General features: G+C 66.4%; 53 protein-coding genes (2 of these 53 cut by a window edge). 25 read left to right on the forward strand and 28 right to left on the reverse strand.

Annotated elements, in window-relative coordinates:
- The 6 genes in view from AC3WS4_RS20320 to AC3WS4_RS20345 are tightly spaced (at most 45 nt apart) and all read right to left on the reverse strand, a layout consistent with a single transcriptional unit that may run on beyond the window.
- Positions 1-45: the beginning of a hypothetical protein gene (locus AC3WS4_RS20320; protein ID WP_492737817.1), read on the reverse strand. It extends 636 nt beyond the left edge of the window; only the first 45 of its 681 coding nucleotides appear in the window; the start codon lies at positions 43-45; its stop codon lies off the left edge, out of view.
- Complete coding sequence (folD, locus tag AC3WS4_RS20325; RefSeq protein WP_492737819.1) at positions 45-938, reverse strand: bifunctional methylenetetrahydrofolate dehydrogenase/methenyltetrahydrofolate cyclohydrolase FolD; 894 nt, start codon at positions 936-938, stop codon at positions 45-47. Before folD ends, AC3WS4_RS20320 begins: the two co-directional genes overlap by 1 nt.
- Before the next feature lie 3 nt (positions 939-941).
- A complete protein-coding gene (locus tag AC3WS4_RS20330) occupies positions 942-1,241 on the reverse strand; it encodes a YggT family protein (RefSeq protein WP_492738081.1) in 300 nt (99 codons plus the stop codon).
- Positions 1,242-1,286: 45 nt separating this feature from the next.
- Positions 1,287-2,183: an acetylglutamate kinase gene (argB, locus tag AC3WS4_RS20335; protein WP_056342298.1), complete on the reverse strand. Its 897-nt coding sequence runs from the start codon at positions 2,181-2,183 to the stop codon at positions 1,287-1,289.
- Complete coding sequence (locus AC3WS4_RS20340) at positions 2,180-2,857, reverse strand: queuosine precursor transporter (RefSeq protein ID WP_187139177.1); 678 nt, start codon at positions 2,855-2,857, stop codon at positions 2,180-2,182. The genes argB and AC3WS4_RS20340 overlap by 4 nt, the downstream gene beginning before the upstream one ends.
- Before the next feature lie 43 nt (positions 2,858-2,900).
- A complete protein-coding gene (locus AC3WS4_RS20345) occupies positions 2,901-4,859 on the reverse strand; it encodes an alpha/beta hydrolase family protein (RefSeq protein WP_492737821.1) in 1,959 nt (652 codons plus the stop codon).
- A 151-nt stretch (positions 4,860-5,010) separates the two neighbouring features.
- On the opposite strand from AC3WS4_RS20345, the gene AC3WS4_RS20350 reads away from it, so the two are divergent.
- The 3 genes from AC3WS4_RS20350 (at position 5,011) to AC3WS4_RS20360 (ending at position 7,435) form a co-directional block, all read left to right on the forward strand.
- Positions 5,011-6,360, forward strand: coding sequence for a NupC/NupG family nucleoside CNT transporter (locus tag AC3WS4_RS20350; protein ID WP_492737823.1), 1,350 nt, complete (start codon positions 5,011-5,013; stop codon positions 6,358-6,360).
- A 125-nt stretch (positions 6,361-6,485) separates the two neighbouring features.
- A complete protein-coding gene (locus tag AC3WS4_RS20355; protein WP_492737825.1) occupies positions 6,486-7,109 on the forward strand; it encodes a beta/gamma crystallin-related protein in 624 nt (207 codons plus the stop codon).
- 11 nt (positions 7,110-7,120) lie between these two features.
- Positions 7,121-7,435, forward strand: coding sequence for an MliC family protein (locus AC3WS4_RS20360; RefSeq protein WP_187139181.1), 315 nt, complete (start codon positions 7,121-7,123; stop codon positions 7,433-7,435).
- Here AC3WS4_RS20360 and AC3WS4_RS20365 read toward each other — a convergent pair.
- The 8 genes from AC3WS4_RS20365 to gluQRS form a co-directional block, all read right to left on the reverse strand.
- Positions 7,430-8,572 carry an epoxide hydrolase family protein gene (locus AC3WS4_RS20365; protein WP_492737827.1) on the reverse strand — a complete coding sequence of 381 codons (1,143 nt, stop codon included), beginning with the start codon at positions 8,570-8,572 and terminating at the stop codon, positions 7,430-7,432. The two genes, AC3WS4_RS20360 and AC3WS4_RS20365, sit on opposite strands and share 6 nt — an antisense overlap.
- Positions 8,573-8,607: 35 nt before the next feature.
- Positions 8,608-9,096: a hypothetical protein gene (locus AC3WS4_RS20370; protein WP_187139183.1), complete on the reverse strand. Its 489-nt coding sequence runs from the start codon at positions 9,094-9,096 to the stop codon at positions 8,608-8,610.
- A 122-nt stretch (positions 9,097-9,218) separates the two neighbouring features.
- Complete coding sequence (locus AC3WS4_RS20375) at positions 9,219-10,085, reverse strand: 3-hydroxyacyl-CoA dehydrogenase NAD-binding domain-containing protein (protein ID WP_492737830.1); 867 nt, start codon at positions 10,083-10,085, stop codon at positions 9,219-9,221.
- Positions 10,086-10,154: 69 nt separating this feature from the next.
- Positions 10,155-11,141, reverse strand: coding sequence for an L-histidine N(alpha)-methyltransferase (egtD, locus tag AC3WS4_RS20380; protein ID WP_492737832.1), 987 nt, complete (start codon positions 11,139-11,141; stop codon positions 10,155-10,157).
- Between the two features lies 1 nt (position 11,142).
- A complete protein-coding gene (gene egtB / locus AC3WS4_RS20385; RefSeq protein ID WP_492737834.1) occupies positions 11,143-12,453 on the reverse strand; it encodes an ergothioneine biosynthesis protein EgtB in 1,311 nt (436 codons plus the stop codon).
- 234 nt (positions 12,454-12,687) lie between these two features.
- Entirely contained in the window at positions 12,688-13,269 is a 582-nt protein-coding gene (locus tag AC3WS4_RS20390; protein WP_492737836.1) for a cob(I)yrinic acid a,c-diamide adenosyltransferase, read from the reverse strand.
- Between the two features lie 19 nt (positions 13,270-13,288).
- Positions 13,289-13,513 (reverse strand): HIG1 domain-containing protein, encoded by a 225-nt coding sequence (locus AC3WS4_RS20395; RefSeq protein WP_492737838.1) that lies wholly within the window; start codon positions 13,511-13,513, stop codon positions 13,289-13,291.
- A 9-nt stretch (positions 13,514-13,522) separates the two neighbouring features.
- Positions 13,523-14,371 carry a tRNA glutamyl-Q(34) synthetase GluQRS gene (gene gluQRS, locus AC3WS4_RS20400; RefSeq protein ID WP_492737840.1) on the reverse strand — a complete coding sequence of 283 codons (849 nt, stop codon included), beginning with the start codon at positions 14,369-14,371 and terminating at the stop codon, positions 13,523-13,525.
- 171 nt (positions 14,372-14,542) lie between these two features.
- Here gluQRS and AC3WS4_RS20405 point away from each other — a divergent pair, with 171 nt between their 5' ends.
- The 4 genes from AC3WS4_RS20405 (at position 14,543) to ppc (ending at position 18,929) form a co-directional block, all read left to right on the forward strand.
- Positions 14,543-15,109, forward strand: coding sequence for an HNH endonuclease (locus AC3WS4_RS20405; RefSeq protein WP_492738083.1), 567 nt, complete (start codon positions 14,543-14,545; stop codon positions 15,107-15,109).
- A gap of 81 nt (positions 15,110-15,190) precedes the next feature.
- On the forward strand, positions 15,191-15,613 hold the full coding sequence (locus tag AC3WS4_RS20410; RefSeq protein WP_492737842.1) for a YbaY family lipoprotein: 423 nt from the start codon (positions 15,191-15,193) through the stop codon (positions 15,611-15,613).
- Positions 15,614-15,723: 110 nt separating this feature from the next.
- Positions 15,724-16,170, forward strand: coding sequence for a hypothetical protein (locus AC3WS4_RS20415; RefSeq protein WP_492737844.1), 447 nt, complete (start codon positions 15,724-15,726; stop codon positions 16,168-16,170).
- Positions 16,171-16,250: 80 nt separating this feature from the next.
- Positions 16,251-18,929 (forward strand): phosphoenolpyruvate carboxylase, encoded by a 2,679-nt coding sequence (ppc, locus tag AC3WS4_RS20420; protein ID WP_492737846.1) that lies wholly within the window; start codon positions 16,251-16,253, stop codon positions 18,927-18,929.
- A gap of 115 nt (positions 18,930-19,044) precedes the next feature.
- On the opposite strand, the gene AC3WS4_RS20425 is transcribed toward ppc, so the two are convergent.
- The 4 genes from AC3WS4_RS20425 to AC3WS4_RS20440 form a co-directional block, all read right to left on the reverse strand.
- Positions 19,045-19,560: a hypothetical protein gene (locus tag AC3WS4_RS20425; RefSeq protein ID WP_492737848.1), complete on the reverse strand. Its 516-nt coding sequence runs from the start codon at positions 19,558-19,560 to the stop codon at positions 19,045-19,047.
- A 232-nt stretch (positions 19,561-19,792) separates the two neighbouring features.
- Complete coding sequence (locus AC3WS4_RS20430; RefSeq protein WP_056342243.1) at positions 19,793-20,596, reverse strand: SDR family oxidoreductase; 804 nt, start codon at positions 20,594-20,596, stop codon at positions 19,793-19,795.
- Between the two features lie 133 nt (positions 20,597-20,729).
- On the reverse strand, positions 20,730-21,848 hold the full coding sequence (locus tag AC3WS4_RS20435; RefSeq protein ID WP_492737850.1) for an acyl-CoA dehydrogenase family protein: 1,119 nt from the start codon (positions 21,846-21,848) through the stop codon (positions 20,730-20,732).
- Between the two features lie 120 nt (positions 21,849-21,968).
- Positions 21,969-23,150, reverse strand: a complete 1,182-nt coding sequence (locus tag AC3WS4_RS20440; RefSeq protein WP_492737852.1) for an acyl-CoA dehydrogenase family protein — start codon at positions 23,148-23,150, stop codon at positions 21,969-21,971.
- Between the two features lie 171 nt (positions 23,151-23,321).
- Between AC3WS4_RS20440 and AC3WS4_RS20445 the strand changes: the two genes are divergently transcribed.
- The 11 genes from AC3WS4_RS20445 to AC3WS4_RS20495 all read left to right on the forward strand — a co-directional run bounded on the left by AC3WS4_RS20445 (position 23,322) and on the right by AC3WS4_RS20495 (position 35,492).
- Complete coding sequence (locus AC3WS4_RS20445; RefSeq protein ID WP_492737854.1) at positions 23,322-24,179, forward strand: SDR family NAD(P)-dependent oxidoreductase; 858 nt, start codon at positions 23,322-23,324, stop codon at positions 24,177-24,179.
- Positions 24,176-25,633: an MFS transporter gene (locus AC3WS4_RS20450; protein ID WP_056342232.1), complete on the forward strand. Its 1,458-nt coding sequence runs from the start codon at positions 24,176-24,178 to the stop codon at positions 25,631-25,633. The genes AC3WS4_RS20445 and AC3WS4_RS20450 overlap by 4 nt, the downstream gene beginning before the upstream one ends.
- Before the next feature lie 111 nt (positions 25,634-25,744).
- On the forward strand, positions 25,745-27,034 hold the full coding sequence (locus AC3WS4_RS20455) for an acyl-CoA dehydrogenase family protein (protein WP_492737856.1): 1,290 nt from the start codon (positions 25,745-25,747) through the stop codon (positions 27,032-27,034).
- Between the two features lie 118 nt (positions 27,035-27,152).
- The gene (locus AC3WS4_RS20460) at positions 27,153-28,244 is read left to right on the forward strand and encodes a Zn-dependent alcohol dehydrogenase (RefSeq protein ID WP_056342226.1); all 1,092 of its coding nucleotides are present in this window, start codon (positions 27,153-27,155) and stop codon (positions 28,242-28,244) included.
- Positions 28,241-29,308 (forward strand): phosphotransferase family protein, encoded by a 1,068-nt coding sequence (locus AC3WS4_RS20465; RefSeq protein ID WP_492737858.1) that lies wholly within the window; start codon positions 28,241-28,243, stop codon positions 29,306-29,308. The genes AC3WS4_RS20460 and AC3WS4_RS20465 overlap by 4 nt, the downstream gene beginning before the upstream one ends.
- Complete coding sequence (locus AC3WS4_RS20470) at positions 29,305-30,078, forward strand: SDR family NAD(P)-dependent oxidoreductase (protein ID WP_492737860.1); 774 nt, start codon at positions 29,305-29,307, stop codon at positions 30,076-30,078. The genes AC3WS4_RS20465 and AC3WS4_RS20470 overlap by 4 nt, the downstream gene beginning before the upstream one ends.
- A 1-nt stretch (position 30,079) precedes the next feature.
- Entirely contained in the window at positions 30,080-30,883 is an 804-nt protein-coding gene (locus AC3WS4_RS20475) for an SDR family NAD(P)-dependent oxidoreductase (RefSeq protein ID WP_056342217.1), read from the forward strand.
- A gap of 13 nt (positions 30,884-30,896) precedes the next feature.
- Positions 30,897-31,844: an aldo/keto reductase family protein gene (locus AC3WS4_RS20480; RefSeq protein WP_492737862.1), complete on the forward strand. Its 948-nt coding sequence runs from the start codon at positions 30,897-30,899 to the stop codon at positions 31,842-31,844.
- The gene (locus tag AC3WS4_RS20485) at positions 31,841-33,055 is read left to right on the forward strand and encodes a serine hydrolase domain-containing protein (RefSeq protein WP_492737864.1); all 1,215 of its coding nucleotides are present in this window, start codon (positions 31,841-31,843) and stop codon (positions 33,053-33,055) included. The genes AC3WS4_RS20480 and AC3WS4_RS20485 overlap by 4 nt, the downstream gene beginning before the upstream one ends.
- Before the next feature lie 21 nt (positions 33,056-33,076).
- Positions 33,077-35,110, forward strand: a complete 2,034-nt coding sequence (locus AC3WS4_RS20490) for a 3-hydroxyacyl-CoA dehydrogenase NAD-binding domain-containing protein (RefSeq protein ID WP_492737866.1) — start codon at positions 33,077-33,079, stop codon at positions 35,108-35,110.
- A 145-nt stretch (positions 35,111-35,255) separates the two neighbouring features.
- A complete protein-coding gene (locus tag AC3WS4_RS20495; protein ID WP_492737868.1) occupies positions 35,256-35,492 on the forward strand; it encodes a hypothetical protein in 237 nt (78 codons plus the stop codon).
- Between the two features lie 164 nt (positions 35,493-35,656).
- Here the strand turns inward: AC3WS4_RS20495 and mmsB are convergent, their stop codons facing one another.
- The 9 genes from mmsB to AC3WS4_RS20540 form a co-directional block, all read right to left on the reverse strand.
- Positions 35,657-36,526, reverse strand: coding sequence for a 3-hydroxyisobutyrate dehydrogenase (gene mmsB / locus AC3WS4_RS20500; RefSeq protein WP_492737870.1), 870 nt, complete (start codon positions 36,524-36,526; stop codon positions 35,657-35,659).
- Positions 36,527-36,644: 118 nt separating this feature from the next.
- Positions 36,645-37,427 (reverse strand): enoyl-CoA hydratase-related protein, encoded by a 783-nt coding sequence (locus AC3WS4_RS20505; protein ID WP_492737872.1) that lies wholly within the window; start codon positions 37,425-37,427, stop codon positions 36,645-36,647.
- Positions 37,424-38,470, reverse strand: coding sequence for an enoyl-CoA hydratase/isomerase family protein (locus AC3WS4_RS20510; RefSeq protein WP_492737874.1), 1,047 nt, complete (start codon positions 38,468-38,470; stop codon positions 37,424-37,426). The genes AC3WS4_RS20505 and AC3WS4_RS20510 overlap by 4 nt, the downstream gene beginning before the upstream one ends.
- A gap of 181 nt (positions 38,471-38,651) precedes the next feature.
- Positions 38,652-39,797 (reverse strand): acyl-CoA dehydrogenase family protein, encoded by a 1,146-nt coding sequence (locus tag AC3WS4_RS20515; protein WP_492737876.1) that lies wholly within the window; start codon positions 39,795-39,797, stop codon positions 38,652-38,654.
- Entirely contained in the window at positions 39,794-40,231 is a 438-nt protein-coding gene (locus AC3WS4_RS20520) for a RidA family protein (RefSeq protein ID WP_492742952.1), read from the reverse strand. The genes AC3WS4_RS20515 and AC3WS4_RS20520 overlap by 4 nt, the downstream gene beginning before the upstream one ends.
- Positions 40,191-40,490 (reverse strand): I78 family peptidase inhibitor, encoded by a 300-nt coding sequence (locus AC3WS4_RS20525; RefSeq protein ID WP_492737880.1) that lies wholly within the window; start codon positions 40,488-40,490, stop codon positions 40,191-40,193. The genes AC3WS4_RS20520 and AC3WS4_RS20525 overlap by 41 nt, the downstream gene beginning before the upstream one ends.
- Before the next feature lie 23 nt (positions 40,491-40,513).
- Positions 40,514-41,056, reverse strand: coding sequence for a hypothetical protein (locus tag AC3WS4_RS20530; RefSeq protein ID WP_492737882.1), 543 nt, complete (start codon positions 41,054-41,056; stop codon positions 40,514-40,516).
- A 47-nt stretch (positions 41,057-41,103) separates the two neighbouring features.
- The gene (locus AC3WS4_RS20535; RefSeq protein WP_492737884.1) at positions 41,104-42,042 is read right to left on the reverse strand and encodes a polysaccharide deacetylase family protein; all 939 of its coding nucleotides are present in this window, start codon (positions 42,040-42,042) and stop codon (positions 41,104-41,106) included.
- Positions 42,043-42,049: 7 nt separating this feature from the next.
- On the reverse strand, positions 42,050-43,543 hold the full coding sequence (locus AC3WS4_RS20540) for a CoA-acylating methylmalonate-semialdehyde dehydrogenase (RefSeq protein ID WP_492737886.1): 1,494 nt from the start codon (positions 43,541-43,543) through the stop codon (positions 42,050-42,052).
- 95 nt (positions 43,544-43,638) lie between these two features.
- Between AC3WS4_RS20540 and AC3WS4_RS20545 the strand changes: the two genes are divergently transcribed.
- The 4 genes from AC3WS4_RS20545 to AC3WS4_RS20560 all read left to right on the forward strand — a co-directional run bounded on the left by AC3WS4_RS20545 (position 43,639) and on the right by AC3WS4_RS20560 (position 50,185).
- On the forward strand, positions 43,639-44,526 hold the full coding sequence (locus tag AC3WS4_RS20545) for a LysR family transcriptional regulator (protein WP_492737888.1): 888 nt from the start codon (positions 43,639-43,641) through the stop codon (positions 44,524-44,526).
- Positions 44,527-44,692: 166 nt separating this feature from the next.
- Positions 44,693-45,481 (forward strand): ImuA family protein, encoded by a 789-nt coding sequence (locus AC3WS4_RS20550; RefSeq protein WP_492737890.1) that lies wholly within the window; start codon positions 44,693-44,695, stop codon positions 45,479-45,481.
- Positions 45,384-46,922, forward strand: a complete 1,539-nt coding sequence (locus AC3WS4_RS20555) for a Y-family DNA polymerase (RefSeq protein ID WP_492737892.1) — start codon at positions 45,384-45,386, stop codon at positions 46,920-46,922. Before AC3WS4_RS20550 ends, AC3WS4_RS20555 begins: the two co-directional genes overlap by 98 nt.
- Entirely contained in the window at positions 46,919-50,185 is a 3,267-nt protein-coding gene (locus AC3WS4_RS20560) for an error-prone DNA polymerase (RefSeq protein WP_492737894.1), read from the forward strand. The genes AC3WS4_RS20555 and AC3WS4_RS20560 overlap by 4 nt, the downstream gene beginning before the upstream one ends.
- A gap of 17 nt (positions 50,186-50,202) precedes the next feature.
- Here the strand turns inward: AC3WS4_RS20560 and AC3WS4_RS20565 are convergent, their stop codons facing one another.
- Positions 50,203-50,796: a TetR/AcrR family transcriptional regulator gene (locus tag AC3WS4_RS20565; protein WP_187139213.1), complete on the reverse strand. Its 594-nt coding sequence runs from the start codon at positions 50,794-50,796 to the stop codon at positions 50,203-50,205.
- A 151-nt stretch (positions 50,797-50,947) separates the two neighbouring features.
- Here AC3WS4_RS20565 and AC3WS4_RS20570 point away from each other — a divergent pair, with 151 nt between their 5' ends.
- The 3 genes in view from AC3WS4_RS20570 to AC3WS4_RS20580 are tightly spaced (each overlapping or abutting the next) and all read left to right on the forward strand, a layout consistent with a single transcriptional unit that may run on beyond the window.
- The gene (locus tag AC3WS4_RS20570) at positions 50,948-52,117 is read left to right on the forward strand and encodes an efflux RND transporter periplasmic adaptor subunit (protein WP_492737897.1); all 1,170 of its coding nucleotides are present in this window, start codon (positions 50,948-50,950) and stop codon (positions 52,115-52,117) included.
- A complete protein-coding gene (locus AC3WS4_RS20575) occupies positions 52,114-55,314 on the forward strand; it encodes an efflux RND transporter permease subunit (protein WP_187139215.1) in 3,201 nt (1,066 codons plus the stop codon). Before AC3WS4_RS20570 ends, AC3WS4_RS20575 begins: the two co-directional genes overlap by 4 nt.
- A protein-coding gene (locus tag AC3WS4_RS20580) for an efflux transporter outer membrane subunit (protein ID WP_492737899.1) crosses the window boundary here: on the forward strand, positions 55,314-56,519 show its 5' portion. Its footprint extends 204 nt past the window's final position; only the first 1,206 of its 1,410 coding nucleotides appear in the window; its start codon is at positions 55,314-55,316; its stop codon lies off the right edge, out of view. Before AC3WS4_RS20575 ends, AC3WS4_RS20580 begins: the two co-directional genes overlap by 1 nt.

Here is a 56,519-nt window from a genome sequence, read left to right on the forward strand (position 1 = left end):
CGCCACCAGAAGCAATGCAAGGGCGGCGGCGGTCATGCGGCGCATCAGAAACCCTCCGGATCGGCAAGGCCGGCGCGGCGGTGCGCGGCGACGAGCGTGTTGCGGAGCAGGCAGGCGATGGTCATGGGTCCGACACCGCCCGGAACTGGGGTGATCGCATCGGCGACCGCCGAAACCTGCGCATAGTCGACGTCGCCGACCAGCCGCCCCTTGGTTTCGCCGTCGACGGGCGCGAGCCGGTTGATGCCCACATCGATGACCACCGCACCGGGCTTGATCCAGTCGCCCTTCACCATTTCGGCACGACCGACCGCGGCGACGACGATATCGGCGCGGCGCACCGCATCGGCCAGATCGCGGGTCCGGCTGTGCGCGATGGTGACGGTGCAGTTCGCGCCGAGCAGCAACTGCGCCATCGGCTTGCCGACGAGGATCGAGCGGCCGACGACGATCGCGTCCTTGCCCGACAGATCGCCGAGCCGATCCTGCAGCAGGAGCAGGCAGCCATAGGGGGTGCAGGGCACCATGCCGGGGATGCCGAGCGCGAGGCGCCCGGCGCTGACCGGGGTCAGCCCGTCGACATCCTTGCCGGGATCGATCGTCGCGACCGCCGCCTGTTCGTCGAGATGGCCGGGAAGCGGCAACTGGAGCAGGATGCCGTCGACGGCTTCGTCGGCGTTAAGCGCCGCGAGCAGCGCCTCGACCTCGGCCTGCGTCGCGGTCGCGGGCAGGCGATGTTCGAAGCTCGCCATGCCGGCGGCGACCGTCGCCTTGCCCTTCGACCCGACATAGACCGCGCTCGCCGGATCGTCGCCGACGAGCACGACCGCGAGGCCGGGGGCGCGGCCCGTCGCGGCCTCGAACGCCGGCACCGCATCGGCGATTCGCGCGCGCAGCCCGGCGGCGAAAGCCTTGCCGTCGATCACCCCCGCCGCCATCGATCAGGCCAGCCCGGAATTGATGCCGATTTGCACCAGATAGGACATCACCGGCCCGCGGATGATGATCAGCAGGATCAGCACAACCATCGGGGTCAGGTCGATACCGCCGAAGTCGGGCATGATGCGGCGGATCGGGCGATAGAGCGGCTCGGTGATCCGTTCGAGGACATACCAGAGCTGGCGCACGAATTCATTGTGGGTGTTGATGACGTTGAAGGCGAGCAGCCACGACATCACCGCCTGGACGATGATGATCCACCACAGGATGTTGAGGAGGATCGACAGGATCTCGAGGAACATGAAATACAAGGGATAGTCTCCGGGGGAGCCGCGCGGGCCCCCGTCTTAGCGATGAATCAGCGTGCCTGCACCCCGGGCGGTGAAAATTTCGAGCAGCATCGCGTGCGGCACCCGCCCGTCGAGGATGACCGCCGCCTCGACCCCGGCATCGACAGCCGCGACGCAGGTTTCGACCTTCGGGATCATGCCGCCGGTGATCGTCTCGTCGGCCTTCAGCGCCTCGATCGCGACGCGGTCGAGGTCGGTGAGCAGATTCTTGTCCTTGTCGAGCACCCCGGCAACGTCGGTGAGCAGGAAGAAGCGCTTGGCGCCCAATGCCCCGGCGATCGCGCCCGCCATGGTGTCGGCGTTGATGTTGTAGGTCGCGCCATCGGCGCCGAGCGCCACCGGGGCGACGATGGGGATGAAATTGTCCTTGGTCAGGTTCTGCAGGATCGTCGGATCGACTGCGACGGGCTCGCCGACGAAACCCAGGTCGACATGGCGCTCGATTCCCGAATTGGGGTCGGGTTCGGTGCGCTTGACCTTTTCGGCGAGCACGAGATTGGCGTCCTTGCCCGAAATGCCGACCGCCCGGCCGCCGAGGGCGGCGATCCAGCTGACGATTTCCTTGTTGATCTTGCCCGCGAGGACCATTTCGGCGACCTCGGCGGTCGCGGCGTCGGTGACGCGCAGGCCACCGACGAAGGTCGATTCGATCCCGAGCTGCTTGAGCATCGCGCCGATCTGCGGCCCGCCGCCATGGACGACCACCGGGTTGATCCCGACCGCCTTGAGCAGCACGACATCCTCGGCGAAGTCGCGCTGCGCCTCGGCATCGCCCATCGCATGGCCGCCATATTTGATCACGAAGGTCTGGCCAGCATAGCGCTGCAGATAGGGCAAAGCCTCGACGAGCGTTTCGGCTTTCGCGAGCATCGCGGGGTCGGGGGCGTGGCTCATGCGGTGGGCTTGCTATCGAGATTGCGACCCAGCGCAACGAGGCCGGTGATCACGAAGGGGATGACGAGGATCGACAGCGTGACCTTGGCCAGCATCTGCCCGCCCATCAGGTTCGCGATGGGAAAAACCCCCGAAAAGGCGATAGTGACGAACAGCAACGTGTCGACGATCTGGCTGAGCGCGCTGGCGATCGCGCCGCGGATCGCGAGCCACGTCGACCCCGTTCCAGCGCCTTCACGGCCGCGCAGACGGCTGAAGATCGTGACGTTCAGGAACTGCGACGTGCCATAGGCGACGATGCCCGCCGCCATAAGCCGCGGACTCTGCCCAAGCACCGTTTCGAAAGCGGCCAGCCGCGCCGGGTCCATTTCAGGCGACGCCGGCAGCGACAGCACCAGCGCGGTGAGCAGGATCGACAGCACGAGCGGCACGAAGCCCCACAGCACCAACCGGTTCGCCGCAGTCTGCCCATGAAGTTCAGATACGCTGCTCGACAGGGCGACGAGCAGCAGGAAGGGGAAAATTCCCGCCTCGACCGCCAGCCAGTCGCCGAGCGCGACCTGCTTGTTGCCCAGCACCCCGGCGAGCACGACCATGCCGCCATAGATGATGGTGAAGAGGAAGAGCGAGGGCGAGAGCGTGCGCGGCAACGCCGTCGAAGAGGTGTCGGTCATCGGCGCGCGATAGTCGGTTTTGGCGGCGCTGGAAAGATGCCGGTCAATCGGGCGGATTATGCTTGGCCAGAAACGCCTCAATTGACGTCAGCAAGGTGGTCCGGTCGGCCTCGCGGGTGAAATAATGGTCGGCGAGCGGGATCGAGACGAATTCGACCGATTTGCCCGCCTTGCTCATCGCGCTGTACATCTTCGCCGACTGGACGTGGTCGACGGTGACATCCTTCTTGCCATGGACCAGCAGCAGCGGCGTCTTGATCCGGTCGATCGCGTTGATCGGCGACACGGCGGCGAAATCGGGGGTCATCTTCTGCCACTGGTCGCGATAGAGGCGCGAACGGACCTTGCCGCCGAAATCATTGACCTCGCGCCGCAGGTTGGACACGCCGTTGATCGATACCGCGCAGCGATATTGGTCGGGATCCTTGGCGATGCCCCACATCGCCGCGTACCCCCCGTAGGAGGCGCCGACGATGCACACGCGCTTCGGGTCGGCGATCCCCTCGGCGACCGCCCAGCGCACGCCATCGGTGACATCGTCCTGCATCGCGAAGCCGAGCTGGCCCTGCCCGGCCTTCAGGAAGGTCTCGCCATAGCCGGTCGAACCGCGGAAATTGGGCTGGAGCACCGCATAGCCACGCTCGGCGAGGAATTGCGCCCAATAGTCGTAGCTCAGCGTATCGTGCGACCAGGGGCCGCCGTGCGGCATGACGATGAAGGGCAGGTTTTCCTTGGCGCGGCCGCGTGGCATCGTCAGCACGCCCTCGATCTCCAGCCCGTCGCGCGCCTTGTACTGGACGAGCTTCGAACGCGACAACCGCCTGCCGCCGATCGCCTCGTTCACCGACGCCAGTTTCGACAGGTCGCCCGCGGCGGAATCGAAATAATAGAAGAGCCCCGGATTGTCGGGAGTACTGATCCGCACCAGCAGCTTCGTCAGGTCGCGGCTATAGCTTTCGATGCGGACCTTCGACTGCGGCGATGCCGCGTCCAGCTCCTTCTGGTGCGTCGCCATCACGGGGTCGATCCACTGGATCGGTTTCGCATCGTCGGAGGTGTAGAAGCCGATCAGCCGCGACCCGTCGGGCGACCGGATCGCGCCCTCGATATCGGCGCCGTCGACCTGATGCGCAATCCGTAGCTGCTTGCCCGTCGCCAGATCGGTTTCGGCGATCACCGTGCGCCCGTCGGGGGCATCGGCATAGACCAGCCCATTGTCGGTGCCCGGAACGAAGACGAAGGGAACCGACAGCCGCTCCTCGTCACGCAGCGAGGCGCTGTCGATCGTGCGGAACAGCGACTTGCCGTCGCCGCGATAGAGCAGGGTCGATTTGGTCGTCTGGTCGCGATAGCCGATGCCGTAGCGGACCCGGCCGAGATGGTCGGCACCCCACTCGAGGACGCTGCCCCGCGCAGTGACCTCGGTCTTCCTGCGGCCGGTAGCGACATCGACGCGGTAGACGGCAGGCCAGAAATCCTCGCCTTCATAGATGGAATTCTGTCCGGCCACGAGAATTTCGGTGCTGCCGTCGCTTGGAATCCACACGACGCTCGATGCATCCTGTCCCTTGAGATCCCAGAGCAGGCGGGTCGGCTTGCCAGTGGTGCGGTTGATGCTGATCAGGCGCGAGATGTACCAATTGTCCGTCTCGACCGGCAGCAATGCACGCAGGCCGACGATGATATTGTCGTCGCCGACCCATTGCAGCCAGTCGATCTCGGTCAGGTCGGGCACGCCGACAAACATCGCCTGGCTGACGTCGCCACCGATCGGAATGATGCCAATGCGCTGTTCGCCCTTGATCGCGAACAATCCCGCGAGGTGCCGACCATCGGGCGAAAGTTCGGCGCTTTCGATGAAAGGCAGGCGCGCGAAGGTCGCGGTCGGCAACGGCTCGATCGGTTTTGCGGCAGGCGCGGGAACCGCGGCACCGCCCCCGCCCTGAGCCAGAACCGACGGCGAAACGGCGAGCAGAACCATCGCCATCATCGAACGAAACATGCGCCCCCCCAAGACAATAGCCCCATGTCTATAAAGGAAATTCACTCGCGCCAAGCGTCATCGCTGCGGCAGGCCGTGATCGCCGCCCCTTGCCCCCGCCGCCCAGCCCGCTAGACAGGCGCAATAAACTTGCGGGGGACGCATCAACATTATGGAACGCCTGATCGGTCTGCTCGGCATCGTCGCACTGCTTGCGATCGCCGTGCTGTTTTCGTCGAACCGCCGCTGGATTCGCCCGCGCGTCGTCGTCCCCGCCTTCCTGCTGCAGGCCGGTTTCGCGCTGCTCGTGCTCGGCACGCCATGGGGCCGCGCGATCATCGGCGCGATGTCGACCGGGGTGTCGAACCTGCTGAGCTATGCCGACGAGGGCACCAAATTCCTGTTCGGCGAGGTGCTGACCCAGCCGCCCTATGGCAAGGCGGTGTTCGCGATCGGCGCGCTGCCGGTGATCGTCTTCTTCGCGTCGCTGATCTCGGTCCTCTATTATCTGGGCGTGATGCAACAGATCATCAAATGGGTCGGCGGCGGCATCCAGAAGATCACCGGCGTGACCAAGGTCGAAAGCCTGGGCGCGGCGGCAAACATCTTCGTCGGGCAGAGCGAAAGCCCGCTCGTCATCCGTCCCTATCTCGCCGGGCTGACCCCGTCGCAGCTGTTCACGATCATGACCGTCGGCATGGCGGGTGTCGCGGGCACGATCCTCGGCGCCTATGCCGGCATGATCGGCGAGCATCTGCTTCCCTATCTGCTCGCCGCGAGCTTCATGTCGGCGCCGGGCGGCATATTGATGGCCAAGATCATCATGCCCGACGACCCCAAGGATATCGGCATCGAACCGATCGTCATGCCCGAGGCGAGCCATGACGAGGAAAAGCCCGCGAACATCATCATGGCGGCAGCCCAAGGCGCCCAGACCGGCGTCAAGCTGGCGGTCGCGGTCGGCGCGATGGTGCTGGCGTTCGTCGCGCTCGTCGCGCTCGCCAACGGGCTGCTCGCCGGGATCGGCGGCTGGTTCCATGTCGACGGCCTGTCGTTCCAGTCGATCATCGGCCAGATCTTCCGCCCGGTGATGTGGCTGATGGGCGTGCCCTGGTCCGAATCGGACGCCGTCGGCGCGCTGTTCGGCAGCAAGATCGTGCTCAACGAATTCGTCGCCTTCATCGACCTCGGCAATATGCAAAAGGCCGGCGGGTTGTCGCCGGCGTCGATCGCCATCGGCACATTCGCGCTGTGCGGTTTCGCCAATTTCAGCTCGATCGCGATCCAGATGGCGGTCACCGGCAGCCTGGCCCCCAACCAGCGCCCGATGATCGCCAAGCTGGGGCTGAAGGCGCTGCTCGCGGGCAGCCTGTCGAACCTGATGTCGGCAGCGCTCGCCGGGCTGATCCTGAGCGTCACGCCGCCGCTGACGACGCCGGAACCCACGCCGTCCGCGCCGGTGACGGCCCCCGCGGCGACGCCGGCACCGGAGGTCGCGCCGGCCCCCGCCGCCAAACCCTGATTTCGCAAGCAACGATGCGGGCTTAGCACCGCTCTGGCAGCGATGATGTTTGCGCGGCCTTCGCCCATGCTGTAATCTCGACCCTGAACGAATCTCCGGGTCGCAGTCACAGCAGGGGAGAACGTATGAAAGCCGTGCATCGTCTGTCCATCATCGGCGCCGTCGCGGCGGCGCTGACCGGGGGGCTGCTCGCCACCTCGACCGCGCAAACCCCCGAAGAACGGCTCTATCGCCCGCCCGAGGCGACCATCTATCGCGATGCCGCCTATCGCGGCCCGGCGGTGTTCATCGGCGAGGCGAAGACCGATCTCGGCCTCGCCTGGCCGGTCAATTCGATCCGCGTCGCCAGCGGCCGCTGGGAGCTGTGCGAAAAGACACGCTATCGGGGCAATTGCCGCACCGTCGACCGCGATACGCCGATGCTGGGCAGCGTGCTGCGCGGGATGACCGTCCAGTCGATCCGCCCGGTCGGCGGAGGCGGAGGCGGCGGAGGCGGCTGGAACCCGAATCCGCCCGCGAACGACCAGAGCGCCCGCGGCAGTTTCGCCGAATTCCATACCCAGCCATCGACGAACGGCTATCGCGTCCTCGCCTGCGCCAACGGGTCGGCGACCGCCGCCTGCGCCGCGCGCGCCGCCGACACCTGGTGCCGCTCGATCGGGTGGAACGGGTCGGCACGCGAGCATATGGAAACGATCAATCGCCGCGAATATCTGGCCGACGTGCTCTGCGTCCGCTCGGGCTATTGAAGGGGAAAGCCATGAAACGGACAATCATCCTGCTGGCCGCAGCCGGGACTGCGCTCGGCGGTTGCGCCTCGGTCCCGCGCCAGACCGGCACCAGCTATGCCTGCAGCGGCGGCACCCGGCTCAACGTCAACTATACCGGCAATGGCGCGATCGTGCGCGTCAACGGGATGCGGACGCTGGTGCTGAAACAGACGCCGTCGACCGGCGGGTCGGTCTATGAAAACAAGACCGGGGCGCGGCTCGCCCGCAACGGCAACGAGGTGACCTGGAACACCGCGGTGCGCAGCGCGGCCGAACGCTGCCAGGTCGTGATGACGCCGCTATAAGCTCATCGTGCCGAAGGCCGCCCGGACCTCTTCGACAAAGAGGTCCGGCTGTTCCCAAGCAGCGAAATGGCCGCCGCGGTCGAGTTCGTTCCAATAGACGATATTCTTGTAGCGCCCCTCGGCCCAGCGCCGCGACAGCCGCATGATTTCGAGCGGGAACAGGCTGCAGCCGGTCGGGACATGGATTTCGCCGAAGCCGAATTGCGCGAAGCTGTGCCAATAAAGCCGCGCCGACGACGCCGCGCTGTTGGTCAGCCAATAGAGGCTGACGGTGTCGAGCATCGCGTCCTTGCTGAGCGCCTTTTCGGGATGACCGCCGATCGACTGGCCGCCGGGCTGGTGGCCGCAGTCGGTCCAGCCGTGGCATTTTTCGACGATCCAGCACATCTGCCCGACCGGCGAATCGGCGAGGCCGTAACCGACGGTCTGCGGCCGGGTCGCATGCTGGGTCGAATAGCCATTGTCCTTGGTCCGGTACCATTGGAAGCGCGCCAGATAGGCTTTCTCGTCGTCGGTGAGGTCGGCCATCGTATCGGGATCGGGCTGGCCGACGATCATGTTGACGTGGATGCCGGCGCAATGATCGGCGTGATTGCCGCCGATCGCGCAGGTCACCGCGCTGCCCCAGTCGCCGCCCTGCGCGAAATAGCGGGTATAACCGAGCGCGACCATCAGCGCGTCCCACGCCGCCGCGATATGTTCGACGCCCCATTTCGCCTCGGCCGGCTTGCCCGAAAAGCCGTAGCCGGGGAGCGAGGGGATGACGAGATGATAGTCGGCCGACAGCGGTTCGATGACGTCGAGGAACTCGATCACCGACCCCGGCCAGCCATGGGTGAGGACGAGCGGCCGCGCGTCGGGATTGTCCGAGCGGATGTGGAGAAAGTGGATATCGAGGCCGTCGATCTCGACGAGATAATTGGGCCAGGCATTGAGCCGCGCCTCGATCCGCCGCCAGTCGTAGTGGTCGCGCCAATAGGCCGCGAGCTGCTGCGCATAGGCGAGCGGCACACCCTGGTCCCAGTCGCCGACCGTTTCCTGTTCGGGCCAGCGCGTGTTCGCGAGCCGCGCCTTGAGGTCGTCGAGCGCCGATTGCGGCACGTCGATCGTGAACGGACGGATGGTGCCGACCTGCATGATTTTCTCTCCCCCTCTTGCCCCCGGTTTCGGGCTTATGGCCGTGCGGGCGCCTTGCAGCCGCGCTCGAGTCCGACGCCTTTCAGAAAGCCGCGACGCACCGTTCCGGCATAGACCGCCGCCGCATAGCGCCGCCGTTCGGCGTTGGCGCCGGTGACCTCGCCGATGAGACCGCGAAACGGAATGATCGATCCCGCCACATTACCCGCGACGCGGCCGGCGGTCTGCTCGCGCTTCTTGGCCCGGCTCTCGTCGACCTGTTCGTTGACATCGGGGCCGAGTACCGCATCGAGTTCGGTGATTTCCTGAACGATCGCCGCGCATTTGCCCATGCCCGCGAGCGAATAGGGCGCGCCCTGGATCGCCAGCAATTTTTCCGGGACTTCCTTGCCGTCGAACGGCTCGGTCACCGAATTGGCGGTATCCTTGATCGTCGAATCCTCGGGCGCGCCTTTCTGGGCGTGCGCCGACGGCGCGAAGACGAGACCGGAAAGGGCGAGGAGGACTAAGGATTTCCGTTGCATATCAGGCTCCTGCTATGACGCACCATTAGTCCGCTAACGCCTCAAACGACATTCGGCTCCCGACCCGTTATTGCGCGACGCACCAAGCCGCGTCCAGCCGCAACAAGGACAGCCCCGGAGGCTCAGCGCGTCGGAACCGGCGCCTCGCCGGTCCAGTCGTAGAAACCGCGCCCGGCCTTTTTGCCGACCCAGCCCGCCTCGACATATTGGACGAGCAAGGGCGCGGGGCGGAATTTGGGATCGCCGGTGCCCGACTGCAGCACGCGGATAATTTCGAGGCAGGTGTCGAGGCCGATGAAGTCGGCAAGCGTGATCGGCCCCATCGGATGGTTGAGTCCGAGGCGGCAGCCGGCGTCGATGTCCTGCATCGTCGCGACACCCTCTCCCAAAGCGAAGATCGCTTCATTGATCAGCGGCATCAGCACGCGGTTGACGATGAAGCCCGGCGCGTCGTTGGCGTGGACGATTTCCTTGCCAAGCCCGCGGCCATAGGCCTCGACCGTGGCGAGCGTCGCATCGCTGGTCGCAAGGCCGCGGATCAGTTCGATCAGCCCCATAACCGGCACCGGGTTGAAGAAATGCACCCCGATGAAGCGCGCCGGGTCGGGCGATGCCTGGGCGAGGCGGGTGATCGGGATCGAGCTGGTGTTGCTGGCGAGGATCGCGGTCGCCGAGAGATGCGGACCGACGCTGGCGAAGATCGCGCGCTTGATCTCCTCGCGCTCGGTCGCCGCCTCGATCACGAGATCGGCGGGGGCGAAGGCGCCATGGTCGGCGACCGGGGTGATGCGCGCCAGCAACGCGTCGGCGTCGCCCTGGCTCATCTTTTCCTTGGTCACGAGGCGACCGAGGCCCTTGGCGATGCCCGCCTTGCCCGCTTCGGCGCGCGCGAGGTCGATGTCGGAGAGCAGCACGTCATGGCCGGCGCCCGCCGAAACCTGCGCGATGCCCGCGCCCATCTGGCCCGCGCCGATAACACCTACGATCATGATCCGCCCTTTCGCTGAAAATATGCGCGTGCCCTACGGCTTCGGGCCGGCGCGTCAAGGGATGGAGCGTCAGGGGGCCGAGCGGAAGGCGGTCGCTTCGGCAAGGATCAGGGCAAAGGCGGGATCGGCATCGTCCCAGGTCGCGACCGGGGTCCAGCCGCTGGCGCGGAGCAGCAGGTTCGCGTCGCGGTCCCCGTATTTATGGCTGTTCTCGCTGTGGATCGTCTCGCCCTTCGCCATATGATAACGGCGGCCGTCGACGGTGAAGTCCATGTCGCAGGCGGCCACGAGGTGCATTTCGATCCGCGCATGGACGTCGTCCCAGACGGCGCGGTGAAGGAAATTGTCGACCGGGATGGTGCCGCCGAGTTCACGGTTGATGCGGGTGAGCAGGTTGAGGTTGAACGCCGCGGTCACCCCCGCCGGATCGTCATAAGCGCGTTCGAGGACCGCGATATCCTTGATCCGGTCGATACCGATCAGCAGCAGCGAGCCGTCGCCGAGCGCCTCGCGCCAATTGCGGAGCAGGTCGATCGCGGTGCGCGCGACCATGTTGCCGATCGTCGAGCCGGGAAAGAACCCCAGCTTTGGCAGCGGGCAGATTTCGCGCGGCAAGGCGACGCGCTGGGTGAAATCGGCCTCGACCGGATAGATGGCGAGCCCCGGGAAGCGCGCGGCGAGCGCGTCCGAACTTTCGCGCAGGAAATCGCCCGAAATATCGACCGGGACATAGGCCGCGGGCCGGATCGCCTCGAGCAGCAGCGGCGTCTTGGTCGAGCTGCCCGATCCCAGTTCGACCACCGCGCGGTCGGGGCCGATCGCCGCCGCCATTTCGCCAGCATGGCGTTTGAGCAGATCGGTCTCGCTGCGGGTCGGATAATATTCGGGGAGCGTCGTGATATCCTCGAACAACGCCGACCCCGTCGCGTCGTAGAACCAGCGCGCCGGCACCGCCTTTTGCGCCTGCGACAATCCCGCATGGACGTCGGCGCGAAAGGCGATATCGATCCCGGCGGCATCGGCATCGACCTGGCGAAGATTGCGAACGACACCCATGTCAGAGATCCTTGGCTAGCCGCACGCCGGTGAACTGCCAGCGCTGGTGGGGGTAGAAGAAATTGCGGTAGGAGGCGCGCAGATGGCCGCGCGGGGTCGCAACGCTGCCGCCGCGCAGCACGAACTGGCCGCTCATGAACTTGCCATTATATTCGCCGACCGCGCCGGGTGCGGCGCGAAAGCCGGGATAGGGGCGATAGGCGCTGCCGGTCCATTCCCACACGCTGCCGAACATCTGTTGCAGGCCGATGTCGGCGGCGGGTTCGGCGGATGGCTGGACGGGTCCGGCGCCGTCGAGCTGGTCGCCCGACGCGGGGTCGAGCGCCGCGGCCGCGGCCTCCCACTCGATTTCGGTCGGTAGTCGCGCGCCGGCCCAGCTGGCGAAGGCGTCGGCCTCGAAAAAGCTGATATGGGTGACGGGCGCATGCGCGTCGATATCGCGCCAGCCCGAAAGCGTGAATTGCCGCCCGTCGCGCCAGTAAGCGGGCGCCTCGACATCCTCGCGCTGCACCCACGCCCAGCCGTCGCTGAGCCAGAGCGACGGGGTGTGGTAGCCGCCGTCGGCGATGAATTGCTGCCATTCGCCGTTGGTGACGGGGCGGCTGGCCAAGGCGTGCGGGGTGAGAAGCGCCGAAAACCGCGGAACTTCACAGTCGAATGCGAAATCGTCGCCGCCGTGGCCGACCGAAACCAAGCCCTCGGCACCCTTCACCCAGCGGATCGCGCCGGCATCGCCCGACGGTGAAAAAGGGGCGGAAAACTGCGCAACTTCATTCGCGATTGCACTTTTTTCCCATGCGGCGGGGCCGAGCGGGTTTTGCGCGAAAAGATGCTTCAGGTCGGTGAGCAGCAGTTCCTGATGCTGTTGTTCATGATGGAGGCCGAGTTCGACCAGCGCCAGCGCGGCGCGCGGCAGGTCGGGCAGCGCGCTTTGCACCGCGGTGTCGACATGGGCGCGCCAGATGCGGATTTCGTCGAGCGACGGACGCGTCAGCAGCCCGCGCTGCGGCCGCGCGTGGCGCGGCCCCTCGGCGTCATAATAGCTGTTGAAAAGAAAGGGGTAGCGGGCGTCGAACAAGACATAGCCCGGCACATGGTCGCGCAGGACGAAGGTTTCGAAGAACCAGCTCGTATGCGCGAGGTGCCATTTGGCGGGCGACGCGTCGGGCATCGACTGCGCGCTGGCATCGGCGTCGGACAGCGTCGCGACGAGATCGAGCGACAGGCGGCGCGTCGCGGCGAAGCGCTGCGTCAGCTCTGCTGCCAGATCGGCAAGTTGGACTATCAGCGGAGCATCGGTGCGGCTGGCCATGTTGAGACAATCCCCCGGACGGTGATTCGGTTTCGCGGCGGAGGAGGAATATGGTTACAGGGCGAGAGAATGTCTAGAACATTTGGGGAACGATAAGCAATCCTCCCCGTCGCGCAGCGATGGGGAGGGGGACCGCCCGAAGGGTGGTGGAGGGGCCGCAACGCCGCGTCATAGCCCCTCCGTCAGCGCTTCGCGCTGCCACCTCCCCATGGCTTCGCCACAGGGAGGATTGTCTCAGCGCGTCGCGCCGGGCTTCCAGAGGATGTCACCGCCCGCCGCGGCGTTGAGGTGGCGGGTCAGCACGAACAGATGGTCCGAGAGACGGTTGAGATAGGTGAGCGCGAGCGGGTTGAGGTCGCGGGTCGCCCCCGCGGCGACCGCCGCGCGTTCGGCACGGCGGGCGATGGCGCGCGCGAGGTGGAGCCGCGCCGCCGCCTCGGTGCCGCCAGGCAGGATGAAGCTTTTGAGCGCGCCGAGATGCTCGTTCATCGCGTCGATCTCGTCCTCGAGCCGCGCGGTTTGCGTGGGCACGATGCGCAGCGCCATCGCGTGCGGACCGAAACCGAACTGGATATCGGCGGGGGTGGCGAGATCGGCGCCGAGGTCGAACAGCTCGTTCTGGATGCGCGACAGCATCGCCGCTTCGTCGCTGGCGGGGTCGAGCGCGGCGGCGGCGATACCGACCGCACTGTTCGCTTCGTCGACGTCGCCGATCGCCGCCATCAGCGCGTCGGACTTGGCGATGCGCGAACCGTCGACGAGCCCGGTGGTGCCGTCGTCGCCGGTGCGGGTGTAGATCTTGTTGAGCTTGACCATCGGACGCGGGCGCGGACGCCTATTGCCCCGCGGCGAGCAGGCCGATCAGCACGATCAGGATGATCGTGATCGCCTGCCACTTGACGCGCGACATCATCATCTTGTTCTGCATGACCTGATTCTCGTGCGCCGTGCCGTCCATCGCGGCGCGGTGGCCTTGCGAGAAATAGAAGAGTCCGCGCGCGAGCGAGAAGAGGACGAAGCCGGCGGCAATCACGACGCCGAGGATGAGCAGGATGGACATGCCGTCTATCTAGGGCATTTGCAGCGAATAGCCAGTGGGAAGCCGTCCACCGAGCAGATCGGCGGCGAGCGCGTGTCCGTCGGCACCGCTGGCGCGTAGCGCCGCGAGCGACGCCGCGGCGTCGCGCTTCGCCAGCCGTTTGCCGTCGGGGCCGCAGACGAGCGCGTGATGCCGATACAGCGGGGTCGGCAGGCCGAGCAGCGCCTGAAGCAGACGGTGGACGTCGGTCGCGGCGATCAGGTCGGCGCCACGGATGATGTGCGTCACCCCCATCCCCGCGTCGTCGACGGTGCTCGCGAGATGATAGCTGGCGGGGGCATCCTTGCGCGCGAGCACGACATCGCCATGGGCGCGGGGGTCGGCCAGCCGGGAGCCTTTCCCCTGCTCTTCCCAATGAAGTTCGCCCGCGACATCGGCGGCTTTCGCCATGTCGAGCCGCCAGCAATGCGGTTCGCTGGCGCGGCTTGCCCGTTCGGCTTCGGTCAGGTGCCGGCAGGTGCCGGGGTAGATCGCTCCGGATGGCCCGTGCGGCGCGGCGAGGCTCGCGGCGATATCGGCGCGGGTGCAGAAACAGGGGTAGAGGAGATCGCGGGCGGAGAGATCGTCGAGCGCCGCCCGATAGGTCGCGATCCGCTGCGACTGGCGCAGCGGATCGCCGTCCCAGGCGATGCCGAGCCAGGCGAGGTCGGCGAGCGACGCCGCGACATAGGCCTCGCGCGAGCGGCTGCCGTCGATGTCGTCGATGCGGATATGGAAGGCGCCGCCGGCGCGGCGCGCGGCGTCGAACGCGAGGACGGCGCTATAGGCATGGCCAAGGTGAAGCTCGCCGGTCGGGCTGGGCGCGAAACGGGTCAGCATGGTTTAAACCGGATTCTCCACATCATGTGGGACTCTCGGGGAAATCTTCCCATATGTTGCGGACGATGCCCCCTTGACGTCAGATTCTGATGCGGCATGTAATGACCCTGTCACTTGAGGAAGGCAGTGGCGCGCCAACCCGAGAAGCAAAGGGGGCTGCGTTACCAAGCCATGTTCCATCCCGATCTTGCCCGGCATCCCGATAGTTGCCCCGCGCTTGTTTTGAACGCCGACTATACGCCGCTCAGCTATTACCCGCTCAGCCTGTGGCCTTGGCAGACCGCGGTCAAGGCGGTGTTCCTCGACCGCGTCACCATCGTCGAAAATTACGAGCGCGAAATCCATTCGCCGACGCGGACGATGCCGATCCCGAGCGTCATCGCGCTGCGGCAATATGTGAAGCCGTCGCAGCACCCGGCCTTCACGCGCTTCAACCTGTTCCTGCGCGACCGCTTCTCGTGCCAATATTGCGGGTCGGGCAAGGATCTGACCTTCGATCATGTCGTCCCGCGCCGCCTCGGCGGGCGCACGACGTGGGAGAATGTCACCACCGCCTGCGCGCCGTGCAATCTGAAGAAGGGCGGGCGCACCCCGCAACAGGCGCATATGCCGATCCACCGCCAGCCCTGGCGCCCGACGTCGTGGCAGTTGCAGGACAATGGCCGCTGCTTCCCGCCGAACTATCTGCATACGAGCTGGATCGACTGGCTGTACTGGGACGTCGAACTCGAAGGATGACGGGAACATAACGAAGCGGACAGCGTAGGTTCAGCGGGGCGGCGCTAGCGGGCCGCATCGATCGAAAACAGGAGAAACCTCATGGCGCGCTTCACCCGCAACCTCGCGCTCGCCCTCGCCGCCCTGCCGCTCGCCGCCTGCGCGACGATCATGCCGTCCGAACAGCCGGTGTCGGTCACCGGCAGCATCACCTATCGCGAACGCATGGCGCTGCCGCCGACGGCGCAGGTCGAGGTCACGCTCGCCGACGTCAGCCTGATGGACGCACCGTCGAAGACGATCGCGCAGCAGTCGTTCACCGCCGACGGCCGGCAGGTGCCCTTCGCTTTCTCGCTGACGGTCGACGAGCGCCGCCTCGACCCGCGCGGCCGCTATTCGGTCTCGGCGCGGATCACCGACGCCTCGGGCAGGCTGATGTTCATCACCGACACGCACAATGGCGTAACCTTCGACGGCCGGCCGCGGATCGACCTGGGGACGCTGGTGCTGGTGAAGACGCGCTGACGCCCGGCGCCGCAATCAAGGGACTGGATGCAGGCCTCCGGTTACGGTAGCCGTGCCGAGAGGGTCGAGCCGCGCGGGGGCGCGCGGCGGCCTGCAGCGGGGGAATATTCATGGCGTATGAAGGCGGCTCGGGTAACACGTTCAAGAATCTCTGGTCGCCCGACCTGACGACGCGCGCGGGGGCGCTCAATGCCGCGCAGACGGCATCGCTGGCACTGTATATCGTCGCTGGCGCAAGCGCATTCCTGCTGTACGCGTCGGTGGGTTTCGACAATCTGATCGCGTTGCTCGGACAGGCGCATCCCGTGCTGTTGCTGACTTTGGCGCAATTGGCGCTGATGCTGATCGCCGCGACGATGCTGCGTTATGGACGCGGGGCGATCCTCGCAATCATCTCCGCCGCGCTCTACGCGCTTGGCATGGTGCTCAACGGCAACATCATCAACTGGGTCGTCGGCATCATCATGTTCGCCGCGATGGTCGGCGGGGTGCGCGGGGCATGGGCGCTGAGCCGGGGGCGCGGCTTCAGCGACGATATCATCGACACCTTCGCCTGAAGAGGCTGTGCGCATGGCATAGCTATGCGCGTCCATCCCCGGCTTGACCCTGCGCCTTCGCAGGTGCAGCATCCGCGCTCATGGGGCCTCCGATCCAGATCTCGCAAAATCCCGACATCCGCTATCTGGGGCGGATATTGGGCGACGTCATCCGCGCCTATGGCGGCGAGAAATTGTATCGACAGACCGAATATATCCGCTCGGTCAGCGTCGACCGGCACCGCGGGATCGACGGGGCCGAGGCGATCGACACCGGGCTCGATGCGCTCAGCCTCGACGACACGATCGCCTTTGTCCGCGGGTTCATGCTCTTCTCGATGCTCGCCAACCTTGCCGAGGACCGGCAAGGGATCGCGGCCGAGCCCGAGGCGACGGTCGCGGCGGCGCTGGCGCGACTGAAGGACGGCGGGATCGATAGCGACGCGGTCGCGCAGTTGATGAGCGCCGCGCTGGTCGCACCGGTGCTGACCGCGCACCCGACCGAGGTGCGGCGCAAGTCGATGCTCGACCACAAGAACCGCATCGCTGAGCTGATGCTGCTGCGCGATGCGGGCGCCGAGGAGACGCCCGAGGGCGATATCGTCGAGGACGCGATCCGCCGCCAGATCGTGCTGTTGTGGCAGACACGGCCGCTGCGCACCGAGAAATTGTTCGTCGCCGACGAGATCGACAATGCGCTGACTTACCTACGCGACGTGTTTCTGCCGGTGCTGCCCAAGCTGTATGCGCGCTGGGAGAAGGAGCTGGGGCAGCGTCCCGCGAGTTTCCTGCGCGTCGGCAGCTGGATCGGCGGCGACCGCGACGGCAATCCCTTCGTCACCGCCGGGACGCTGCGCGAAGCGACCGCGCGCAACGCCGCCGCGGTGCTCGGACATTATAGCGACGCGGTCCACGCGCTCGGCGCCGAACTGTCGGTGTCGGCGGGACTCGCCCCCGTGCCCGAAGCGGTCGAGGCGCTGGCCGAGGCGAGCGGCGACACCGCGCCGAGCCGCCGCGACGAACCCTATCGCCGCGCGCTGTCGGGAATTTATGCCCGGCTCTGCGCGACCTTCACCGCGATCACCGGCAAGCCCGCGCCGCGCCCGTCGGCGCTGACCGGCGAACCCTATGCCACCCCCGGCGACTTCCGCCGCGATCTTGTCATGCTGGCCGACGGCCTCGAAGCAAGCGGCGAAGGCCAACTCGGCGGGATCGGGGCGCTAGGACGGCTGATCCGCGCAGTCGAAGTCTTTGGCTTCCACCTCGCGACGCTCGACATGCGGCAGAACAGCGCGGTCCACGAACGCGTGCTCGGCGAAGTGCTGCGCGTCGCCGGGGTGTGCGAAGATTATGCCGCGCTCGATGAAGAGGCGCGCGTGGCGCTGCTCACCGCCGAGCTGGCGAGCGACCGCCCGCTCGCGGCATCGTGGCATAGTTGGAGCGAGGAAACCGAAGGCGAACTGGCGATCGTCCGCGCCGCCGCCGATGTCCGCGCGCGGCTCGGCCCCGATGCGATCTGCCAGTGGATCATCAGCATGGCGCAGACCTTGTCCGACCTGCTCGAAGTCCATGTGCTGGCGCGCGAGGCGGGGCTGTGGCGGAGCGGCGAAGCGGCGGGCAAGAGCAACCTGATGGTCGTGCCGCTGTTCGAGACGATCGCCGACCTCGACAAGGCGCCGGCGATCATGGCGCGATACTTCGCGATGCCCGAAATCGGCCCGCAAGTGGCTCTGCGCGGGCATCAGGAAGTGATGATCGGCTATTCGGATTCGAACAAGGACGGCGGCTATCTGACCTCGACCTGGGGGCTGCACCAGGCGTCGCAGGCTTTGACCCCGGTCTTCGCCACCGCCGGACCCTCGATGCAATTGTTCCACGGCCGCGGCGGCGCGGTCGGGCGCGGCGGCGGCAGTGCCTTTGCCGCGATCCGCGCCCAGCCCGCGGGCACGGTGCAGGGGCGCATCCGCATCACCGAACAGGGCGAGGTGATAGGCGCGAAATATGGCACGGCGGACAGCGCGGCGACCAACCTCGAATCGATGGTGTCGGCGAGCCTGCTCGCCAGCCTCGAGCCCGAAATATTGGGCGCCGCCGACTGCGTGCGCTTTACCGCCGCGATGGACGCGGTGTCGGACCGCGCCTTCGCCGCCTATCGCGGGCTGGTCTACGACACCCCGACCTTCAAGGATTTTTTTCGCGCGATGACCCCGATCGCCGAGATCGCGACGCTGAAGATCGGGTCGCGGCCGTCGAGCCGCACCAAGTCGACCGCGATCGAGGATTTGCGCGCGATCCCCTGGGTGTTCAGCTGGGCGCAGGCGCGCGTCATGCTGCCCGGCTGGTACGGGACGGGCGAGGCGTTTTTGGGGTTCGCCGACAAGGTGCTGCTCAAGGATATGGCGGCGAGCTGGCCCTTCTTTGGCGCGCTGCTCGGCAATATGGAGATGGTGCTCGCGAAATCCGACATGGGGATCGCGGCGCATTATGCGGGGCTGGCGAACCATGTCGACGGGCATGACGCGATCTTCGGGCGGATCAAGGACGGCTGGAACCGCTCGCACGACGGCCTGCTCGAAATTACCGGCCAGACGCGGTTGCTCGAGAATAATCCGGCGCTCGAGGCGTCGATCCGGTTGCGGCTGCCGTATATCGAGCCGCTCAACCTGCTCCAGATCGAGCTGATGAAGCGCCACCGCGCGGGCGAGACCGATGCCCGGATCGCCGAGGGCATTCAGCTGACGATCAACGCGATCGCGACGGCACTGCGGAATAGCGGGTAGAGCCGAGCCCTACCCTATCCCGTTTGTGTCGAGCGAAGTCGAGACACGCAAACGCCGCGCCAGCGTGTCTCGACTTCGCTCGACACAAACGGAGGTTGGGCGGGTCTTGGCCACCCTATTTCGAAACGATCCGCACCTCGCCCTTGGCGTTCGCGCCGTCAGGGGCGAAGGCGACGGTGAAGGCGTCGCCGTCCTTGTCAGTGCCCGCGAGCGTGTCGCCGGTGCGGCTGACCTTGATCGATTTTTTCGCGAATTCACCCGCCATCCAGTCGGCCGCCTTCGCCGGGGTCGCGGGCGAGGTGAAGCCGAACTTCACCACCGCGTCATTGGCGCCATTCTTGTCATTGGCGTTGATGTCCATCGTGGTGATCTGGCTGCCCGGGAACAGCTTCACCCCGTCGATGTCGAAATCGCTGTTGATGTCGAGGTCGGCGATATCGGGGATGTCGAGGTCGATATTGACCCCGGTGCCGTCGATCTTGAGCTTGCCGCCGTCCTTGCCCGAAGTGATGTGGACCGCGCCGCCGTCGCCGTCGGCGTTGATCGTCAGTTCGGGCGAATCCTTCGGCTTTTCGTTCTGCCCGCAGGCGGCGAGGAGCATCATCGGGGGAAGCAGGAACGCGAAACGCATGGGCCATCTCCTTGGTGAGTTATATTAATAATACACCGAGGCGTGGACTGAGTCAATTTCCACGACGCGTCGCATCGGCCGTGGATGATATGATTCGCGCAGAGGCGCAGAGAACGCCGAGAGAAAGGAAGGGGCGGCAAAGCCGCCAATCTTTTCCTCGTCCTTCGACCGCGCCCCAGCGCAAAACAAAATCTCTGCGCTCTCTGCGCCTCTGCGCGATTTTTTTCTTTCGCTACGCGTCGATGCTCGTCCGCACATCGCCGTGGACCAGCCCGCCGTCGACGGTGATCGTGTCACCGACGACATAGTCGCCCGCTTTCGAGGCGAGGAAGATCGCGGCGCCGGCCATATCCTCGGGCACGCCGATGCGCTTGACCGGGATGCTTTGCGCCACCGCGTCGCCATGGTCGCGCGCGGCCTTGTTCATGTCCGACTGGAAGGCGCCGGGGGCGATCGCGGTGACGAGGATATGATCCGAAACCAGCCGCGCCGCGAGGCGTTTGGTGAGGTAGAGGATCGCCGCCTTCGACGCGTGATAGCTGTAGGTTTCCCAGGGGTTGAGCCGCTGGCCGTCGATCGAGCCGATGTTGATGACCTTCGACGGCCGCGCCGCGGTGCCGCCGGCCTTGAGCAGCCCGTGCAGCGCCTGCGTCAGGAAGAAGGGCGATTTGACGTTGATGTCCATCACCTTGTCCCAGCCGGCCTCGGGGAAACCCTCGAAGGGTTCGCCCCATGCGGCGCCGGCGTTGTTGACGAGGATGTCGAGCCGTTCCTCGCGCGCTTCGAGTTCCTTCGCGAGCGCGCGGCAGCCCTCGACGGTCGAGAGGTCCACGGGAAGCCCGATGACCTTGCCCGGATAGCGCGTTTCGAAATCGGCGACGGCTTCCTCAATCTGCGCACTCTTACGCGCCGAGATATAGACGCGCGCGGCACCAGCGGCGAGATAGCCCTCGACGATCATCTTGCCGATGCCGCGCGAGCCGCCGGTGACGAGCGCGATGCGGCCGTCGAGGCCGAACATGTCATTGAGATTCATTGTCTCATCCTTTTGCTCCCTCCCCTTCAGGGGAGGGTTGGGGTGGGGCCTGTGGGCTCGATGCCCTCCCCGCTGCGACTAGCGAACAAGTTCGCAAGTCTCGCTGCCCCTCCCGCAAGCGGGAGGGGTGAGATTAATAGCCGTTCATGCGGGCGACCTGATCGATGTGGTAATGCACATCGCCCATATACTCCGCCAAGGCGCGGTCGCGTTTCATATAGAGGCCGATGTCATATTCGTCTGTCATGCCGATGCCGCCGTGCATCTGGACGCCTTCACGCACCGCGAGGTTGGCGGCGCGGCCGGCCTTGGCCTTGGCGACCGAGACCATCAGCCTGGCGCCCTCGCTGCCCTGATCGAGCAGTTCCTGCGCCTTCATCACCGTGGCGCGCGCGACTTCCATCTCGCCATAGAGGTGCGCGGCGCGGTGCTGGAGTCCCTGGAACTCGCCGATCAGCTTGCCGAACTGCTTGCGTTCCTTGAGGTAGGTGACGGTCATATCCATCGCCCCCTGCCCGACGCCGACCATTTCGGCGGCGGCACCGGTGCGGGTCGCGGCAAGCAGCGCGTCGAGGATGTCGCCGCCGGCATCGACCTCACCGATCACCGCGTCGGCATCGAGTTCGACACCGTCGAGCGTGACATGGCTGGCGAGGCTCGAGTCGACGAGGCGGCGCGGATCGACGGTGACGCCCTTGGCATCCTTGGGCACCGCGAACAGCGTGATGCCGCCGTCGGTCTTCGCCGCGACGATGCTCATGTCGGCGACATGGCCGTGGAGGACGAAGCTTTTCTTGCCGTCGATGCGGAAGCCGTTGCCCGAGCGCGTCGCGCTGGTCGCGATACGGTCGGGGCGGTGCTTGGCGCCTTCGTCGATCGCGAGCGCGATGATCGCTTCGCCGCTGGCGATCGCGGGGAGCCAGCGCTCGGCCTGCGTGCCGCCGGCCTTCGCCAGCGCGGCGACCGCGCCGACGCCGGTCGACAGGAAGGGCGACGGGGTCAGGTTGCGGCCGATTTCCTCGAGCACGATGCCCGCCTCCATATGCCCCATGCCGAGCCCGCCATGCGCTTCGGGGACGAGCATGCCAGGCAGGCCCATTTCGGTGAACTGCGCCCAGAGGTCGCGCGAGAAGCCGGTGGCGTCAGCGCTGTCGCGCAGTTTGCGCAGGTGCGAAACCGGCGCCTGTTCGGCCACGAAGGGCGCGACGCTGTCCTTGAGCATCGCCTGATCGTCATTGTGGTAGAGTGGCATTGGTTTTCTCCAGTTCCCCTCCCGCTTGCGGGAGGGGTTAGGGGAGGGCTTGTTAGGACACCGCCCCTGAAATCGACAGGCCCTCCCCCGACCCCTCCCGCAAGCGGGAGGGGAGAAGGATTACGCCCCCGGCAAATCCAGGATACGCTTGGCGATGACGTTGAGCATGACTTCGCTCGTCCCGCCTTCGATCGAATTGGCCTTGGTGCGCAGCCAGCCGCGCGCGCGCGCGCCGCCCTTGGTCTCTTCGCTGTCCCATTCGAGCGCTTCGCTGCCGCCGCCCGACATGACGAGTTCGTGGCGGCGCTTGTTCAGCTCGGTGCCGACATATTTCATCATGTTCGACGACGCCGGATGCGCGCGGCCGGTCTTCCACATGTCCATGAAGCGTTCGCCCATCGCGCGGTAGGCAAAGACATCGACGTCGAACGCCGCCATTTCGGCGCGCAGGATCGGGTCGTCGAGTTCGCCCGCTTCATTCTTGCCGAACGCCTTGGCAAAGGCGCCGCCGATGCTGACCATGTCGCCGCCGGCGCCGCCGCCCGAGATCATCTCGCGTTCGTGGCCGAGCAGATATTTGGCGACGTCCCAGCCGCGATTGATTTCGCCGATGAACTGCGTCTTGGGCACGGCGACATCGTCGAAGAAGGTTTCGCAGAAAGGCGAGTTGCCGCTGATCAACAGGATCGGCTTGGTCGTGACGCCCTTGCTCGCCATGTCGAAGAGCATGAAGGTGATGCCCTGGTACTTGTTCGCCTTGTCGGTGCGGACGAGGCAAAAAATCCAGTCGGCCTTGTCGGCATAGCTCGTCCAGATCTTCGACCCATTGACGACCCAATGATCGCCCTTGTCTTCGCCAAAGGTCTGGAGCGAAACGAGGTCGCTTCCCGAGCCGGGTTCGGAATAGCCCTGGCACCAGCGGATTTCACCGCGCGCGATCGGGTTCAGATAGTGAACCTTCTGCTCCTCGGTGCCGAATTGCAGCAGCGCGGGGCCGAGCATCCAGATGCCGAAGCTGTCGAGCGGCGAGCGCGCATTGATGCGCTTCATTTCCTGTTTGAAGACCTTGGTCTGCTCGGGCGTCAGCCCGGCGCCGCCATAGGCTTTCGGCCAGTCGGGCACCGTATAACCCTTGCTCACACAGGCTTCGAGCCACTGCTTCTGGGCATCATTTTTGAACACCCAGTTGCGGCCGCCCCAGCAGACATCGCCTTCCTCGCGGATCGGCTCGCGCATTTCGGGGGGGCAGTTGGCTTCCAACCAGCCGCGCACGTCAGCGCGGAAGGCGTCAAGATCGCTCATCGCTAAGGCTCCTCTTCCGGGGCGCAAACTAAGAGGACTCGGCTACTTTACGCAAGCGTCAACTTGACCGCCGCGACCTGCCGTTACGGCGCCGTAGCGTCCGGCAGGCCGCCGTTGACGCGCCCTTTCACGCGCCTAAGCTTAGGTCGCAAAACAAAACGGGAGCAGGATATGCGATTCGCAGGCAAGGTCGCCGTCGTCACCGGCGCAGCATCGGGCATCGGCAAGGCTGCGGTGCTGAAACTCGCCGGCGAGGGCGCGCATGTCTTCGCCGCCGACATCGACGAAAAGGGCGGACAAGCGCTGGCCGAACAGTCGAACGGCAAGATCGATTTCGTCCGCTGCGACGTCACGCGGCCCTCGGACATCGAAGCGCTGATGGATGCCGCCGCCGCGAAGGCGGGCGGCATCGACATCGTGTTCAACAACGCCGCCGCGGGCGGCGATCGCGCGCCGATCGACGAAATCACCCCCGAGGGCTGGGACCGCACGATGGACCTGGTGCTGAAATCGGTGGCGATGGGGATTCGCTACGCCAGCCCGCATATGAAGGGCCGCAAGGGCGCGGCGATCGTCAACACCGCCAGCGTCGCGGCGCTCGGCGCGGGCTATTCGCCGACCGCCTATGCCGTGGCGAAGGCGGGCGTGCTCCACCTCACCAAGGTCGCGGCGACCGACCTCGCGCGCTATGGCATCCGCGTCAACGCGATCTGTCCGGGCTTCATCAACACCAATATCTTCACCGCCTCGCTCGACGTGCCCGACGCGATGAAAGGCGAGGCGAACGCGATCATCGCCGGGATGAGCGCGCAGGCGCAGCCCGTCGCGCGCGGCGGCCAGCCCGAGGATATCGCAAACGCCGTCGCCTATCTGGCGAGCGAGGAATCGAGCTTCATGACCGGCACCCATATGCTCGTCGACGGCGGGCTGACCATCGGTCAGCGCCACGCCTGGGACCCCGAAGCGCCCGGGATGTTCGACGCCCTGACAGCGATGGAGGAGGCGGCGAAGGCGGGAGCACCCGCGTGAGCGCAACGGCGAGCGCGCTGCCGCCCTCCGGAAAGCTGCCTCTGCCCATCAAGCTCGGCAACGGCTTCGGGTCGATTGCCTATGGCGTGAAGGACAATGGCTTCGCCACGCTCCTCATGCTGCTCTACAATCAGGTCCTCGGACTCGATGCGCGGATCGTCGGGCTGATCCTGCTGCTCGCGCTGTTCATGGACGCGATCATCGATCCGATGGTCGGCTACTGGAGCGACAAGACGCACAGCCGCTGGGGCAAGAGGCACCCGTGGATGTATGCGGCGATCCTGCCGATGGCGTTCGCCTGGATCATGCTGTGGCACCCGCCGTCGCTCGATCAGCAGTGGCTCTATGGCTATCTGCTGCTTTTCGCCTTCCTGATGCGCGCCGCGGTGTCCTGTTATGAAATCCCCGCGCTCTCGGTCGTCCCGGCGCTGACCAGCGATTATGACGAAAGGACCTCGCTGACGCGCTGGCGCTTCGTCTTCGGCTGGGCCGGCGGGCTCGTCATGTTGACGCTGGCCTTTGGCTTTTTCCTCGTACCCAGCGAAAAATACCCCGTCGGCCAGCTCAATCTCGATGGCTATCAGCTCTATGGCTGGACCGGCGCGGTGCTGATGATCCTTGCGACCAGCGTGTCGGCCTTGACCACCCACCGCCGCCTCGCCCACCCCGACGCGGCGCCGCCGACGCACCTGCCGCTGGGACAGACGCTGCGCAAGATCAAGACCATCCTGTCGAACAAGGCTTTCCTCGTGTTGCTCGGCAGCTCGGTCTTCGCCTTCGTCAACCAGGGCCTGACCTTTTCGATCACCGCCTATCTGCTCACTTACTATTGGCTGATGCCGCAGGCGGGCTTCATCGCCTATTCGGCGACCCTGTTCGTCGGCGTGGTCGGCGCCTTCCTCGTCGTCGGGCTGCTCCAGAAACGGATGGAGAAGCGAACCGGCGCGGTGGCGGCGGGCGTGCTCGCGCTGTGTTTCGGGGTTTCCCCCTATCTGCTGCGCTTCATCGGCCTGTTCCCCGACAATGGCGCATCGGCGCTGATCCCGACGCTGTTCGCGCTGATCACCATTTCGAACGCCTTTTCGGTCGCGTCGATGATGCTCGCCCAGTCGATGGCATCGGACATCGTCGAGGCGTCGCAGGAAAAAACGGGTGAGCGGTCCGAAGGCATTTTCTTCTCGGCCTATTTCTTCGTCCAGAAATGCGCGACCGGCATCGGCCTGTTCCTGACCGGGCAGATCATCGGAGCGGCGAATTTTCCGGCCAAGGCGACGCCGGGTCAGGTCGACCAGTCGATCCTCGACAATCTGGCGGTCTATTTCCTGGCCGTTCTTGTCCTCTTCGCCATCGCCAGCATCTGGTTCATCTCGCGATTCCCGATTTCGCGTGCCGACCACGAAGCGCGTGTCGCGGCGATGGCGGAAGCGGCGGAAGCGGCAAGACCACATCCGTAACGGAAAAGTTCGCGAGGCGGCGAAAGGGTGTAATTTTGAGGCCGCAGGGCTTGGCAAGCGGGGCCGAATCGGTCCATGGGCTTACGTAAACGTAAAGGGAAGGATGCGAGCATGGATTTCGATCTCACCGACCGGCAGGTCTATTGGCGCGACCGCGTACGCGACTTCATCGAGCGCAAGGTGCGTCCCGCCGTCCCCACCTATGACAAGCAGGACAAGGAAGGCGACCGCTGGAAAGTCATCCAGGTCGTCGAGGATCTGAAGGCCGAGGCGAAAGAGGCCGGGATCTGGAACCTGTTCATGCCGCCGCGCAGCGCCGCGCACCACCATGTCGACGAAACGATCGAGTTCGAAGGTCCCGGCCTCACCAACCTCGAATATGCGCTGTGCGCCGAGGAAATGGGCCGCGTCGGTTTCGCCAGCGAAGTGTTCAACTGCTCGGCGCCCGACACCGGCAACATGGAGGTGTTCCACCGCTATGGCACCGCGGCGCAGAAGGAAAAATATCTGCTGCCGCTGATGAACGGCCAGATCCGTTCGGCCTTCCTGATGACCGAACCGAAAGTGGCGTCGTCCGACGCGACCAACATCGAGACGCGCATCGAGCGCGACGGCGACGATTATGTCATCAACGGCACCAAATGGTGGTCGTCGGGCGCGGGCGATCCGCGTTGCAACATCGCGATCGTGATGGGCAAGACCGACTTCGCCGCCAAGCGCCACGCGCAGCAGTCGATGGTGCTGATGCCGCTCGACGCGCCGGGAGTGAACATTTTGCGTCATCTGCCGGTGTTCGGTTACGACGATGCGCCGCACGGCCATATGGAAATCGAGCTGAAGGACGTCCGGGTCAACGCCGAAGAGGCGATGCTGCTCGGCGAGGGCCGCGGCTTCGAGATCGCGCAAGGCCGCCTCGGGCCGGGCCGTATCCACCATTGCATGCGCACGATCGGCGTCGCCGAGGAGGCGATTGCCAAGATGGCGAAGCGCCTCCAGTCGCGCGTCGCCTTCGGCAAGAAGGTCGCCGAATATAGCATCTGGGAACATCGCCTGGCGCGCGCGCGCATCGACATCGAAATGACGCGGCTGCTCTGCCTCAAGGCCGCCGACATGATGGACAAGGTCGGCAACAAGTCGGCCGCGGCCGAGATCGCGATGATCAAGGTGCAGGCGCCGAACATGGCGCTGAAGATCATCGACGATGCGATCCAGGCGCATGGCGGCGCGGGCGTGTCGGAAGATTTCGGGCTCGCCAAGGCCTATGCGCATCAGCGCACGCTGCGGCTCGCCGACGGTCCCGACGAAGTGCATGAGCGCGCGGTGGCGCGGATCGAATTCGCCAAGCATAGCGAAGCGAGCGAGCCGGGTTTCTCGTCGGGCGACATCGGCGTGTCGCGCTAAACTTTCCTCCCGCTTGCGCGAGGGATTGGGGGAGGGCCTGTTCCTCCCCCGCATCGCGACCGACAAGCCCTCCCCTATCCCCTCCCGCAAGCGGGAGGGGGATGATATGGAGCTTTAGATGACCAAAGCCGCCATCCTGATCGAACCCGGCAAGCCGCTGCAGATCGAGACCGTCCAGATCGCCGATTGCGGCCCGCACGAGGTCCGCATCCGCACCGCCGCCTGCGGCCTCTGCCATTCGGACCTGCACTTCATCGACGGCGCCTATCCGCACCCGCTGCCCGCGATCCCCGGCCATGAAGCCGCCGGCATCGTCGAAGCGGTCGGCAGCGAAGTGCGCACGGTCAAGGTCGGCGACGCGGTCGTGACTTGCCTGTCGGCCTTTTGCGGCCATTGCGAATTCTGCGTTTCGGGCCGCATGTCCTTGTGCATGGGCGGCGACACCCGCCGCGCCCCCGGTCAGCCGCCGCGCATCACGCGCCCCGACGGCAGCATCGTCAACCAGATGCTCAACCTCAGCGCCTTTGCCGAGACGATGCTGGTCCACGAACATGCCTGTGTGCGCATCGACCCCGACATGCCGCTCGACCGCGCCGCGGTGATCGGCTGCGCGGTGACCACCGGCGCGGGAACGATCTTCAACGCGTGCAAGGTCACCCCGGGCGAGACCGTCGCGGTCGTCGGCTGCGGCGGCGTCGGCCTCGCGACGATCAACGCCGCGAAGATCGCCGGCGCGGGGCGGATCATCGCCGCCGATCCGGTGCCCGAAAAGCGCGCGCTGGCGATCAAGCTCGGCGCCACCGACGTCGTCGACGCCCTCGCCGACGATGCCGCGAAGCAAATTCTGGAGCTGACCAAGGGCGGCGTCGACCATGCAATCGAAGCGGTCGGGCGCCCGGCCTCGGCCAGCCTCGCGGTCGCGTCGCTACGCCGCGGCGGCACCGCGACGATCCTCGGCATGATGCCGCTCAGCGAGAAGGTCGGCCTGTCGGCGATGGACCTGCTCAGCGGCAAGAAACTGCAGGGCGCGATCATGGGCGGCAACCGCTTCCCGGTCGATATTCCGCGCCTCGTCGATTTCTACCTGCGCGGACTGCTCGACCTCGACAGCATCGTCGCCGAGACGATCCCGCTCGCGCAGATCAACGAAGGGTTCGACAAGATGAAGAAAGGCGACGCCGCCCGTTCGGTGATCGTATTCGACCAATGACATTGGACGCACAAAAGGCCTTCAGCGGCACCGTCGCGCCCGAGGGCGCCGATATCCTCGACGAGGCGAAGCTGACCGCATGGATGGAGGCGAATGTAGAGGGCTTCGAGGGCCCGCTGACGCAGGGCAAATTTGCCGGCGGCCAGTCGAACCCGACCTACAAGATTTCGGCACCGTCGGGCAATTATGTCCTCCGCCGCAAGCCCTATGGCCAGCTGCTGCCCTCGGCGCACGCGGTCGACCGCGAATATAAGGTGCAAGCGGGGCTCCATAAGGCCGGTTTCACCGTCGCGCGCCAATATGGCCTGTGCACCGATGACAGCGTCGTCGGCAGCTGGTTCTATGTCATGGGCATGGTCGATGGCCAGACGATCTGGGACGGCGCGATGCCGGGGTCGACGCCGGAGAATCGCCGCGCCACTTACGAGGCGATGATCGATACGCTCGCCGCGCTGCACAATGTCGATGTCGAGGCGGCGGGGCTGTCGGACTATGGCAAGCCGGGCAATTATTTCGGCCGCCAGGTCGACCGCTGGACCAAGCAGTACCGCCTCTCCGAAACCGAGACGATGGACGAGATGGAGCGGCTGATTGCGTGGCTGCCCGCGACGCTGCCCGAACAGACGCGCACCAGCGTCGTTCATGGCGACTATCGCATCGACAATATGATCTTTGCGAAGGATCGCCCCGAAGTGCTCGCGGTGCTCGACTGGGAGCTGTCGACGCTGGGCGACCCGCTCGCCGATTTCACCTATGTCGCGATGGCGTGGGTCACCGAAAATGGCGGGCGGTCGGGGGTCGAGGATCTCGACCGCGTGGGCCTCGGCATTCCCGAACTGGGCGAAATGGTCACCCGTTATTGCGCCGCGACGGGCCGCGACGGGGTGCCCGACATGAACTGGTATTTCGCCTATAATTTCTTCCGTCTCGCGGGCATCATCCAGGGCATCAAGAAGCGCGTGATCGACGGCACCGCCTCGTCGCAGCATGCCAGGGACATGTCCGAGCGTGTCCGCCCGCTCGCCGAAAGGGCGTGGGATTTCGCAAAGAAGGCGGGCGCATGAACCTGTTCGACATGACCGGCGAGGTCGCGCTGATCACCGGATCGTCGCGCGGCATCGGCAAGGCCATCGCCGAGGCGATGGCCTTCCACGGCGCCAAGGTCGTGATTTCGAGCCGCAAGCAGGACGCATGCGACGCGGTCGCGGCCGAACTCAACGCGCAATATGGCGAAGGCACCGCGATCGCGATCGCCGCCAATATCTCGTCGAAGGACGGGCTGCAGAATCTGGTCGACGAGACGGTAGCGGCCTTCGGCCCGGTCACCGCGCTCGTCTGCAACGCCGCGTCGAACCCCTATTACGGGCCGTCGGCGGGAATCAGCGACGACCAGTTCCGCAAGATCATGGAAAACAACATCCTGTCGAACCATTGGCTGGCGCATATGTGTGCGCCCGCGATGCTGGCGGCGGGCAAGGGGTCGATCATAATCATCAGCTCGATCGGCGGCCTCAAAGGTTCATCGATCCTCGGCGCCTATGCGATTTCGAAAGCCGCCGACATGCAGATGGCGCGCAATCTGGCCGATGAGTTCGGACCGCAGGGCGTGCGCGTCAATTGCATCGCGCCGGGGCTGATCAAGACCGATTTCGCGCGCGCTTTGTGGGAAAATCCCGAGAATCTGGAAGTTTCGACACGGCGATCATCGCTCCGCCGGATCGGTGAGCCCGAGGAAATCGCCGGGGCGGCGGTGTTCCTCGCCAGCCGTGCCGGCGGCTTCACCACCGGCCAGACGATCGTCATCGACGGCGGCAACACTTCGAGCGGAGGATAAGATGGGCGCATTGGACGGCAAGATCGCGATCATCACCGGCGCCGGTTCGGGTATCGGACGCGCGAGCGCGCTGCGCTTCGCCGCCGAGGGCGCGAAGCTGGTGCTCGGCGACAAGACCGCAGCGGTGCATGATACGGCGCAGTTGGTGAAGGACGCGGGCGGCGAGGTCGTCGCGCTCGAAATCGACGCGGGCGTCGAGGCCGATGTCGAAAAGCTGGTCGCGACCGCGAAGGACAGCTTCGGCGGACTCGACGTGGCCTTCGCCAACGCCGGTATCATCGGCGACATGGGCGGTATTTTCGATTTCGATCCGGCCGCCTGGGCCGAGACGCTGCGCGTCAACCTGATCGGCCCGGCGTTGATGGTGAAGCATGCCGGCAAGGCGATGGTCGACCAGGGCCGCGGCGGCGCGATCGTGCTGACCGCGAGCGTCGCGGGGATCAATTCGGGCGCCGGCCCCGGCGCATATTCGGCGTCGAAGGCGGGGGTGATCAACCTCGCCAAGACCGCCGCGCAACAGCTGACCACCAGCGGCGTGCGCGTCAACGCGATCTGCCCCGGCCTCACCGAGACCGGCATGACCAAGCCGACCTTCGACTATGCCAAGGCCAAGGAGGTCACCCACAAGCTCGGCCAGCTCAATCCGCTGAAGCGCGCCGCACAGCCCGAGGAACTCGCCAATGTCGCGCTCTTCCTCGCCAGCGACCAGGCGAGCTATGTCAACGGACAGGCGATCGCGGTCGACGGCGGGCTGACCAGCTCGCACCCGGTGACGCGCCAGCTTCTGGGCCAGACCTCGCACTAAGGAATTTGGGCGCATGAAATATCGCGAACTCGGCGACAGCGGCATCCGCGTTTCGACGATCTGCCTCGGCAGCTGGCTCACTTACGGGGTCGGGGTCGACGACAGCGCCGGGCGCGCCTGCGTCGAGGCGGCCTTGGATGTGGGCATCAACTTCATCGACACCGCCAATGTCTATGGCCGGGGCGCCGCCGAGGAATTTCTGGGCGAGGCGCTGAAGGGGCACGCGCGCGATTCCTATGTCCTCGCGACCAAGGTGTTTTTCCCGATGTCGGACGGCGACAAGGGGCTGAGCCGGGCGCAGATCGAAAAGCAGATCGACGCCAGCCTGGCGCGGCTGCAGACCGACTATGTCGACCTCTATCAATGCCACCGCTACGACCCCGACACCCCGCTCGAGGAAACGATGGAAGCGTTGAGCGCGGTCGTGACGAGCGGCAAGGCGCGCGCGATCGGCTTTTCCGAATGGTCGCCCGAGAATATCGAGGCGGCGCTGGCGCTCGCGCCTCGCCATGTCAAATTCGTGTCGAGCCAGCCGCAATACAGCCTGCTCTATCGCCGTGCCGAGGCGAAGGTGATCCCGATCAGCATCGCGAATGGCATCGGGCAGATCGTCTGGTCGCCGCTCGCGATGGGCGTGCTCAGCGGCAAATATGCCCCCGGCGCCGAAATCCCCGCCGGCAGCCGCGCATCGGGCGAGGATGCCCATTTCATGGGCCGCTACCTGACCGACCCGGTGCTCGAAGCCGTGCAACGGTTGAAACCGCTCGCCGACAAGGCGGGTTGCACCATGGCGCAGCTCGCCATCGCCTGGGTGCTCGCCCAGCCGGGCATCACCAGCGCGATTGTCGGCGCAAGCCGACCCGAACAGTTGCGCGAGACCGCCGCCGCGGCCGATCTGACGATCGATCCGGCGCTGCTCGCCGAGGCCGCCGCCATCCTCGAAGGAGTTCGCATTTCGTGAGTGGGTCCAAGAATCCGGGTTTCGACGCCGCGCGGCTCGACCGCATCCCCGCCTTCCTCAAGGCCAAATATGTCGACACCGGCCGCCTGCCGCATGCGGCGACCTTGGTATCGCGGCGCGGCGAGATCGTGCATCAGTCGCTCGTCGGCGAGGGCAGGCCCGGCGAGGCGCTCAAGGACGATGCGATCTTCCGCATCGCGAGCATGACCAAGCCGATCACCAGCATCGCCTTCATGATGCTGGTCGAGGAGGGCAAGGTCGCGCTTTCCGATCCGCTCACCAAATTTTGCCCCGAGTTCAAGGACACCGGCGTCTTTGTCGCGGGCGGCGGCAATGTGCCCTTCCTGACCCGCGCACCGTCGCAGCCGATCCGCATGGTCGACCTGCTGCGCCACACCGCCGGGCTGACTTACGGGTTTCAGGAGCGCACGCCCGTAGACGCCGCGTACCGCAAGGCGCGAATCGACGATTTCGACGCCGATTATACGATGGACAGCTTCATCGCGGGGCTCGCGAAAATCCCGCTGCAGTTCGACCCCGGCGCGCACTGGAATTATTCGATGGCGACCGACGTGCTCGGCGCGGTGGTCGAGCGCATCGAGGGCAAGCCGTTCGCGCAGGTGCTGCAGGAGCGCATCTTCGGCCCGCTCGCCATGGTCGACACCGGCTTCAAGGTCCCCGCCGACCAGCAGCATCGGTTGACCGACTGTTATATGTTCGACCCGCAGGCGAAGATGAAGGCGTTCGACAGCGGCGACAAGAGCCGCTGGGCGAAGGATCGCAGCTTCCATTCGGGCGGCGGCGGGCTGGTCTCGACGCTCGCCGACTATCATCGTTTCTGCCTGATGCTGCTCGGCGGCGGGCAACTCGACGGCACGCGGATCATCAGCCGCAAGACGCTGGCGCTGATGACCGCGAACCATCTCGTCGGCGGCGGCGACCTCGTCCAGCATAGCGTCGGCATCTTTTCGGAGGCCGAAAATGCCGGGGTCGGCTTCGGGCTCGGCTTCGCGGTGACCGAGCAGCCGGCGCAGACGCTGACCCCCGGGTCGGTCGGCGATTATTATTGGGGCGGCATGTTCTCGACCGGCTTCTTCGTCGATCCGGTCGAAGAAATCGCGATGGTCTTCATGACCCAGCTCATGCCCTCTTCCACCTATCCCGTGCGGCGCGAGGTCAAGACCTTGATCCACGCCGCGCTCAACGACTGATCCCCATTCAAGGAGCCTGAAATGTCCGAAGAAACCCCGAACAGCGTCACGCTGGAGAAAGACGGCAATGTCGCCGTCGTCATCGTCAACAACCCGCCGGTCAACGCGCTGAGCTGGCACGTCCGCGAGGGCCTCGCCAATCACTTCGCGACCGCGCTCGCCGACGACAGCGTCGAGGCGATCGTGCTGCGCTGCGACGGCAGCACCTTCATCGCCGGCGCCGACATCAGCGAATTCGGCAAGGCGCCGCGCGGTCCCGATTTCAACGCGGTGCTCAACAGCATCGAACAGGCGACCAAGCCGGTCGTCGCCGCGATCCACGGCACCGCGCTCGGTGGCGGGTTAGAGACCGCGCTCGTCTGTCATTATCGCGTCGCCGTCCCTTCGGCGAAGCTCGGGGTGCCCGAGGTCAAGCTCGGCCTGCTGCCCGGCGCCGGCGGCACCCAGCGCTTGCCGCGGGTCGTCGGCGTCGAAGCCGCCGCGACGATGGTGTCGTCCGGCGATCCGCTGCCTGCCGCCAAGGCGAAGGAACTCGGCCTCGTCGACGCGCTCGCGGGCGAGGACAGCCTCGCCGCCGACGCGATCGCCTTTGCGCGTACCAAGATCGCCGACGGCCCGCGCCCGACGCGCGAACGCGCCGTGTTCGGCGACGTCGCGATCATCGAACAGCTCAAGACCGCCAACGCCAAAAAATGGCGCGGGTTCGACGCGCCCTATGCGAACCTCGCCTGTGTGGAGGCCGCGACGCGGCTGCCGTTCGACGAGGGCCTCGCCTTCGAGCGCCAGGAATTCACCAAGCTGATGTTCGGCAGCCAGTCGGCGGCGCAGCGCCACATCTTCTTCGCCGAACGCCAGGCCGCGAAGATCGACGACCTGCCCAAGGACACCGCGCTGCGCGACGTCAAGAAGGTCGGCGTGATCGGCGCGGGCACGATGGGCGGCGGGATTTCGATGAACTTCCTCCAGAAGGGAATCCCCGTCACCATCGTCGAGATGCAGCAGGAAGCGCTCGACCGCGGCACCGGGGTCATCCGCAAGAATTACGAGGCTTCGGCTGCCAAGGGTCGCTTCAAGCCCGAGCAGGTCGAGCAAATGATGGGCATATTGACCCCGACGCTCAACCTCGACGATCTCGCCGACTGCGACCTGATCATCGAGGCGGTCTATGAGAATATGGACGTGAAGAAGGAAATCTTCGCGAAGCTCGATACGATCGCCAAGCCGGGCGCGATTCTCGCGTCGAACACCAGCTACCTCGACATCGACGAGATCGCGACCGCGACGAGCCGCCCCGGCGACGTGCTCGGCATGCATTTCTTCTCGCCCGCCAACGTCATGAAGCTGCTCGAAGTGGTGCGCGGCGACAAGACCGCGCCCGACGCGCTGGCGACGGCGATGGCGATCGGCAAGAAGATCGGCAAGGTCGCGGTGGTTGCGGGCGTGTGCGACGGCTTCATCGGCAACCGCATGCTCAAGCCGCGCCAGGTCGAAGCGATGAACCTGCTGATGGAAGGTGCGACGCCGCAGCAGATCGACAAGGTGCATGTCGAATTCGGCATGCCGATGGGGCCGTTCCAGATGAGCGACCTCGCCGGCGTCGACATCGGGTGGCACCGCGACCCGACGCGCATCGAATCGATCCGCGACGCGCTCGCCGCCAAGGGCCGCTGGGGGCAGAAGACCGGCAAGGGCTTCTACGACTATGACGAGAAGCGCAACCCGACCCCGAGCGCCGAGGTGGCCGAGATCATCGAGGACTTCCGCCAGCACTCGAACAAGGCGAAGCGCGAGATCAGCGATCAGGAAATCATCGAGCGCACGCTGTACCCGATGGTCAACGAAGGTGCGCTGATCCTCGCCGAAGGCAAGGCGCAGCGCGCGTCGGACATCGATGTCGTGTGGATCTATGGCTATGGCTGGCCGGTCTATCGCGGCGGCCCGATGTTCTGGGCGGGGCTGGAAGGCACCGACAAGATCGTCGCGGCGCTTGAGAAGCATGGTTTCGCGGTGGCGCCTTTGCTCAAGGAAAAGGCCGAGGCGAGGTCGGGCTTCTAAAGTCCCGCTTCGGCAAGGATGAAAGGGCCGCCTGTTCCATCGCGGGACGGGCGGCCTTTTCCTTGCCCCGCTTCCGCCGCACTCCCGAACAAATTGCTGCGATTCAGGGTTAAGGCACTGGCAGCATCTGCCGTTAGGGCAGAGCATGACCCCCATGTCCGTCCTTGCCGCCCTGCTGCTCGCCGGAACGGCTGCCGCGCCGCCGCCCGTGGCGACGCCGCAGGCGAGCGCGACCGGCATCGCGCGCGCGCGGATCGTCGCGCCGGCCGAGGTGCGGCGGGTCGACGGACGGCTGGAGGTGCGGACGGGCGACCGCAAGGCGCCGACGCAGGTCCATCGCACCGACCGCAAGGACGGCGGCGAGACGGCGGATTTTTACTGAGGACGCGTCACCGCTCGACGTTCCCGGTTGGCCGGATCAATCCCCCCCCATCGTCACCCCGGACTTGATCCGGGGTCCATTCCCGCCACGCTGGAAGAATGGATCCCGGATCAAGTCCGGGATGACGAAAATATGGGGCAAAGGTCAGCCCGGATCGCTCAGCCCTACAGCGTCTGGATGATCGCCGAAAAGTCGCGGCCGTCCTTGTCGGCCTCGACGAACGCTTCATAGAGTTCGCGCGCCTTCGATCCCATCGGGACGTCGGCGTCGACGCTCGCCGCCGCCTCCATCGCGAGGCGAAGGTCCTTGAGCATCAGCGCCGCGGCGAAACCGCCGACATAGCCATTGTCGGCGGGGGTCACCGGCCCGACGCCGGGGAGCGGCGCATAGCTGGTCAGCGACCAGCATTGCCCCGACGACACGCTGGCGATGTCGAAGAATTTCTGCGGATCGAGCCCGAGTTTCTGCGCGAGCGCGAGCGTCTCGCAGGTCGCGATCATCGAGGCGCCGAGGAGCATGTTGTTGCAGATCTTCGCGCCCTGCCCCGCGCCCGCGTTGCCGGCGTGGATCACCGCCTTGCCCATCCTGGCGAGGATCGGTTCGGCGCGGGCAAAACCCTCGTCGGTGCCGCCGACCATGAAGGTCAGGGTGCCCGCATTGGCGGCTGCGATCCCGCCCGACACCGGCGCATCGACCGCGACGAGGCCCTTGGCGGTGGCGGCTTCGATATTCGAGCGCGCGGTCGCGACGTCGATCGTCGAGCAGTCGAGCAGCAAGGTGCCCGGCGCGGCGTTGGGGAAGACGTCGGCTTCATAGACGCCCGCGACATGCTTGCCCGCGGGAAGCATCGTCACGACCGCCTCGGCGCCGGTGACGGCTTCGGCCGCCGATGCGGCGCGGGTGCAGCCTGCCTCGACCGCGCGGGCGAGCGCTTCCTCGCTGAGGTCGAAGGCGCGGACCTCGTGGCCCGCCTTGGCGAGATTGGCAGCCATGCCGCCGCCCATATTGCCGAGTCCGATGAATGCGATTTTCATTGTCTCTCCCCTCCCGCTTGCGGGAGGGGCCGGGGGAGGGCCTGTCCCGAATATTGCACTGATGGAGAGGAAACAGGCCCTCCCCTAACCCCTCCCGCAAGCGGGAGGGGGACTTGGGCTACCGCCCCTTCCACACGCCTTCGCGCTTCTCGATGAAGGCGGCCATGCCTTCGGCCTTGTCCTCGGTCGCGGCGAGAATCTGGAACAGGCGGCGTTCGTAGATCAGTCCCTGGTCGAGCGTCGTCTCATAGGCGGCATTGACCATGTCCTTGTTCACCATCGCGGCCATCGGCGGCATCGCCGCGATCGTGGTCGCGGTCTTCACCGCTTCCTCGACGAGGCTCTCGTGCGGCACGACGCGCGCGACGAGACCCGAACGCTCGGCTTCGGCGCCGTCCATCATCCGGCCGGTGAGGCACATTTCCATCGCCTTCGCCTTGCCGACCGCGCGCGTCAGCCGCTGCGACCCGCCCATGCCCGGCGCAACGCCGAGCTTGATTTCGGGCTGGCCGAATTTCGCTTTTTCGCTGGCGATGATGAAGTCGGCCATCATCGCGAGTTCGCAGCCGCCGCCGAGCGCGAAGCCGTTGACCGCGGCGATCCACGGCTTGCGGACCTTCTTCACGAAGTCGCTCGTCCATTTCGAGAAGAAATCCTCGAGATAGAAATCGGCGGCGGGCTTGTCGGCCATTTCCTTGATGTCGGCGCCCGCGGCGAAGGCCTTGTCGCCCGAGCCGGTGAGCACCGCGCAGCGCTGGCTGTCGTCGGCTTCGAACGCCGCGAAGGCCGCGATCAGGTCGTCGAGCACGCCCGAGTTCAGCGCGTTCAGCGCCTGCGGACGGTTCAGCGTGACGAGCGTCACCGCGCCCTTTTGTTCAACGAGGATGGTTTCGTAGGTCATAGCGGTTTCCATTCTTCCTGTTCGGGGAGCGGCGCGAAGATCGCGGCGATCAGATCGTCGCCGACGCCTTCGGGCGTCGCGGGATTCCATTGGGGGGCATTGTCTTTCTCGACGATCACCGCGCGCACGCCCTCGGCGAAGTCGGGGCGGGTCAGGACGCGGCTGCCGATACGATATTCCATCGCCATGTTGGCGGCGAAATCGGGCAAATCGAGACTGTCTGCCAGCTGGCGCAGCGCGACCTTGCATGTCTGCGGGCTTTTGGTGCGCAGCGCCGCGAGTTCCTTCGCCGCCCATTCGCCCGGATCGACTTCGAGCGCGGCGAGGATATCCTCCAGGCGGTCGGAGGCGAACAGGCGGTTGATGTCGGCGATATGCGCGACGATTTTCGCCTCTGGCGGGGTCGTCGACAATTCGCCGAGGATGCCACCGATGCGGTCGGGGTGCTCGGCTATGCGCGCCTTGGCCTCGGCGAGCTTGTCCGCCGGGAGATAATGGGTCGCGAGGCCGAGCGCGAGGCATTCGGCGCCGTCGAGCCGCGCGCCGGTGAGCGCGAGGAAGGGACCGACGCGGCCTTCGAGCCGCGAGAGATACCAGCCGCCGCCGACGTCGGGGAACAGGCCGATCCCCGTTTCGGGCATGGCGAGCCGGGTATTCTCGGTTGCGACGCGATATTTGGCGGGCAGCGAAATGCCGACCCCGCCGCCCATGGTGATGCCATCCATGAAGACGACCACGGGCTTGGCATAGGTGAAGAGCAGGTGGTTGAGCTGGTACTCGTCGTGGAAGAAGCGGCGGCCCGAGGCGCCGTCGTCGGTGAGCGCCGAATTGCGCAGGAAGGCGATGTCGCCCCCGGCGCAGAAACCGCGCCCTTCGCTATGGTCGAGGATGACGGCCTGCACGGCGGGGTCGTCTTTCCAGGCGACGAGCGCCGCGGTCATGGCGTGGACCATGTCGAGGTTCAGCGCGTGGATCGCCTTGGGGCGGTTGAGCGACAGGCGGCCGGTATGGCCTTCGGTCGAAATGAGAATTTCTTCGGTCATTCACCCTCACAAACCTTCTCCCATTGGGAGAAGGATATCGAAGCCTTGCCGCTGCAAGCGGTTAGGCGGAGTTGGATGAGGGGTTGCGCCCTGTCGATGGCGCACCGCCCCTCACCCAGCTACGACTAGCCAGCAAGCTGGCAAGTCTGCGCAACCCTCTCCCGACGGGAGAGGGGAAACATCATTGCCGCAGCAAATCCCGGCCGACGATCATCCGCATCACCTGGTTGGTGCCTTCGAGGATCGAATGGACACGCAGGTCGCGCCAGAAGCGCTCGATCGGATAATCGCGCAGATAGCCATAACCGCCGAACAATTGCAGCGCGTCGTTGACGATCTTGCTGCCGTTATCGGTCGCGAGCCGCTTCGCCATCGCCGAGAAGCGCGATTTGTCGGGGGCGTTCGCGGTGACCTTTGCCGCCGCGAAATAGAGCAAGGCGCGCGAGGCTTCGAGGTCGGTCGCCATGTCAGCCAGCATGAATTGCGTGTTCTGGAAATCGGCGATCGGCGACCCGAACTGCTGGCGATCCTTGGTATAAGCGATCGCCTCGTCGAGGCAGCGCTGCGCGCCGCCCAAGGAGCAGGCGCCGATGTTGAGGCGGCCGCCGTCGAGCCCCGCCATCGCGAAGCGGAAACCGTCGCCCTCGGCACCAACGAGATTTTCGACCGGTACGCGGCAATCCTCGAAAATCACCTGCGCGGTCGGCGAGGCATTCCAGCCGAGCTTTTTCTCGGGGGCACCGAAGCTCAGGCCCGGCGCGTCCTTTTCGATGACGAGGCAGCTGATCCCCTTCGACTTTTCCTCCGAGGTGCGGACCATGCAGACATAGATGTCGTTATACCCCGCGCCCGAGATGAACTGCTTGGTGCCGTTGAGCACATAATGGTCGCCGTCGCGTTTCGCCGTGGTCTTGAGCGCCGCGGCGTCGGACCCCGACCCCGGTTCGGTCAGGCAATAGCTGGCGATCTTTTCCATGCTCACCAGCTCGGGCAGGAAACGCGCCTTGACCTCTGCGCCGCCGAAACGGTCGATCATCCAGGTCGCCATATTGTGGATCGACACATAGGCGCTGGTCGCGGGGCAGCCATAGGCCATCGCCTCCATGATCAACGCCGCCTCCATCCGGCCGAGGCCGATGCCGCCCGATTCCTCGGCGACGTAGATCGCGCCGAAACCGAGTTCGCCCGCCGCCTTCCACACGTCGACGGGATAATGGTTATTTTCGTCCCATTCGGCGGCGAAGGGCGTGATGCGGTCGGCGGTAAACTTGCGCGCCATGTCCTGGATGGCGAGCTGATCGTCGGTAAGCTGGAACTGGTCGGTCATGCGCTCTTCTCGATAAGGATGGCTTCGGCTTCGATTTCGACTTTCCACTCGGGGCGGATCAGCGCGGGGATGACGAGCATCGTCGATGCGGGGCGGATGTCGCCGAACATCGCGCCATGCGCGCGCCCGACGAGGTCGGCGTCGGCGGCGTCGGTGATATACATGCGGGTGCGCACGACATCAGCGGGTGAGCCGCCGAGCGCTTCCAATGCCTCGCGGATGATCGTCAGGCAGCGTGCGGCCTGCGCCCCGGCATCGCCCGAGGTCGACGAGCCGTCGGGTTCGATCGGCGCGCAGCCGGCGACGTCGATGCGATTCCCCACCCGAACCGCACGGCTGTAGCCATAGACGGGTTCGAACGGGGACGCCGAAGAGTGGTTACGCCGGGACGCGTCAGCCACAGGTGACCTGCGTGATCTTGTACGCGTCGTCATACATGACGTTCACGCGATCGACGCGGTAGTCCATCGTCATCGCCGAACGCGGCGGGCCCCAGCGAAGCGTGCGCGCGCCCGATGCCTTGAGGATCGCGCCGCCAAGATCGGGGGTTGCGATCTGGCCGACATAGGATTGCGCGGCATCGGCCTTGCAGGCCGCTTCGGCGGGCGGCGGGGTCGATTCGACGGGCGCATCGTTGCCCGCACAGGCGGCAAGCGGCAGGACGGCGGCGATTGCGAGCAAGCGAATGTCCATCGTGAGTCTCCCTTTGAAAACCATTATCCGGCGCAGCGCGTATAGCGCATCGGGCTCGCTGCGGCACCCTCACCATAGTCGCGACGGACGAGCGTCTTGCCGCCGTCGGCCACGCTGAGCACCATTAGCCGGTCCCAGTCCATCCCTTCGCCGCTGAATTTATAGTCGGCGACGATGCGGGTCGCGCCGCGCTCGCGCACCCGCGCGAGTTCGCCGTGCGATTCGTGGAAACGCAGGTTCGCGGCGTCGATCACCAGCGCGGTGAGGTCGGTGCCGGGACGCTTGGGACAATCGCTCGCGTCGAGCGCCCAGCGCCCCTGGATCGCGGCGGGAATCGCCTTGTCGCCGCTGCCGACGCCCGCTTCGAGCGCGGCGGGCGGTTTGATCGCCGGATCGGGCTTATAGTCTTCCGTGGTGGTCGCCGCCGGAGCTTCGGGCGAAGTTTCGGCTGGTGCATCGGGAACGGTCGGCGCGACGCTGGCCTTTTCCTCGGGCGCGGCCTTGTCGGCCGTATCGCCGCAGGCGGCGAGCATCAACACACCAAGGGGGAGCAGATAGGCTTTCATCGTCATTCTCCTTCGCGAGGAGAAATGCGCCGGCGCCGGGAGCGGTTTCATTCGCCGCCCCCTTCGTGCAGCACTTGCTTGTTGAATTCGGCGGTCGCGAGCGCGGTGTCGTTGTAGCGATACCAGCGCGGTGCGGGCAGCCCGGCCTGCCAGGCGAGCGCCTCGGTCAGCGTGCCCTGCGCCGAGGGGGTGTCGGGCATCAGCGCGCCGATCGGATCGGCATAAGCGGTGTCGGCGCTGACCACGGTCCAGCCCGCCCCCCGCAGCGCGCGGACAAGGTCGCCGATATAGAGTGCGGCCAAGTCGGTTTCGTGGAGGAGCATCACCTGCACCGGCTGGCGCCCGATGACCTGCTGCATCAACCCGTCGGCATAGTCGGCGGCCTCGACATGCCAGGTGACGTAAAGCTTCCCAAGCGCCGCGCGGTCGATCGGCTTGCCGGCCTTGGCCGCCGCGATCGCCAGCGATTCGAGATGCCAGTCGGACGATTCGGCGGTGACATAGCCATTGCGCAAGCCGCGCGCCGCGAGCCCCGCACGCAGCGCGTCACGCTTGACCTTGTCTTTGCCGCCCTCGTCAAGGAAGGGGAAGCGGAACCAGGGGCGATAGCCGGGGCGGCCCTTGAGCCAGACCTCGGCGGCATCGATGTCGGCGAGATAGGCCTCGGCACTCATCGCGTTCAGATGCGGGTGGCTGTTGCTGTGGTTGGCGATGACATGCCCCGCCGCGACATAGGCGGCGAGCTGCGCCTCGCCATTGACCCCGTCGCCATGCCCGATCGCCGCCGGGTTGACGAAAAAGACCGCCTGCGGCGCGTCGGCTTTTTTCAGTTCGGCGATGATGCGTGCGGTGCGCTCCTCGGACGTGAAGAAAGCCCCGCGCCCGCGCGGCGCGTCGTCGAACGACAGCGCGATCATCTTCTGCGCCGCCGCCGGAACCGGCAGCAGCAACAGAATCAGCAGAGGCAGGAACAGCCGCCGCAACAAGGCGGTGTCAGCCCATCGTCGGGATGACGAAAGCATTGCCGCCGTCGGGCGATCCGTCGGGCCAGCGCGCGGTGATCGTCTTGACCTTGGTCCAGAATTTCACGCCTTCCATGCCGTGCTGGTTGGTGTCACCGAACGCCGAACGCTTCCAGCCGCCGAAGCTGTGATAGGCGACCGGCACCGGGATCGGCACGTTGATGCCGACCATGCCGACGTTGACCCGCGCCGCGAATTCGCGCGCGGCATGGCCGTTGCGGGTGAAGATCGCGACGCCATTGCCATATTGATGCTTCGAGGGCAGCGCCAGCGCGGTTTCGAAATCGGGGGCGCGGACGATCTGCAGCACCGGGCCGAAAATCTCTTCCTTGTACGATTCCATGTCGGTGGTGACATGGTCGAACAGGGTCGGGCCGATGAAGAAGCCTTTCTCATGCCCCTGCAGCGAAAAACCCCGGCCGTCGACCACCAGCTCGGCGCCTTCGTCGGCGCATTTCTGGATCCAGCCTTCGACCTTTTCCTTGTGCGCCTGCGTCACCACCGGGCCGTAATGCGCCTCGGCATCGGTCGACACGCCAACGCGCAGCGCCTCGATCGCGGGGATCAGCTTGGCCTTCAGCCGCTCGGCGGTCTCGTCGCCGACGGGGACCACCACAGGAAGCGCCATGCAGCGCTCGCCCGCCGAGCCGAAGGCGGCGCCGGCGAGGTCGTTCACCACCTGGTCGAGGTCGGCGTCGGGCATGACGATGCCATGGTTCTTCGCGCCGCCCATCGCCTGCACGCGCTTGCCGTTGGCGACGCCGCGATTGTAGACATAATGCGCGATGTCCGACGAGCCGACGAAGCTGACCGCGCCGATGTCGGGATGATCGAGGATCGCGTCGACCATTTCCTTGTCGCCATGGACGACCTGGCAGATGCCCGCGGGCAGCCCGGCCTCGAGGAAGAGTTCGGCGAGGCGGACGGGGACCGAGGGGTCGCGCTCGCTGGGCTTGATCAGGAAGGCGTTGCCGGTCGCGATCGCGACGCCGGACATCCACAGCGGGATCATCGCGGGGAAGTTGAACGGGGTGATGCCCGCGCCGATGCCGATCGGCTGGCGCATCGAATAGACGTCGATGCCCGGACCCGCGCCCTGCGTATATTCGCCCTTCAGCACATGCGGGATGCCGCAGCAGAATTCGATGACCTCGAGCCCGCGCTGTATGTCGCCCTTCGAATCGGCGATCACCTTGCCATGCTCGCTCGACAGGAGGTGCGCGAGTTCGTCCATGTTCGCTTCGACGAGGCGCTTGAATTCGAACATCACGCGCGCGCGGCGCTGCGGGTTGGTCGCGGCCCAGCCGGGCTGCGCCGCCTTCGCCGCCGCGACCGCCTTGTCGAGCAGCGCCGCGTCACCCAAAGCGACCTCGGCCTGCACATTGCCGTTGTTGGGGTCGAAGATCGGGCTGCGGCGGCTGCTGCCACCGGCGCCGCCGACGATAAGATGGTCGATCTGTCGCATGGTCTGTCTCCCAAAAATGTTGCGCCTTCCACAGACCAAGCGCGCCGCGATTGCAAGGGATAGACTTGCAGGGCATTGCTGCATATTTGCAGGCCATGGACTGGGACAAGCTGCAATATTTCCTGACCGTCGCGCAGCAGGGCACCCTCGCGCGCGCCGGGGCGGCGCTGCAGGTCGACGCTACGACGGTCAGCCGCCAGCTGAGCGCGCTCGAGGCGGGGTTGCAACAGACATTGTTCGAACGCGCGCCGGGCGGTTTCCTGCTTACGGCGGCCGGCCGCGCGCTCGTCCCGCATGCCGAGGCGATGGCGGCGGCGGCGGCGCGCATCCGCTCGGCCGGCGACGGCGGTGCGGCGCTGTCGGGGCAATTGCGGATCAGCGTGTCCGAAGGGTTCGGGGGCAATTTCATCGCGCCGCGCCTCGCGGGTTTCGTCGCCGCGCATCCCGAGCTCGAGATCGACCTCGTCGCCTCGTCGGGTTTCCTCAACCCGTCGCGGCGTGAGGCCGATATGGCGGTGCTGCTCGCGCGGCCGCGAAAAGGCCCGCTGATCACGCGCAAATTGTCAGACTACAGCCTCGGTCTTTATGCCCCCGCCGACCGCACCGACTGGCAAGCGGCGGTCGCCGCGACCCCGCTGTCGCGCGCCGGGGTGCCGGTGATCGGCTATGTCCCCGACATCCTCTACGCCCCCGAACTCGATTATCTGGGCGAGATCGAGCCGGGCCTGCGCGCCGGAGTGCGCTCGTCGAGCATCCTCGCGCAAAGGCGGATGATCGCGGGCGGCGCCGGGGTCGGGGTGCTGCCCTGCTTCCTCGCCGCGAACGACCCGGCGCTGGTGCGGGTGCGACCCGAGCAAGTCATCGTGCGCGCCTTTTGGCTCGCGCTCCACCGCGACGTCGCCCCGCAACCGCGCATCCGCGCCTTCATCGACTGGCTCGATGGCGAGGTGCGCGAGAGCCGGGGGTTGTTCGTTCCGGATTAGCCTCTTTCGTCATTGCGAGCGAAGCGAAGCAATCCAGAGCGGTTTACGCACGCCCTGGATTGCCGCGTCGCCTTCGGCTCCTCGCAATGACGATGGAAATCACAAACCCTGACTCGCCTTGACAAGAGCAGCTCTGAGAGCGCTAATAGAACAAATCAGGAACATGATGCCCCACGAGTCGCACCCTTCTATCGCCGGCCTGCGTCGGCGTCTCGCCCGGATCACCGGCGAGGCCGAGCCGCGTGGGCCAATCGCGGGACGGCTGGCGAGCGGTCATGCGGACTTCGACGCCGCGCTCGGCGGCGGACTCGCGACGGGGCGCGTGCATGAATTCTTCGCCGCCGACGCGCTCGATGCGACCAGCGCCGCCGCTTTCGCCGCTCTGCTCGCGCTGCGCCTGCCCGGCCCGGCGCCACTGGTCTGGCTGCGCACCACCGATGCGGGCCGGCGCGGCGGGCAACTCTATGCGCCCGGCATCGCCGAACTTGGCGGCGATCCCGACCGGCTGCTGCTGATTGAGGCGCCCGATCCCAAATTGTTGCTCGCCTGCGCCAATGATGCGATCCGCTGCGCCGGATCGGCGGCGGTGATCGTCGAAAGCTGGGGCAAATTCCCGCTGCTCGACCTGACCGCGGGGCGGCGGCTCGCGCTCGGCGCGCGCGATGCGGGAACCACATTGCTGATGCTGCGGCTGAACGCGGTCCCCAGCGCAAGCGTCGCCGAAACGCGCTGGAGCGTCGCCGCCGCGCCGTCGCGCGAACTGGAAGCCCATGCGCCGGGCGCTCCCGCCTTCGACCTCGAACTGCTGCGCTGGCGCGGCGGCGCCGCCGGCGGACGCTGGCAAATGGAATGGCATCATGATGAACAAGCCTTTGGCGAAGCGGCGCTATCTGGCGCTGCTCTTCCCTTGGCTGCCCGCCGAGCGATGGCTTCGCTCGGCGCCGCTGCCGCCTGACGCCCCGCTCGTCTTCGCCGAAAAGGCGCGCGGTGCGCTCCGCCTTGCGAGCGTCGACCGCGCAGCGCAGGCGGTCGGGCTCGCCCCCGGCATGCCGCTCGCCGACGCGCGCGCGCGGGTGCCCGACCTGCTGGTCATCGCCCACGACCCGGTCGCCGACACCGCCTGGCTCGACCGGCTCGCGCTCGGCTGCAACCGCTATACGCCCTTGGTGGCGATCGATGCCCCCGACGGGCTGATCCTCGACATCGCCGGGACCGAGCATCTGCTGGGCGGTGAGGCCGAACTGATCGACGATCTGGAAATGCGTCTGTCACGCCTCGGCATGAGTGTCCGCCCCGCGCTCGGCCCGACCGCTGACGCGGCGCGCGCGCTCGCGCGTTACCAGACGCGCCCCGCCCCCGACGAGGATCAGGCGGTGCGCCGCCTGCCCGTCGCGGCGCTCGAACTCGAAGCCGAGGCGACGACCGCACTGGTGCGCGCGGGACTCAAGACGATCGGCGACCTCGCGAGCCGCCCGATGGCAAATATCGCCGCACGCTTCGGCGCCGGGGCCGCCACCGCGCTGCGCCGCATCCTCGGCGACGCGCCGAGCCCGCTCGCCCCGCGCATCGCCCCGCCCCCCGTCGCGACCGAACGCCGCTTTGCCGAGCCGCTCGGTAGCACGACGTATGCGACCAAAATACTAGCCGAACTCCTCGACGAAGCCGCCGCCCAAATGCGCGAGCGCGGCAAGGGCGGGCGCCATTTCCGCGCGACCTTCTTTCGCAGCGACGGCCTCGCGCGCAGCATCGAGATCGAGACCGGCCACCCGACGCGCGACACAGCGCTGGTGATGCGCCTCTTCGCTGAGCGCATGGACAGCCTCGCCGACCCGCTCGACCCCGGCTTCGGTTTCGACATGATCCGCCTCGCGGTGCCGCGGCTCGAGGCGCTCGGCGCGACGCAATTGAAACTCGAAGGCGGCGCGGTGCGCGATGCGAAGATGGACGAACTCGTCGACCGGATGACGACGCGGCTGGGCCGCGTCCGCGTCCGGCGCCTGATCGCCGCCGACACGCATATCCCCGAACAGGCGCAGCTCGCGCTGCCCGCGATCGACGCGCCGCCGCCGCTGCCGTGGGAGATGCCCGAGCCCGGCGAGCCGCCGACGCGGCCCTTCCACCTGTTCGACCCGCCGCAGCCGATCGAGGTGATCGCCGAGGTCCCCGACGGCCCGCCGCACCAGTTCCGCTGGCGACGGGCGACCCACGCGGTGCGCCGCTATGAAGGCCCCGAACGCATCGCCGCCGAATGGTGGCGCCGCCGCGACAACGCCGGGCTAACCCGCGACTATTACCGCGTCGAGGATGCCCAAGGCCGCCGCTTCTGGCTGTTCCGTCACGGGCTGTACGAAGAGAAGGAGCATCCGCTCTGGTATATCCACGGGGTGTTCGCATGAGCGAGACACCCGCCTTTGCCGAGCTGGTCGCGGCGACCAATTACAGCTTCCTACGCGGCGCCTCGCACCCCGCTGACATGGTCGCCGAGGCGATTGCGCTCGGCATGCCGGGCATCGGCATCGCCGATCGCAACAGCGTCGCCGGGGTGGTGCGGGCGCTGACCGGATTACGCAAGCTGGGCGAGGAGGCCGCCGAGGAGGGGGTCGAACTTCCGCCGCTCAAGATCGTCGTCGGCGCCCGGCTGGTGTTCGACGACGGCACCCCCGACATCATCGCCTATCCGACCACGCGCCACGGCTGGGGCCGCCTGACCCGCATGCTCACCATCGGCAATCGCCGCGCCGAAAAGGGCAGCTGCATACTCAAGTTCAAGGATCTGCTGATCCATTGCGAGGATATGCTGCTGATCGCGATGGGGACGGAGAAGGATGAATTTCTGCTGCGCCGCCTCGCGAGGCGCGCGCCGGGGTCCTTATGGCTCGGCGCGACGATGTCGCAGGGCGGCGCGGATCGGCGACGCCTCGCCCAGTTGGAGGCTTTGGCCAGCCGCATCGGCATTCCGCTGCTCGCGACCAACGATGCGCTTTATGCGACGCGCGAGCAACGGCCGCTCCACGATGTCGTCACCTGCATTCGCGAGGGCAAGACCCTGAACGATGCCGGCCGCCTGCTGCGCGCCAATGGCGAGCGTCACCTGAAATCGCCCAAGGAAATGCGCCGCCTCTTCCGCAACTGTCCCGAAGCGGTGGGCGAGAGCATCGATATATTGGACCGCATCGGCTTTTCGCTCCGCGACCTTGAATATGAATATCCGCACGAGCCGGTGCCCGAAGGGTGGGAGCCGCAAAGCTGGCTCGAGCATATGGTGATCAATGCCGCGACGAAGCTGCATCCCGATGGACTGCCCGACCGCTGGCGGGAGGTGCTCAAAGAAGAGCTGACGCTCATCGCCACATGCAAGTTCGCCTGCTATTTCCTGACCGTCCACGACATCGTGCAATTCGCGCGCACGCAGGATCCGCCGATCCTGTGCCAGGGGCGCGGATCGGCGGCCAATTCGCTCGTCTGCTACCTGCTCGAAATCACCTCGATCGATCCGATCGCCAACAACCTGCTCTTCACGCGCTTCCTGTCCGAAGAACGGCGCGAGCCGCCCGATATCGACGTCGATTTCGAGCACGAGCGGCGCGAGGAGGTGATGCAATATGTTTACCGTCGCTACACGCGTCGGCGCGCGGGCATCGCCGCGACGGTGATCCACTATCGCCCGCGCAGCGCGGTACGAGAGGCGGGTAAGGCGCTGGGGCTAAGCGAAGATGTCACTGCTCGTCTTGCCGACACCACTTGGGGCAGCTGGGGCAGTGAGATGCCGATCGAGCGGTTCGTCGAAGCGGGGCTGGACCCTGAGCAAGACGATATCGCGCGGCTGCAATGGGTCGTCGCGCAGCTGCTGACCTTCCCCCGCCACCTGTCGCAGCATGTCGGCGGCTATGTGCTGACCGAGGATCGGCTCGACGAGACGGTGCCGATCCACAATGCGGCGATGGCAGACCGCACCTTCATCGAATGGGACAAGGACGACATCGACGAACTCAAGCTGATGAAGGTCGATGTCCTCGCGCTCGGGATGCTGACCTGCATCCGCAAATGCTTCGACCTGATGCGGCTGCACGATCTGGGCGATCATGATCTCAAATCGGTCCCGACCGAAGACCCGGTCGTTTACGACATGCTGTGCGAGGGCGACAGCATCGGGGTATTCCAGGTCGAAAGCCGCGCGCAGATCAACATGCTGCCCCGCCTGCGGCCACGCGAATTTTACGACCTCGTCATCCAGGTCGCGATCGTCCGGCCGGGGCCGATCGAGGGCGATATGGTCCACCCCTATCTGAAGCGCCGCAACGGCGAAGAAGCGGTGGACTATCCGTCGCCTGCGCCGCCGCACGACCCCAAGGAACTGTATAATCTGCTTCGCAGGACATGCGGCGTCCCGCTGTTTCAGGAACAGGCGATGAAACTCGCCATCGTCGCCGCCGAATTCACGCCGGACGAAGCCAACGGCCTGCGGCGTGCGATGGCAACCTTCCGCAATGCCGGGACGATCCATCAATATAAGGAAAAGATGATCGGGGGCATGGTCCGCCGCGGTTATGAGCCAGACTTCGCCGCGCGCTGTTTCAAGCAGATCGAGGGTTTCGGCAGCTATGGTTTTCCCGAAAGCCATGCCCAGTCTTTCGCCAAGCTCGTCTATGTCTCGTCCTGGCTGAAATGCCACCACCCCGCGGTCTTCGCCTGCGGGATTTTGAACGCCCAGCCGATGGGTTTCTACGCCCCCGCCCAGCTCGTCCGCGATGCGCGCGAGCATGGGGTCGAGGTGCGCGCGGTCGATGTCAATTTCAGCACCTGGGACAACAGCCTCGAACGGCGCGATGATGGCAGCCTCGCGCTCAGGCTCGGCTTTCGGCAGGTCGACGGATTTCGCGAGGCGTGGGCGGAACAGATCACCGACGCCCGCACGACGCCGTTTGCCAGCGTCGAGGAACTCGCGCGGCGTGCGAACTTGCCATCGCGCGCGCTGCGGCTGCTCGCCGAGGCCGATGCCTGCAATTCGATGGGGCTCGAACGGCGGCCGGCGCTGTGGGATGCCCGGCGGGTGCGGCAGGGGGTGCTGCCCTTGTTCGCCGCCGCCGAAGCGAACGAGCTCGGCAACGAGGCGGACGCCGCGCTGCCCCCCACCCCGCTCGTCGAACATGTGCTGACCGATTACCAGACGACGCGGCTGTCGCTCAAAGGCCATCCGATGGCGTTTCTGCGGCAGCGTCTCGACGGCGAAGGGGTTTTGAGCTGCCTCCAGGTCGGCGCGGCAAAGAATGGCGCGCTGGTCCGCACCGCCGGAGTGGTGCTGATCCGCCAGCGCCCCGGCAAGGGCAATGCGATCTTCATCACGCTCGAGGATGAGGGCGGGATCGTCAATGTCCTGCTCTGGGCGCGCCAGTTCGAGCGCTATCGCCGTGCCGTCATGGCGTCGCGGCTGATGGAGGTTGCGGGCGAGGTGCAGCGGAGCAGGGAGAGCGTCGTCCATCTGATGGCGAACCGTATCGTCGATCGCACCGCGCTGCTCGACACGCTGGGCAGCGACCGGTCCTTCGAGCCCGAGCTATGCCGTGCCGACGAGGTCGTGCATCCGCAACAACCGCGCGGGCTTCGCCACGGGCATCCGCGCGATGTCCGCATCCTGCCCAAATCGCGGGATTTTCATTGATGCTTGTCGTGGAATATTCAGCAGGTCAGCGCCGCCGCGAACAGGCTGCGGAAGCGCTCGGCGCATTCGGCGATCACGGCTTCCTCGTCTTCCTCGTCCGCGAAGCCGTCGACCATCATGATCGAACGCAGCACCCCGACCCCCATCAGGATCGCGAGCAGCATATTCGCGCGCAGTTCACCCTGTTCGCCGCCGATGAGTTCGGTGAGCGGGGCGAGGACATCGCGATGGACGAACTCACGGATGATCGCACCGGCCTGCGGCGAGGAGGCCGAACGGAGCATGATGATGAACATCTCCATCCGCTTTTCGAGATCCTCGTCGGCGTCATCGACGACAAGCTGCGCCAGAAAACCGGGGAGCTCGTCGATGCTTTTCGGCTCGAAAAAGATCTTGGGCTTTTCCTCGTCGGCGACGACTTCGCGGAACAGCCCCTCCTTGCCGCCGAAATAGCGGCTGATCAGTGCGACATCGACCTTCGCGTCGCCCGCGATATCGCGCAGGCCGACGCTGCCGTAGCTTTCGCGCAGGAAACGCTGGCGCGCCGCCGCAAGGATCGCGGCGCGTGTCGCGACCGCGTCACGTTTCTTGACGATGATTTCTCTCTCCATGGCGTCCTATTATCGCGGCTGAGAAATAAATCAACACCTGTTGACTTAATCGCTAACCCAGATTAGGCGGCAAAGTCTGGCATCGCGTGGCACCTCCCCCCTCCCTGTCGCGCGATGCCGGACCGCCCTGAAAAAAGAAAAGATACACGCTATGACCTTGCGCTTTCCCATCGCGCTTTCGATTCTGCTGTCGCTGACGCTCGCCGCCTGTTCGGGTGCTGACGACGCCCAGGGCGGCCCGCCCCAGCTCCCCGTGACCGCCGCCGCGCCGCTGGTGCGCGACGTGACCGAATGGGACGATTATGTCGGCCGCTTCGAAGCCGTCGACAGCGTCGAGGTCCGGCCGCGCGCCTCGGGCTATCTGCAGCGCGCCCATTTCACCGACGGCCAATATGTCCGCGCCGGGCAGTTGCTGTTCACCATCGACGCGCGCCCGAGCCAGGCCGCGCTCGACCAGGCCCGCGCCCAGCTTGCCCGCGCGCAGGCGACGCTCGCCAACGCCCGCACCGAACTCGCGCGGTCGACGACGCTCGCCGCATCGCAGGCCGCGAGCCAGGAAGAAGTCGAGCAGCGCCGCTCCGCCGTCCGCACCGGCGAGGCCGATGTCGCCGCCGCCAATGCCGCGATTCGCGCCTCGGCGCTCAACGTCGGCTTTACCCGCGTCGTCGCGCCGATTTCGGGCCGCGTGTCGCAACGCCTGGTCGATCCGGGCAATTCGGTGATCGCCGACCAGACGATCCTGACCACCATCGTGTCGACCAGCCCCATCCATTTCAGCTTCCAGGGCTCCGAAGCCAGCCTGCTCGACTATGAGCGGCGCGGCGACACGCTGCAGAACGCCCCGGTGCGCATCAAGCTGCAGGGCGCCGACGATTATGCCATCAACGGCCGCATCGATTTCGTCGATAATGCGCTGTCGAACGGATCGGGCACGATCGCCGTCCGCGCGGTCGTCCAGAACCCCGACGGCAAGCTGCGCCCCGGCCTGTTCGGCCAGCTCCAGCTCGCCGCCTCGGCGCCGCGTCCGGCCTTCCTGCTGCCCGACACCGCGATCGTCACCGACGGCGCGCGCCGCGTCGTTTACGTCATCGGCCCCAAGGATGTGGTGCAGGCGCGCCCGGTCACCCTCGGCCCCGTCGTCGACGGGCTGCGTGTGATCAAGACCGGCGTCACCGCGAAGGACCGCATCATCGTCGGCGGCCTCCAGCGCGCGCGGCCGGGCCAGCCCGCCAAGGTGCAGGCCGGGACGATCGCGGCTGACGGCAAGGTGCTGACGGCCAAGGCCGCGCCCGCCGCGAAGGGCGGGGCGAACAGCAAGTGAATATCAGCCGCTTCTTCGTCGACCGCCCGATCTTCGCGGCGGTCATCGCGATCTTCATCACGCTGATCGGCGCCTTCGCCTATCCGCAGCTTCCGCTCGCCCAATATCCGGAGATCGCGCCGCCGACGATCAGCATCACCGCCGCCTATCCCGGCGCCTCGTCGGAGACGATCGCCGAAACGGTCGCCTCGACGCTGGAGCAGGAGATCAACGGCGTCGAGAATATGCTCTATATCCAGAGCAGCTCGACGCAGGGCGCCGCGCAGATCACCGTGACTTTCGAACCCGGCACCGACCTCGATGCCGCGCAGGTGCTGGTCCAGAACCGCGTCGCGCTCGCCGAGCCGCGCCTGCCCGAACAGGTGCGCCAGATCGGTGTGCAGGTGAACAAGCAGGAATCGGGCTTCCTGATGATCGTCGCGCTGACCTCGACCGACCCGGCAATCGATACCGATTATGTCGGCAACTACGCCAATTCGACGCTGCGCGACCGGCTGCTCCGCCTCGAAGGCGTCGGCGGGGTGCAGATCTTCGGCGGCGGCTATTATTCGATGCGCGTGTGGATCGACCCCGACAAGGCCGCGGCGCGCAACCTGACCGCGCCCGAAATCGTCGCCGCGCTGCAGAGCCAGAACGTCCAGGTCGCCGGCGGTTCGGTCGGCGCCCCGCCCTATGGCAAGGGCAATCCGGCGTTCGAACTGCCCGTCGAAGTCCCGGGCCGCCTCGTCACCCCCGACCAGTTCGCCAATGTCGTGATCAAGACCGACACGACGAACGGCGCGATCACGCGGCTGAAGGATGTCGCGCGCGTCGAGCTTGGCGCGCAGGATTATGGCGTGCGCGGCGTGTTCAACGGCCGCGAAGGCGTCGGCATGGCGGTGATCCAGCAGCCGGGTGCCAATGCGCTCAACGCCGCGAACCTCGTGCTCGAGGAAGTGAAGAAGGCCTCGGCCGACTTCCCCCCGGGGCTCGAATATGAAATCCCCTTCAACCCGACCGAATATGTCCAGGCGTCGGTGACCGCGGTGCAGGAAACGCTCGTCGAGGCGATCTTCCTCGTCGTGCTCGTCGTGCTCGTCTTCCTGCAGACCTGGCGCGCCGCGATCATCCCGATCGTCGCGATTCCGGTGGCGCTCGTCGGCACCTTCGCGGTCCAGCTCGCGCTCGGTTTCTCGATCAACTCGCTGTCGCTCTTCGCGCTGGTGCTCGCGGTCGGGATCGTCGTCGACGACGCGATCGTCGTCGTCGAGGCGGTCGAGAAGCATATCCGCGAAGGCCTCAGTCCACGCGAAGCCGCGCACCGGACAATGGAGGAAGTGTCGGGCGCGCTGATCGCGATCGGCCTCGTGCTCGTCGCGGTGTTCGTGCCGACCGCCTTCGTCCCCGGCATCCCCGGTATCTTCTACCAGCAGTTCGCGGTGACGATCGCGGCGGCGACGGTGTTTTCGCTGCTCACCTCGCTCACCTTGTCGCCGGCGATGGCGGCGCTGCTGCTCAAGCCGCACGAAGAGCATCATGAAGAGCCAAAGAACCCGGTGATGCGCGTCGTCCGGCGCGCAGCCGACAAGTTCAACAGCGGCTTCGACAAATTGTCTGACCGCTATGGCCGCACCACCGCCTCGCTGGTGCGCAAGGGCGGGCTGATGCTCGCCATCTATGCCGTGCTGCTCGCGGCGACCGGCTGGCGCCTCGCCGACACGCCGACGGGCTTCATTCCCGACCAGGACCAGGGCGTGCTGATCGGCGTCGTCCAGCTGCCGCCGGGCGCGTCGCTCGACCGCACCAGCGAAGTCCTCGCCCGCGCGCAACAGGAAGTGAAGAAGATCGACGGTGTTGCCAGCATCGCGACCTTCTCGGGCCTCGACGGATCGAGTTTCTCGACCGCGTCGAACGCGGGCACGATGTTCATCCGCCTGACCGACTGGGGCGAGCGCGGCAGCAAGCTCTCCGCAACCGCGCTGTCGCAGCAGCTGTCGGGCGTGCTCGCCAATGCGCTGCCCGAAGCGAACGCCTTCGTCATCGCGCCCCCCGCGGTGCAGGGGCTGGGCAACGGCAACGGCTTCACGATGATGATCCAGGCCCGCAGCGGCGAAAGCTACAAGGAGCTCGAACAGGCCACCGGCGCCATGATGGGCGGCGCGGCGCAGATGAAGGATGTGCAGCAGGTCTTCTCGCTGTTCAACACCGGAAGCCCACGCATCTTCGCCGATGTCGACCGCGACAAGGCGCAGATCCTGGGTGTCGATCCGAGCCAGGTCTATGCCGCGCTCGGTACCTATCTGGCGTCGACATACGTCAACGACTTCAACTTCCTCGGCCGCACCTTCCGCGTGACCGCGCAGGCCGAACCGACCTCGCGCGCCAGCATTGAGGATGTCGGACGGCTGCAGGTGCGCTCGACCTCGGGCGAGATGGTGCCCCTGTCGTCGGTCGCGACCTTCCGCGACGACAGCGGCCCGACGCGCGTCGTGCGCTATAACCTGTTCCCCGCGGTCGAACTGCAGGGACAGGCGGCGCCGGGCGTGTCGTCGGGTGCGGCGCTCGCCGCGATGGAGGGGCTTGCCGACAAGACGTTGCCGTCGGGCTTCGCCTATGAATGGACGGGCCTCGCCTATCAGGAAAAGGCGGCGGGCGGCGGCGCAGTGCTGATCTTCGGCCTCGCGGTGGTGTTCGTCTTCCTCGTGCTCGCGGCGCAATATGAATCGCTGCCGCTACCGCTCGCGGTGATCCTGATCGTGCCGATGTGCATCCTCGCGGCGATGCTCGGCGTCAACCTGCGCGGGATGGACAATAATATCCTGACGCAGGTCGGTCTGGTCGTGCTCATCGCGCTCGCCGCGAAGAATGCGATCCTGATCGTAGAGTTCGCGAAACAGGCCGAGGAACAGGACGGGATGAGCACGATCGACGCCGCGGTCCACGCCGCACGCTCGCGCCTCCGCCCGATCCTGATGACCAGCTTCGCCTTCATCTTCGGCGTCGTGCCGCTGGCGATCGCGAGCGGCCCGGGACAGGAGATGCGCCAGGCGCTGGGCACCGCGGTGACCTTCGGCATGCTCGGCGTGACGATCTTCGGACTGATCTTCACCCCGCTCTTCTATGTCCTCTGCCGCAAGCTCGGCGACAAGGCGACCGCCTTCGCCCGCCGCGACCGCAAGCAGAAACAGCCGGACACCAGCCCGGCGGAGACCCGCTAATGACCCGCAACCTGATCTTCGCCGCCGCGAGCATGCTGGCGCTGTCGGCCTGTACCGTCGGCCCCCGCTATGTCTCGCCGGTTCCCGCGGCGCCGTCGCAGGCGCCCTTCCTCGAAGCCGGCAAGTCGCCCGCCTTCAGCGGCGAACAGCCGCCGGGTCCATGGTGGAGCCTGTTCGGCGACCCGTTGCTCGACCAGCTCGTCGGTGAAGCGCTCACGGCGAACACCGATCTTCGCGTCGCCGCCGCCAATCTGGCGCAGGCGCGCGCGGTACTGCGCGAATCGCGCGCCGGCCGCCTGCCGACGACGACGGTGGGCGCCGGCGGCACCTATGCGCGCCAGGCGAACCCGCTCGGCGCCGGCTCGATCGAGGGCGACAGCTATGACGTCGGGCTCGACATCGGCTATCAGGTCGACCTGTTCGGCCGCGTCGAAAGCGCGATCCGCGCCAGCCGCGCCGACGCCGATGCGGTGCAGGCGGCGTTCGACCTGACCCGCATCACCGTCGCCGCTGAAACGACGCGCGCTTACACCGACGTCTGTTCGTTCAACCGCCAGATCGCGGTCGCCGAGGACACGCTGCGTATCCAGCAGCAGACCTTCGACCTCACCCGCCGCCTGTTCGAGGGTGGCCGCGCGACGCGGCTCGAAACCGGGCAGGCGGGCGCACTGCTCGAACAGACGCGGGCGACGATCCCGACGCTGACCGCGCAGCGCGCCGCCGCGCTCTATCGCCTCGCGGTGCTCACCGGCAAGCCGCCCGCCGAAGCGCCAGCTGCCGTGCTCGCCTGCCAGGCGCCGCCCGAATTGAACCGCCCTATCCCCGTCGGCGACGGTGCGTCGCTGCTTGCTCGGCGCCCCGACATCCGCCGCGCCGAGCGCCAGCTCGCCGCAGCGGCGGCGCGGGTCAATGTCGCGACCGCCGATCTGTACCCGAGCATCAGCCTCGGCGGCTCGGTCGGCTCGACCGCCAGCTCGATCTCGGGACTCGGCAAGTCCGACGGCTTCCGCTTCTCGCTCGGCCCGCTGATCTCGTGGAGCTTCCCGAACATGGAGGTCGCGCGGTCGCGGCTGAAACAGGCCGAAGCCGGGGCCGATGGCGCGCTCGCGAGTTTCGACGGCACCTGGCTGACCGCGCTGCAGGAAAGCGAAAGCGCGCTCGCCAATTATGCGGGCGAACTCGACCGGCTCGCAGCGCTGCGCCGC

It is taken from the genome of Sphingopyxis sp. EU05-FHT14B03 (assembly GCF_058790875.1).

Coding starts and splice junctions, on each gene's coding strand:
- AC3WS4_RS20415 (WP_492737844.1), top strand. CDS start 15,724: ATGGCGTATGAAGGCGGCTCGGGTAACACGTTCAAGAATCTCTGGTCG.
- AC3WS4_RS20465 (WP_492737858.1), top strand. CDS start 28,241: ATGACATTGGACGCACAAAAGGCCTTCAGCGGCACCGTCGCGCCCGAG.
- AC3WS4_RS20460 (WP_056342226.1), top strand. CDS start 27,153: ATGACCAAAGCCGCCATCCTGATCGAACCCGGCAAGCCGCTGCAGATC.
- ppc (WP_492737846.1), top strand. CDS start 16,251: ATGGGGCCTCCGATCCAGATCTCGCAAAATCCCGACATCCGCTATCTG.
- AC3WS4_RS20525 (WP_492737880.1), bottom strand. CDS start 40,490: ATGGACATTCGCTTGCTCGCAATCGCCGCCGTCCTGCCGCTTGCCGCC.
- AC3WS4_RS20530 (WP_492737882.1), bottom strand. CDS start 41,056: ATGAAAGCCTATCTGCTCCCCCTTGGTGTGTTGATGCTCGCCGCCTGC.
- AC3WS4_RS20375 (WP_492737830.1), bottom strand. CDS start 10,085: ATGATCGTAGGTGTTATCGGCGCGGGCCAGATGGGCGCGGGCATCGCG.
- AC3WS4_RS20560 (WP_492737894.1), top strand. CDS start 46,919: ATGAGCGAGACACCCGCCTTTGCCGAGCTGGTCGCGGCGACCAATTAC.
- egtB (WP_492737834.1), bottom strand. CDS start 12,453: ATGGCCAGCCGCACCGATGCTCCGCTGATAGTCCAACTTGCCGATCTG.
- AC3WS4_RS20495 (WP_492737868.1), top strand. CDS start 35,256: ATGACCCCCATGTCCGTCCTTGCCGCCCTGCTGCTCGCCGGAACGGCT.
- AC3WS4_RS20565 (WP_187139213.1), bottom strand. CDS start 50,796: ATGGAGAGAGAAATCATCGTCAAGAAACGTGACGCGGTCGCGACACGC.
- AC3WS4_RS20350 (WP_492737823.1), top strand. CDS start 5,011: ATGGAACGCCTGATCGGTCTGCTCGGCATCGTCGCACTGCTTGCGATC.
- AC3WS4_RS20405 (WP_492738083.1), top strand. CDS start 14,543: ATGTTCCATCCCGATCTTGCCCGGCATCCCGATAGTTGCCCCGCGCTT.
- AC3WS4_RS20455 (WP_492737856.1), top strand. CDS start 25,745: ATGGATTTCGATCTCACCGACCGGCAGGTCTATTGGCGCGACCGCGTA.
- AC3WS4_RS20355 (WP_492737825.1), top strand. CDS start 6,486: ATGAAAGCCGTGCATCGTCTGTCCATCATCGGCGCCGTCGCGGCGGCG.
- AC3WS4_RS20510 (WP_492737874.1), bottom strand. CDS start 38,470: ATGACCGAAGAAATTCTCATTTCGACCGAAGGCCATACCGGCCGCCTG.
- AC3WS4_RS20515 (WP_492737876.1), bottom strand. CDS start 39,797: ATGACCGACCAGTTCCAGCTTACCGACGATCAGCTCGCCATCCAGGAC.
- AC3WS4_RS20470 (WP_492737860.1), top strand. CDS start 29,305: ATGAACCTGTTCGACATGACCGGCGAGGTCGCGCTGATCACCGGATCG.
- AC3WS4_RS20410 (WP_492737842.1), top strand. CDS start 15,191: ATGGCGCGCTTCACCCGCAACCTCGCGCTCGCCCTCGCCGCCCTGCCG.
- AC3WS4_RS20550 (WP_492737890.1), top strand. CDS start 44,693: ATGCCCCACGAGTCGCACCCTTCTATCGCCGGCCTGCGTCGGCGTCTC.
- mmsB (WP_492737870.1), bottom strand. CDS start 36,526: ATGAAAATCGCATTCATCGGACTCGGCAATATGGGCGGCGGCATGGCT.
- AC3WS4_RS20540 (WP_492737886.1), bottom strand. CDS start 43,543: ATGCGACAGATCGACCATCTTATCGTCGGCGGCGCCGGTGGCAGCAGC.
- AC3WS4_RS20490 (WP_492737866.1), top strand. CDS start 33,077: ATGTCCGAAGAAACCCCGAACAGCGTCACGCTGGAGAAAGACGGCAAT.
- AC3WS4_RS20395 (WP_492737838.1), bottom strand. CDS start 13,513: ATGTCCATCCTGCTCATCCTCGGCGTCGTGATTGCCGCCGGCTTCGTC.
- AC3WS4_RS20370 (WP_187139183.1), bottom strand. CDS start 9,096: ATGCAACGGAAATCCTTAGTCCTCCTCGCCCTTTCCGGTCTCGTCTTC.
- AC3WS4_RS20570 (WP_492737897.1), top strand. CDS start 50,948: ATGACCTTGCGCTTTCCCATCGCGCTTTCGATTCTGCTGTCGCTGACG.
- AC3WS4_RS20440 (WP_492737852.1), bottom strand. CDS start 23,150: ATGAGCGATCTTGACGCCTTCCGCGCTGACGTGCGCGGCTGGTTGGAA.
- AC3WS4_RS20365 (WP_492737827.1), bottom strand. CDS start 8,572: ATGCAGGTCGGCACCATCCGTCCGTTCACGATCGACGTGCCGCAATCG.
- AC3WS4_RS20505 (WP_492737872.1), bottom strand. CDS start 37,427: ATGACCTACGAAACCATCCTCGTTGAACAAAAGGGCGCGGTGACGCTC.
- AC3WS4_RS20360 (WP_187139181.1), top strand. CDS start 7,121: ATGAAACGGACAATCATCCTGCTGGCCGCAGCCGGGACTGCGCTCGGC.
- gluQRS (WP_492737840.1), bottom strand. CDS start 14,371: ATGCTGACCCGTTTCGCGCCCAGCCCGACCGGCGAGCTTCACCTTGGC.
- AC3WS4_RS20425 (WP_492737848.1), bottom strand. CDS start 19,560: ATGCGTTTCGCGTTCCTGCTTCCCCCGATGATGCTCCTCGCCGCCTGC.
- argB (WP_056342298.1), bottom strand. CDS start 2,183: ATGAGCCACGCCCCCGACCCCGCGATGCTCGCGAAAGCCGAAACGCTC.
- AC3WS4_RS20390 (WP_492737836.1), bottom strand. CDS start 13,269: ATGGTCAAGCTCAACAAGATCTACACCCGCACCGGCGACGACGGCACC.
- AC3WS4_RS20345 (WP_492737821.1), bottom strand. CDS start 4,859: ATGTTTCGTTCGATGATGGCGATGGTTCTGCTCGCCGTTTCGCCGTCG.
- AC3WS4_RS20340 (WP_187139177.1), bottom strand. CDS start 2,857: ATGACCGACACCTCTTCGACGGCGTTGCCGCGCACGCTCTCGCCCTCG.
- AC3WS4_RS20475 (WP_056342217.1), top strand. CDS start 30,080: ATGGGCGCATTGGACGGCAAGATCGCGATCATCACCGGCGCCGGTTCG.
- folD (WP_492737819.1), bottom strand. CDS start 938: ATGGCGGCGGGGGTGATCGACGGCAAGGCTTTCGCCGCCGGGCTGCGC.
- AC3WS4_RS20480 (WP_492737862.1), top strand. CDS start 30,897: ATGAAATATCGCGAACTCGGCGACAGCGGCATCCGCGTTTCGACGATC.
- AC3WS4_RS20430 (WP_056342243.1), bottom strand. CDS start 20,596: ATGAATCTCAATGACATGTTCGGCCTCGACGGCCGCATCGCGCTCGTC.
- AC3WS4_RS20445 (WP_492737854.1), top strand. CDS start 23,322: ATGCGATTCGCAGGCAAGGTCGCCGTCGTCACCGGCGCAGCATCGGGC.
- AC3WS4_RS20545 (WP_492737888.1), top strand. CDS start 43,639: ATGGACTGGGACAAGCTGCAATATTTCCTGACCGTCGCGCAGCAGGGC.
- AC3WS4_RS20555 (WP_492737892.1), top strand. CDS start 45,384: ATGATGAACAAGCCTTTGGCGAAGCGGCGCTATCTGGCGCTGCTCTTC.
- egtD (WP_492737832.1), bottom strand. CDS start 11,141: ATGGGTGTCGTTCGCAATCTTCGCCAGGTCGATGCCGATGCCGCCGGG.
- AC3WS4_RS20520 (WP_492742952.1), bottom strand. CDS start 40,231: ATGACGACGCGTACAAGATCACGCAGGTCACCTGTGGCTGACGCGTCC.
- AC3WS4_RS20435 (WP_492737850.1), bottom strand. CDS start 21,848: ATGCCACTCTACCACAATGACGATCAGGCGATGCTCAAGGACAGCGTC.
- AC3WS4_RS20330 (WP_492738081.1), bottom strand. CDS start 1,241: ATGTTCCTCGAGATCCTGTCGATCCTCCTCAACATCCTGTGGTGGATC.